At 66.7% G+C, this 56,105-nt stretch carries 60 protein-coding genes, 1 tRNA gene and 1 pseudogene (1 of these 62 running past the window's edge); 24 read left to right on the top strand and 38 right to left on the bottom strand.

Annotated elements, in window-relative coordinates; all coding sequences use genetic code 11:
- Positions 1–117: the 3' portion of a TetR family transcriptional regulator gene (locus tag NV2_RS22700; protein WP_174550624.1), read on the top strand. 513 nt of this gene lie to the left of the window's left edge; the window shows 117 of its 630 coding nt (coding positions 514–630); its start codon lies beyond the left edge, outside the window; its stop codon occupies positions 115–117.
- 54 nt (positions 118–171) lie between these two features.
- Here the strand turns inward: NV2_RS22700 and NV2_RS22695 are convergent, their stop codons facing one another.
- The 5 genes from NV2_RS22695 to NV2_RS22675 form a co-directional block, all read right to left on the bottom strand.
- Complete coding sequence (locus NV2_RS22695) at positions 172–933, bottom strand: SDR family oxidoreductase (protein ID WP_067878034.1); 762 nt, start codon at positions 931–933, stop codon at positions 172–174.
- A 104-nt stretch (positions 934–1,037) separates the two neighbouring features.
- A complete protein-coding gene (locus tag NV2_RS22690; protein WP_067878032.1) occupies positions 1,038–1,535 on the bottom strand; it encodes a nitroreductase/quinone reductase family protein in 498 nt (165 codons plus the stop codon).
- 50 nt (positions 1,536–1,585) lie between these two features.
- Positions 1,586–3,097, bottom strand: coding sequence for an NERD domain-containing protein (locus tag NV2_RS22685; RefSeq protein WP_067878029.1), 1,512 nt, complete (start codon positions 3,095–3,097; stop codon positions 1,586–1,588).
- 122 nt (positions 3,098–3,219) lie between these two features.
- Positions 3,220–4,065, bottom strand: coding sequence for a bifunctional hydroxymethylpyrimidine kinase/phosphomethylpyrimidine kinase (gene thiD, locus NV2_RS22680; RefSeq protein ID WP_067878026.1), 846 nt, complete (start codon positions 4,063–4,065; stop codon positions 3,220–3,222).
- Positions 4,066–4,233: 168 nt separating this feature from the next.
- Positions 4,234–5,712 carry an FAD-dependent monooxygenase gene (locus tag NV2_RS22675; protein WP_084475296.1) on the bottom strand — a complete coding sequence of 493 codons (1,479 nt, stop codon included), beginning with the start codon at positions 5,710–5,712 and terminating at the stop codon, positions 4,234–4,236.
- Positions 5,713–5,794: 82 nt separating this feature from the next.
- On the opposite strand from NV2_RS22675, the gene NV2_RS22670 reads away from it, so the two are divergent.
- Complete coding sequence (locus NV2_RS22670; RefSeq protein WP_067878020.1) at positions 5,795–6,433, top strand: TetR/AcrR family transcriptional regulator C-terminal domain-containing protein; 639 nt, start codon at positions 5,795–5,797, stop codon at positions 6,431–6,433.
- Positions 6,434–6,556: 123 nt separating this feature from the next.
- Here the strand turns inward: NV2_RS22670 and thiC are convergent, their stop codons facing one another.
- On the bottom strand, positions 6,557–8,188 hold the full coding sequence (gene thiC, locus NV2_RS22665; RefSeq protein ID WP_067878151.1) for a phosphomethylpyrimidine synthase ThiC: 1,632 nt from the start codon (positions 8,186–8,188) through the stop codon (positions 6,557–6,559).
- 249 nt (positions 8,189–8,437) lie between these two features.
- Here thiC and NV2_RS22660 point away from each other — a divergent pair, with 249 nt between their 5' ends.
- Entirely contained in the window at positions 8,438–8,956 is a 519-nt protein-coding gene (locus NV2_RS22660) for a hypothetical protein (RefSeq protein ID WP_245662741.1), read from the top strand.
- A 76-nt stretch (positions 8,957–9,032) separates the two neighbouring features.
- Here the strand turns inward: NV2_RS22660 and NV2_RS22655 are convergent, their stop codons facing one another.
- Positions 9,033–9,272 carry a hypothetical protein gene (locus NV2_RS22655; RefSeq protein ID WP_067878017.1) on the bottom strand — a complete coding sequence of 80 codons (240 nt, stop codon included), beginning with the start codon at positions 9,270–9,272 and terminating at the stop codon, positions 9,033–9,035.
- Positions 9,273–9,366: 94 nt separating this feature from the next.
- Positions 9,367–9,993: a TetR/AcrR family transcriptional regulator gene (locus NV2_RS22650; RefSeq protein WP_067878014.1), complete on the bottom strand. Its 627-nt coding sequence runs from the start codon at positions 9,991–9,993 to the stop codon at positions 9,367–9,369.
- A gap of 277 nt (positions 9,994–10,270) precedes the next feature.
- Here NV2_RS22650 and NV2_RS22645 point away from each other — a divergent pair, with 277 nt between their 5' ends.
- Both NV2_RS22645 and NV2_RS22640 read left to right on the top strand, forming a co-directional pair.
- Positions 10,271–12,097: an acyl-CoA dehydrogenase gene (locus NV2_RS22645; RefSeq protein ID WP_067878012.1), complete on the top strand. Its 1,827-nt coding sequence runs from the start codon at positions 10,271–10,273 to the stop codon at positions 12,095–12,097.
- Positions 12,098–12,174: 77 nt separating this feature from the next.
- The gene (locus tag NV2_RS22640) at positions 12,175–12,813 is read left to right on the top strand and encodes a hypothetical protein (RefSeq protein ID WP_067878009.1); all 639 of its coding nucleotides are present in this window, start codon (positions 12,175–12,177) and stop codon (positions 12,811–12,813) included.
- Between the two features lie 48 nt (positions 12,814–12,861).
- Here the strand turns inward: NV2_RS22640 and NV2_RS22635 are convergent, their stop codons facing one another.
- The gene (locus NV2_RS22635) at positions 12,862–13,674 is read right to left on the bottom strand and encodes an exodeoxyribonuclease III (protein WP_067878008.1); all 813 of its coding nucleotides are present in this window, start codon (positions 13,672–13,674) and stop codon (positions 12,862–12,864) included.
- A gap of 115 nt (positions 13,675–13,789) precedes the next feature.
- Here NV2_RS22635 and NV2_RS22630 point away from each other — a divergent pair, with 115 nt between their 5' ends.
- Both NV2_RS22630 and NV2_RS22625 read left to right on the top strand, forming a co-directional pair.
- Entirely contained in the window at positions 13,790–15,040 is a 1,251-nt protein-coding gene (locus tag NV2_RS22630; protein WP_067878005.1) for a bifunctional glycosyltransferase family 2/GtrA family protein, read from the top strand.
- The gene (locus NV2_RS22625; protein WP_067878002.1) at positions 15,037–17,001 is read left to right on the top strand and encodes a glycosyltransferase family 39 protein; all 1,965 of its coding nucleotides are present in this window, start codon (positions 15,037–15,039) and stop codon (positions 16,999–17,001) included. The genes NV2_RS22630 and NV2_RS22625 overlap by 4 nt, the downstream gene beginning before the upstream one ends.
- A 56-nt stretch (positions 17,002–17,057) precedes the next feature.
- Here the strand turns inward: NV2_RS22625 and NV2_RS22620 are convergent.
- The 9 genes from NV2_RS22620 to NV2_RS22585 form a co-directional block, all read right to left on the bottom strand.
- A tRNA-Glu gene (locus tag NV2_RS22620) sits at positions 17,058–17,130 on the bottom strand.
- Between the two features lie 108 nt (positions 17,131–17,238).
- Positions 17,239–17,376, bottom strand: a complete 138-nt coding sequence (locus tag NV2_RS31755) for a hypothetical protein (RefSeq protein ID WP_168436153.1) — start codon at positions 17,374–17,376, stop codon at positions 17,239–17,241.
- Positions 17,377–17,461: 85 nt separating this feature from the next.
- Complete coding sequence (locus NV2_RS22615) at positions 17,462–17,716, bottom strand: Txe/YoeB family addiction module toxin (protein ID WP_067877999.1); 255 nt, start codon at positions 17,714–17,716, stop codon at positions 17,462–17,464.
- The gene (locus NV2_RS22610) at positions 17,713–17,979 is read right to left on the bottom strand and encodes a type II toxin-antitoxin system Phd/YefM family antitoxin (RefSeq protein WP_067877996.1); all 267 of its coding nucleotides are present in this window, start codon (positions 17,977–17,979) and stop codon (positions 17,713–17,715) included. Before NV2_RS22610 ends, NV2_RS22615 begins: the two co-directional genes overlap by 4 nt.
- A gap of 232 nt (positions 17,980–18,211) precedes the next feature.
- Complete coding sequence (locus NV2_RS22605; protein WP_067877993.1) at positions 18,212–18,622, bottom strand: arsenate reductase ArsC; 411 nt, start codon at positions 18,620–18,622, stop codon at positions 18,212–18,214.
- Entirely contained in the window at positions 18,619–19,716 is a 1,098-nt protein-coding gene (gene arsB / locus NV2_RS22600; RefSeq protein WP_067877989.1) for an ACR3 family arsenite efflux transporter, read from the bottom strand. Before arsB ends, NV2_RS22605 begins: the two co-directional genes overlap by 4 nt.
- Complete coding sequence (locus NV2_RS22595; protein ID WP_067877986.1) at positions 19,713–20,084, bottom strand: ArsR/SmtB family transcription factor; 372 nt, start codon at positions 20,082–20,084, stop codon at positions 19,713–19,715. Before NV2_RS22595 ends, arsB begins: the two co-directional genes overlap by 4 nt.
- Positions 20,085–20,153: 69 nt before the next feature.
- Positions 20,154–21,191, bottom strand: coding sequence for a flavin-containing monooxygenase (locus tag NV2_RS22590; protein ID WP_067877984.1), 1,038 nt, complete (start codon positions 21,189–21,191; stop codon positions 20,154–20,156).
- 69 nt (positions 21,192–21,260) lie between these two features.
- Positions 21,261–21,791: an ArsI/CadI family heavy metal resistance metalloenzyme gene (locus NV2_RS22585; RefSeq protein WP_067878145.1), complete on the bottom strand. Its 531-nt coding sequence runs from the start codon at positions 21,789–21,791 to the stop codon at positions 21,261–21,263.
- Between the two features lie 97 nt (positions 21,792–21,888).
- Here NV2_RS22585 and NV2_RS22580 point away from each other — a divergent pair, with 97 nt between their 5' ends.
- On the top strand, positions 21,889–22,248 hold the full coding sequence (locus NV2_RS22580) for an Rv2640c family ArsR-like transcriptional regulator (protein ID WP_067878142.1): 360 nt from the start codon (positions 21,889–21,891) through the stop codon (positions 22,246–22,248).
- Between the two features lie 85 nt (positions 22,249–22,333).
- On the opposite strand, the gene NV2_RS22575 is transcribed toward NV2_RS22580, so the two are convergent.
- The 4 genes from NV2_RS22575 to NV2_RS22565 all read right to left on the bottom strand — a co-directional run bounded on the left by NV2_RS22575 (position 22,334) and on the right by NV2_RS22565 (position 24,672).
- Positions 22,334–22,768, bottom strand: a complete 435-nt coding sequence (locus NV2_RS22575) for a type II toxin-antitoxin system VapC family toxin (protein ID WP_067877982.1) — start codon at positions 22,766–22,768, stop codon at positions 22,334–22,336.
- Positions 22,765–23,019, bottom strand: a complete 255-nt coding sequence (locus tag NV2_RS31015) for a hypothetical protein (protein ID WP_084475294.1) — start codon at positions 23,017–23,019, stop codon at positions 22,765–22,767. The genes NV2_RS22575 and NV2_RS31015 overlap by 4 nt, the downstream gene beginning before the upstream one ends.
- Before the next feature lie 83 nt (positions 23,020–23,102).
- Positions 23,103–24,092 carry an N-acetylglutamate synthase, CG3035 family gene (locus tag NV2_RS22570; protein ID WP_067877979.1) on the bottom strand — a complete coding sequence of 330 codons (990 nt, stop codon included), beginning with the start codon at positions 24,090–24,092 and terminating at the stop codon, positions 23,103–23,105.
- Positions 24,082–24,672 (bottom strand): peptide deformylase, encoded by a 591-nt coding sequence (locus tag NV2_RS22565; protein WP_067877976.1) that lies wholly within the window; start codon positions 24,670–24,672, stop codon positions 24,082–24,084. Before NV2_RS22565 ends, NV2_RS22570 begins: the two co-directional genes overlap by 11 nt.
- Positions 24,673–24,799: 127 nt before the next feature.
- Between NV2_RS22565 and napA the strand changes: the two genes are divergently transcribed.
- The 4 genes from napA to NV2_RS22545 all read left to right on the top strand — a co-directional run bounded on the left by napA (position 24,800) and on the right by NV2_RS22545 (position 27,681).
- Positions 24,800–25,144 (top strand): nucleoid-associated protein NapA, encoded by a 345-nt coding sequence (napA, locus tag NV2_RS22560; RefSeq protein WP_067877973.1) that lies wholly within the window; start codon positions 24,800–24,802, stop codon positions 25,142–25,144.
- A 39-nt stretch (positions 25,145–25,183) separates the two neighbouring features.
- Positions 25,184–25,723 (top strand): LytR C-terminal domain-containing protein, encoded by a 540-nt coding sequence (locus NV2_RS22555; protein WP_067877970.1) that lies wholly within the window; start codon positions 25,184–25,186, stop codon positions 25,721–25,723.
- Between the two features lie 117 nt (positions 25,724–25,840).
- On the top strand, positions 25,841–26,518 hold the full coding sequence (sodC, locus tag NV2_RS22550; RefSeq protein ID WP_067877967.1) for a superoxide dismutase[Cu-Zn]: 678 nt from the start codon (positions 25,841–25,843) through the stop codon (positions 26,516–26,518).
- A gap of 11 nt (positions 26,519–26,529) precedes the next feature.
- A complete protein-coding gene (locus tag NV2_RS22545) occupies positions 26,530–27,681 on the top strand; it encodes a glutamate--cysteine ligase (protein ID WP_067877963.1) in 1,152 nt (383 codons plus the stop codon).
- A 9-nt stretch (positions 27,682–27,690) separates the two neighbouring features.
- Here NV2_RS22545 and NV2_RS22540 read toward each other — a convergent pair whose 3' ends face one another.
- On the bottom strand, positions 27,691–28,074 hold the full coding sequence (locus NV2_RS22540; RefSeq protein ID WP_067877960.1) for a hypothetical protein: 384 nt from the start codon (positions 28,072–28,074) through the stop codon (positions 27,691–27,693).
- A 122-nt stretch (positions 28,075–28,196) separates the two neighbouring features.
- On the opposite strand from NV2_RS22540, the gene NV2_RS22535 reads away from it, so the two are divergent.
- A complete protein-coding gene (locus NV2_RS22535; RefSeq protein WP_067877957.1) occupies positions 28,197–28,451 on the top strand; it encodes a hypothetical protein in 255 nt (84 codons plus the stop codon).
- Positions 28,452–28,479: 28 nt separating this feature from the next.
- Here the strand turns inward: NV2_RS22535 and NV2_RS22530 are convergent, their stop codons facing one another.
- Both NV2_RS22530 and NV2_RS22525 read right to left on the bottom strand, forming a co-directional pair.
- Positions 28,480–29,256: an alpha/beta fold hydrolase gene (locus tag NV2_RS22530; protein WP_067877953.1), complete on the bottom strand. Its 777-nt coding sequence runs from the start codon at positions 29,254–29,256 to the stop codon at positions 28,480–28,482.
- Positions 29,257–29,379: 123 nt separating this feature from the next.
- Positions 29,380–29,958, bottom strand: coding sequence for a TetR/AcrR family transcriptional regulator (locus NV2_RS22525; protein ID WP_067877950.1), 579 nt, complete (start codon positions 29,956–29,958; stop codon positions 29,380–29,382).
- 121 nt (positions 29,959–30,079) lie between these two features.
- Here NV2_RS22525 and NV2_RS22520 point away from each other — a divergent pair, with 121 nt between their 5' ends.
- Positions 30,080–31,099, top strand: a complete 1,020-nt coding sequence (locus NV2_RS22520) for an aldo/keto reductase (RefSeq protein WP_067878139.1) — start codon at positions 30,080–30,082, stop codon at positions 31,097–31,099.
- A gap of 12 nt (positions 31,100–31,111) precedes the next feature.
- On the top strand, positions 31,112–31,996 hold the full coding sequence (locus NV2_RS22515) for an LLM class flavin-dependent oxidoreductase (protein WP_067877948.1): 885 nt from the start codon (positions 31,112–31,114) through the stop codon (positions 31,994–31,996).
- 34 nt (positions 31,997–32,030) lie between these two features.
- Here NV2_RS22515 and NV2_RS22510 read toward each other — a convergent pair whose 3' ends face one another.
- Complete coding sequence (locus tag NV2_RS22510) at positions 32,031–32,330, bottom strand: hypothetical protein (protein WP_067877945.1); 300 nt, start codon at positions 32,328–32,330, stop codon at positions 32,031–32,033.
- 209 nt (positions 32,331–32,539) lie between these two features.
- On the opposite strand from NV2_RS22510, the gene NV2_RS22505 reads away from it, so the two are divergent.
- Positions 32,540–33,811, top strand: coding sequence for a phosphatase PAP2 family protein (locus NV2_RS22505; RefSeq protein ID WP_084475306.1), 1,272 nt, complete (start codon positions 32,540–32,542; stop codon positions 33,809–33,811).
- Between the two features lie 10 nt (positions 33,812–33,821).
- Here the strand turns inward: NV2_RS22505 and mnhG are convergent, their stop codons facing one another.
- From mnhG to NV2_RS22455, 10 genes are all read right to left on the bottom strand, one after another.
- Entirely contained in the window at positions 33,822–34,181 is a 360-nt protein-coding gene (gene mnhG / locus NV2_RS22500; RefSeq protein ID WP_174550623.1) for a monovalent cation/H(+) antiporter subunit G, read from the bottom strand.
- Positions 34,178–34,438 carry a monovalent cation/H+ antiporter complex subunit F gene (locus tag NV2_RS22495; RefSeq protein WP_067877939.1) on the bottom strand — a complete coding sequence of 87 codons (261 nt, stop codon included), beginning with the start codon at positions 34,436–34,438 and terminating at the stop codon, positions 34,178–34,180. Before NV2_RS22495 ends, mnhG begins: the two co-directional genes overlap by 4 nt.
- A gap of 138 nt (positions 34,439–34,576) precedes the next feature.
- Positions 34,577–35,092 (bottom strand): Na+/H+ antiporter subunit E, encoded by a 516-nt coding sequence (locus NV2_RS22490; protein WP_067877937.1) that lies wholly within the window; start codon positions 35,090–35,092, stop codon positions 34,577–34,579.
- A complete protein-coding gene (locus NV2_RS22485) occupies positions 35,089–36,705 on the bottom strand; it encodes a Na+/H+ antiporter subunit D (protein ID WP_067877934.1) in 1,617 nt (538 codons plus the stop codon). Before NV2_RS22485 ends, NV2_RS22490 begins: the two co-directional genes overlap by 4 nt.
- Positions 36,702–37,085, bottom strand: a complete 384-nt coding sequence (locus NV2_RS22480; protein WP_067877931.1) for a Na(+)/H(+) antiporter subunit C — start codon at positions 37,083–37,085, stop codon at positions 36,702–36,704. The genes NV2_RS22485 and NV2_RS22480 overlap by 4 nt, the downstream gene beginning before the upstream one ends.
- Positions 37,082–40,060, bottom strand: coding sequence for a Na+/H+ antiporter subunit A (locus NV2_RS22475; RefSeq protein ID WP_084475290.1), 2,979 nt, complete (start codon positions 40,058–40,060; stop codon positions 37,082–37,084). Before NV2_RS22475 ends, NV2_RS22480 begins: the two co-directional genes overlap by 4 nt.
- 108 nt (positions 40,061–40,168) lie before the next feature.
- Positions 40,169–41,524 carry a hypothetical protein gene (locus NV2_RS22470; RefSeq protein ID WP_067877927.1) on the bottom strand — a complete coding sequence of 452 codons (1,356 nt, stop codon included), beginning with the start codon at positions 41,522–41,524 and terminating at the stop codon, positions 40,169–40,171.
- 109 nt (positions 41,525–41,633) lie between these two features.
- On the bottom strand, positions 41,634–43,841 hold the full coding sequence (locus NV2_RS22465; RefSeq protein ID WP_245662740.1) for an AAA family ATPase: 2,208 nt from the start codon (positions 43,839–43,841) through the stop codon (positions 41,634–41,636).
- Positions 43,842–43,955: 114 nt separating this feature from the next.
- Positions 43,956–44,867: a CDP-alcohol phosphatidyltransferase family protein gene (locus NV2_RS22460; protein WP_067877921.1), complete on the bottom strand. Its 912-nt coding sequence runs from the start codon at positions 44,865–44,867 to the stop codon at positions 43,956–43,958.
- Positions 44,864–45,580 (bottom strand): phosphatidylserine decarboxylase, encoded by a 717-nt coding sequence (locus NV2_RS22455; protein ID WP_067877918.1) that lies wholly within the window; start codon positions 45,578–45,580, stop codon positions 44,864–44,866. Before NV2_RS22455 ends, NV2_RS22460 begins: the two co-directional genes overlap by 4 nt.
- 372 nt (positions 45,581–45,952) lie before the next feature.
- Between NV2_RS22455 and NV2_RS22450 the strand changes: the two genes are divergently transcribed.
- Complete coding sequence (locus NV2_RS22450) at positions 45,953–46,981, top strand: beta-ketoacyl-ACP synthase III (RefSeq protein WP_067877916.1); 1,029 nt, start codon at positions 45,953–45,955, stop codon at positions 46,979–46,981.
- 15 nt (positions 46,982–46,996) lie between these two features.
- Here NV2_RS22450 and NV2_RS22445 read toward each other — a convergent pair whose 3' ends face one another.
- Together NV2_RS22445 and NV2_RS22440 are read right to left on the bottom strand one after the other, a co-directional pair.
- On the bottom strand, positions 46,997–47,686 hold the full coding sequence (locus NV2_RS22445; protein WP_067877914.1) for an SIMPL domain-containing protein: 690 nt from the start codon (positions 47,684–47,686) through the stop codon (positions 46,997–46,999).
- Between the two features lie 93 nt (positions 47,687–47,779).
- The gene (locus NV2_RS22440) at positions 47,780–48,232 is read right to left on the bottom strand and encodes an SRPBCC family protein (RefSeq protein WP_067877911.1); all 453 of its coding nucleotides are present in this window, start codon (positions 48,230–48,232) and stop codon (positions 47,780–47,782) included.
- Positions 48,233–48,486: 254 nt separating this feature from the next.
- Here NV2_RS22440 and NV2_RS22435 point away from each other — a divergent pair, with 254 nt between their 5' ends.
- The 7 genes and pseudogenes from NV2_RS22435 to groL all read left to right on the top strand — a co-directional run bounded on the left by NV2_RS22435 (position 48,487) and on the right by groL (position 55,689).
- On the top strand, positions 48,487–48,684 hold the full coding sequence (locus NV2_RS22435) for a hypothetical protein (RefSeq protein WP_067877908.1): 198 nt from the start codon (positions 48,487–48,489) through the stop codon (positions 48,682–48,684).
- A gap of 63 nt (positions 48,685–48,747) precedes the next feature.
- On the top strand, positions 48,748–50,421 hold the full coding sequence (locus tag NV2_RS22430) for an NAD(P)/FAD-dependent oxidoreductase (RefSeq protein ID WP_067877905.1): 1,674 nt from the start codon (positions 48,748–48,750) through the stop codon (positions 50,419–50,421).
- A gap of 10 nt (positions 50,422–50,431) precedes the next feature.
- Complete coding sequence (locus NV2_RS22425; RefSeq protein WP_067877903.1) at positions 50,432–51,901, top strand: ATP-binding protein; 1,470 nt, start codon at positions 50,432–50,434, stop codon at positions 51,899–51,901.
- 148 nt (positions 51,902–52,049) lie between these two features.
- Positions 52,050–52,496 (top strand): hypothetical protein, encoded by a 447-nt coding sequence (locus NV2_RS22420; protein WP_157103030.1) that lies wholly within the window; start codon positions 52,050–52,052, stop codon positions 52,494–52,496.
- Between the two features lie 79 nt (positions 52,497–52,575).
- Positions 52,576–53,313: pseudogene (locus NV2_RS22415) on the top strand (Clp protease N-terminal domain-containing protein); the annotation flags it as partial.
- 217 nt (positions 53,314–53,530) lie between these two features.
- Positions 53,531–53,824 (top strand): hypothetical protein, encoded by a 294-nt coding sequence (locus NV2_RS22410; RefSeq protein ID WP_067877900.1) that lies wholly within the window; start codon positions 53,531–53,533, stop codon positions 53,822–53,824.
- 239 nt (positions 53,825–54,063) lie between these two features.
- A complete protein-coding gene (groL, locus tag NV2_RS22405) occupies positions 54,064–55,689 on the top strand; it encodes a chaperonin GroEL (protein ID WP_067878129.1) in 1,626 nt (541 codons plus the stop codon).
- Positions 55,690–56,105: the final 416 nt, after the last annotated feature.

Here is a 56,105-nt window from a genome sequence, read left to right as displayed (position 1 = left end):
GACATGGCCCGCGGACTCGGCCTGGCCGACGTCCTCACCGACGACTCGGTCCGTCGCAAACAAATTGTCCACCAGTGGGCAGCCACCCTGCACCTGGGCCTGCACGCCGCCGGCTGAAGAGCGAGGGCCCGATTCGGCCCCGTGGGCAAGCGGACGTGTGCGGCCCGACGCTCACCCTTGCACGGTCGGGCGCAGAGTGATGTCGCCGATTTCGACGTCGTCGGGTTGCTCGATGGCGAAGGCGATGGCGCGGGCCACGGCTTCCGGGGCGATGCCGATCGCCCGCATGGCCTGCTGCGCCTGGGCTCGGAGTTCGGGGTCGTCGACGTGGTCGACCAGCTCGGTGCGGACGAAACCCGGTGAGATGGAGGTGGTGCGGACGACGCCGTCGGTGCATTCCTGACGTAGCGCCTCCAGCAGCGTGCGCACCGCATTCTTGGTGCCGGCGTAGACAGCCTGCGTGGGAACGATTTTCAAGCCGGAAGTCGAAATCGTGGTCACGAAGTGGCCGCGGCCCTGCTGCCGGAACACCGGTAGTGCGGCAGCGATGCCGTGCAGCACGCCACGCAGATTGACGTCGATCATCCGGTCCCAGTCGTCGAGGCCGAGATCCGACATGGGTGCGGTCCGGGCGACCCCGGCGTTGCCGACCAGGACGTCCAGGCGCCCGAATCGGTCCACCGCGGCGGCTACCAATCGTTCGGGGCCGGCCCGTTGCGTGACATCCACCTCGACCATCTCCGCAGTCCCGCCGGTGGCGCGGATCTCCGCCACCACGGCGGCGAGCCGATCGGTGCGCCGGGCGCCCAGCACCACGGCCGCCCCTCGCGCAGCCAACTCCCGCGCGGTGGCCGCCCCGATGCCACTGCTCGCCCCGGTGATCGCGACGACCTTCCCGGTCGGCCCGCCGTTCGTATTCTTCGTCGTCGTCATGGCGTCGACAGTAAGAACCTGGAGTGCACTTCAAGCAAGTGCCGCCGCGGCCTCGTGGTGGTTTCGTGCGGCGGTGTCTCAGCGGCGGGCCGGGTGAGTCGATCTCACTCGGGTTCGTCGAGCTCCAGAACAACCAGCGGCACCGGACGTGTGGTGCGGGACTGGAAGTCGGCCAGCAGTGGGTTGTCGGCCAGCGCCCAGGTGGCGAATTCGTCGTATTCCGCGCCCTCCAGGGCTCGGGCGCGGGCGTGGTGGGTTCGGGTACCGAGCTCCACGGTGACCTGTGGGTTCGCCTTGATGTTGTGATACCAGGCCGGGTACTTGTCTTCGATGAACGAGCTCAGGTACGGGATCTGGTCCCGGTACAGCACTCCGAGTGGGACCACGTGCGCTTTCCCACTGCGTGCGCCCGTGGTGGTGAGCAGCAGCAGGGTGGCACCCTCGTAGGACCCGCCGACCCTGCCGCCGTTCGCCCGGAACTCCTCGATGACCGGATTGTTCCAATTCCGGATGTCTCCGTCGGCTACCGCCTGATTCCACGGTGCATCCGGGTCGTCGTAGGAGGTGATATCGCGCTGGGTTGCCGCCTCGGTTTCGCTCATACAGTGAGTATGCCGAGCAGGTACGACAACTTCGCGCGCGTGAGGTCCGTTCAGCAGTCGGTCTGGAACGGGTAGCAGGCTTGTGACTGCTGCGGGAACAGGCCCGAACTCTGTTGTGGCGCCGGTGCTTCGGCGCCCGCCGGGGTGGTGGGTGCCTTGAACAGCGGGGCTACCGGCATGGGGGCCGCCGGGGGTGCTTCGGCGGTGGAGGGGTCGGCCGGCCGGTCACCGGCATCGCTGTGTGTGGCGGAATCACTGCCGCCGAGGTACCAGACGAAGCAGACGAGTACGGCGGCCAGGGCGCCGAGTACTGCCAGTGCCTGGACCTGGTGACGGGATCGGCGGCGTGCGGTCGCGGGCGCCGCCCACTGTTCTGGTTCCGGCTCGGCAGGCCGTGGGCCGGGCACCGCTCCTGCCCGCGGATCGGGCTCCAACTGCGGTCCGGCCAGTGTGGGGCTGCGGAACGGCAGGACTCGAGAGACACCGTGCGAGCCGGTGCCGGACGGGGATTCGTGCGGTTCGGCGTCGATGCGGTCGGCCGGTGCGGCCTCGGCGAGATGGGTTTCGTCACCGGTGGTCCGAGGATGCGCGGGTTCGTGCCCTGCGATGCCGGAAAGCTTCTCGCCGAGGCGGTGTGGTCCGGCGGTGTCGGACGGTATGCCTGCGTGATCGGCGCTCTCCTCGTCCGCAGGCCGGGGTATCGCGAATCCGGGCGGTATCCCTGCGAGATCCTCGTGCTCGTCGTCTGTCGGCCGCGACGTCGGAGGTCCGGAGAAGGTTGTGGCACCGGCAATCGTGCCGCCCGCCGACGATCCGGACAGAATCTCGTCGCCGGTCGAGGGCGGCGGTGAGAATTCGAAGGATGCGTCGGCGCCGATTTCACCGGTAGGGGCGGGTGCCACGAGCGGCGTATCGGAGGTGAATCCCTCACGCAGCAGGGCGGCACGAAGCGCAGCGGCCTGCTCCGGAATGCGCGCCTGATCCAATCCGGTCGCCGCCAGTACCGCAATCACCAGTTCGACGGTCCACGGATCGTCGCGCACCTGGAATGCCTTGCGGTTGAACCACTGCCACAGCGGCGTGGGTTCGGCGCCGAGCAGCACATCGCGACCGGTGGGCAGCGGTGGCTTGTCGAGTGAGACGCTGGCACCGGGATGCGGTACGACCACGACCAGGCCGTTGACGAACAGTGTGTCGTCGCGCCCGACCACGCGGGCCAGGTTTTTCAGGCCGAACATCGGCTCGCTCACCTGGTCGAGCGGATTGCGGTCGTGTGCGCGCACATGTACCGGGTCGCCGGTGACTCCGGACAGCGACCACCGTCCGTTGCTGCCGCAGAACAGCGTGCCGCCGCTCGGTTCGAGGATGCCCTTCACCTCGATGACCGCGGCGGTGAAGGGAGTGAATACGACGATATCGGCTTCGGTGGTGCGCCGCCGGTGCTGATCGGGAACGTTCAGTCCGGAGATGGCGACACCGGGATTGGTTCCGTAGTCCTGGAGGAATTCGAGCACCTGGCGCTCGGTTCGGGGTTTCCCGGTTTCGGCATTGATGATCAGCATGGTCTACTCCTCGTCCCGACTTCGAGTTGTGGCCCGCTCCGTATATGGTACTGCGCCGCAACGGTTTTCACGATGGGTAAAAGCCGGGAGGTTGCTGTATCACCGAAATGCGCCGGGTGGGCTCAGTTCTCGTGTAACCGCCACAACGGGGAGACCGGTCCGTGTCCGGCCCCGAGATCGTAGGCGGCCTGCAGGCAGCGGGTGGTCCACTCTTTGCCGAAGGCGACCGCCTCCGGCATGTCGTAACCGTGGGCCAGGGCGCAGGCGGTGGAGGCTGCGAGGGTGTCGCCGCCGCCGTGGTCGTTGCCGGTGCTGATCCGGGGGGCGGTGAGCTCGTGGAAGTGCTCGCCGTCGAAGAGTAGATCGGTACTGAACTCGGAGGTTCGCAGATGGCCACCCTTGACGATGGCCCACCGCGCACCGAGCCCGATCAGCGCCTCGGCGGCCCGGCGTGCGGTGTGATCGTCGGTGACCACGATGCCGGTGAGTAGCCGCACCTCGTCCAGATTCGGAGTGACCAGGGTGGCACGCGGGATGAGGACCGAGCGCACCGCCTCCAGCGCCTCGGTGTGCAGCAGCGGATCGCCGTGCATGGACGCCGCCACCGGGTCGACCACCAGCGGAATCGGCCCGTCGCCACCGATACCCACCTCACCGCAGACCTGCGCGACCGCCTCGATGATCGCGGTCGAGGCGAGCATCCCGGTCTTGGCGGCACTCACCCCGATATCGCCGACCACCGACCGCACCTGGTCGGCGACGGTTTCCGGCGGTATCTCGTGAAATCCGCTGACTCCCACCGAATTCTGTACGGTCACCGCGGCGACCGCCACGCAGGCATGGACACCGAGCAATGCCATGGTCCGCGAGTCGGCCTGGATACCGGCCCCGCCTCCGGAGTCGGTACCGGCGATCGTCAACACCCGGATCGGGGTATCCCCCACCTCCGGAACAGGCAGCAATTTCACCACTGAACCCTACGACGAGCGGTGCGGAGGATGCGGACGGGTCACAGCTGCGCGAAGAGCGCCCGGGTATCAGCCGCCGGCACCTCGGGTGCCCCGTGCGCGGCGCAATGCGGGCCGGAGCTGCAGGCCGTCGCGCCCTCCGGTGAATACGCCGGCGGGGACGGTTGCTCAATGTCGTCCGCCGACCCAGCGGGTGAGTGCGGTGCCCAGGCCGGTCGCGTCGGAATCGTTGCAGGCCCAGCCGATGTATCCGTCCGGCCGGACGAGAACCTGGGCAGGTGCGGCGACGGGACCGATGCCCGGGGCGATCCATTCGCCGTCCGGATCCTCGGCGCAGACGAGGTCGACCCGATCCTTCCACGGGCCGATATCGGGCACGCCGGCATTGTTGCGTACCAGCAGGACCGGTCGTCCGGCACGAAGGAGTTCGTACATGCGGGCCGGGCGCCCCTCGACGGTGAGGGCGATGTCCGGGATACGCCGGCCGGTCATCGGGTGATCGCCCACGCCGTCGTACCGGATATCGAGTGCGGTGATCATGAGTCCGAGACGGTGCCGTACTTCGTCGACGCCGATCAGCTCGGCCATCGTGTCCCGCAAGGCGTCCATATGCTCACCCGGTCGTTGCACTGCGGTCTGAGCCCGAGTGTTGCGCAGTACCCGCGCCGCGACGGGGTGCCGTTCCGATTCATAGCTGTCCAGCAGCTCCTCGGCGGCGTCGCCGCGTAGCACGGCTGCGAGCTTCCAGCCCAGGTTGACCGCATCCTGCAGACCCAGATTCTGCCCCTGTCCACCGGCCGGATAGTGAATATGGGCGGAGTCGCCGGCCAGGAAGACCCGGCCGGAGCGGTAGCGGTCCGCCTGCCGGGCGGCGTCGCTGTAATGGGTGACCCAGCGTGGGCTGTGCATCCCGTAGTCGGTTCCCGCGAGTTCGGTGAATGCAGCCCGGAACTGCTCGAAGGTCAGTTCCGAACCGCGCGGCAGCACTCGATCGTGACACTGTGCCATCAGGCGATACCACCCGGGCTCGAACTGGATGACCGAGAAGTCACCCACCGCGGCGCGCTTCCCGAAGAATCCTGCGGTGGGTGGTTCGGCGAGTTCCACGTCGGCGAGCATGCCGGTCACTGTCGCCTCCGTGCCGTCGAAACCGATCCCGGCCAGCTTGCGGACGCTACTGCGCCCACCGTCGCAGCCCACGAGGTACCGAGCGTGAATCTGCCGGGGACGAACGCCACCGACCTGAACCAGCACGCCGTCCTCGTCGGCCCGGTAACCGGTCACCGGCGAGTCCCAGTGCACGGGGGCTCCCGAAGCTGCCGCCGCGGACTCCAATTCGGCTTCGATCCGGGACTGCAGGAGGCCGAGGGTGAACGGGTACCTGGTCGGGAAATCCCCGAAATCCAGCGGTATCCCACCGAAGTGCCCGGCGTCGATGCGGAGCCCCTGAGCCAGCATGTTCTCGAGCAGTCCGCGCTGGTCGAGTAGTTCCATGGACCGCGCGTGGATACCTCCGGCCCGCGACTCACCGGTGCGGCCGGGGAGTGCGTCCAGCAGTTCCACTTCGACCCCGGCCAGCCGTAGCTCGTACGCGAGCATCAGGCCGGTGGGTCCGCTACCTGCGACAACTACTTCCGTCTTCGACACGATCGCTCCTTAACAACGTTAAATCCTTAACGTTGTTAAGGACACCAGAACATTGTTAAAGTGTCAAGGGAAAGGAGGTGCGATGAAACTCGATCCCGAGGTCATCGCCGCTGCGGCCCTGGACCTGCTCGACCGGACGGGGCTCGACGGGTTGACCATGCGCAAGGTCGCGGCGGCGCTGGACGTGCAGGCGCCCGCGCTCTACTGGCATGTGAAGAACAAGCGGGAACTGCTGGACGTGATGGCGCGGGCGGTATTCGTGGAGGCCGTCGCCGGGGTCGAAGCGCCGCGTCAGGGGGTGTCGTGGCAGGACTGGACAGCCGAACTCTCCGGTCGGCTACGTACCGCGATGTTGCGGCATCGCGATGGCGGTCGCCTCCTCGCCGGAACCAATGTGAGCGACGAATCCATGTGGCGGGTCATCGAATTGACGCTGCGCACCTTGGAGGATGCCGGCTTCACGCTGACCGAGGCAGCCCGCGTCTTTCCGGTCCTGCTGCACTACACCATCGGTTTCGTCATCGAGGAGCAGGCGCGCACCGGCGTGGATTACGGTCCCGACAACCCCTACACACAGCTGGCGGGCGTGGTCGACGCCGAACGCTTTCCTCGCACGGCGCAGCTGGTCTCGGTGCAGGTGGCTGCGGAACCGGATATCGAGTTCGACCACGGCATGCGGGTCATACTCGCGGGGATCGGCGCGCTCGTGGCGACCGATTGAGCGGTTCTGCCGCGCCGGTGCCCACCGTGGCGGCGGGGGCACCGGCGCAAGCAGCGCAACAGCTTTCGCTGCTACGGATGGATCCGGCCGCACCGGTCGATGCAGCCGGCGGCAGGTGGTCGCCTAGGAAACGACGGGCAGGTAGACCTGGTTGCCCGCCTCGGCGAACTCCGCGGACTTCTCGGCCATACCGGCCTCGATCGCGTCCACATCGGTGAAGCCGTGCTTCTCGGCGTACTCCCGTACATCGGCCGAGATACGCATCGAGCAGAACTTCGGTCCGCACATCGAGCAGAAGTGCGCGGTCTTGGCCGGCTCGGCGGGCAGCGTTTCGTCGTGGTACTCCCGCGCGGTGTCGGGGTCCAGTGAGAGCGCGAACTGGTCGTGCCAACGGAATTCGAAGCGCGCCTTGGACAGTGCGTCGTCGCGCTCCTGCGCCCGGGGGTGGCCCTTGGCGAGATCGGCGGAATGGGCGGCGATCTTGTAGGTGATCACGCCGGTCTTCACATCGTCGCGATTGGGCAGGCCCAGATGTTCCTTCGGGGTGACGTAGCACAGCATCGCCGTCCCGGCCTGCGCGATGATCGCGGCACCGATCGCGGAGGTGATGTGGTCGTAGGCCGGTGCGATATCGGTGGCCAGCGGTCCGAGGGTGTAGAACGGTGCTTCTTCACACCATTCCTCTTCCAGCCGCACATTCTCCACGATCTTGTGCATCGGCACGTGGCCTGGCCCTTCGATCATCACCTGCACGCCACGGGCTTTCGCGATCTTGGTCAGCTCGCCGAGGGTGCGCAGCTCCGCGAGCTGTGCCTCGTCGTTGGCATCCGCGATCGAGCCTGGGCGCAGCCCGTCACCGAGGGAAAAAGTGATGTCGTAGCGCGCCAGAATGTCGCACAGCTCCGCGAAATTCGTGTACAAGAACGATTCCCGATGGTGGGCCAGGCACCAGGCCGCCATGATCGAACCACCACGGGACACGATGCCGGTGACCCGCTTGGCCGTCAGCGGCACATAGCGCAGCAGCACACCCGCGTGCACGGTCATGTAGTCGACGCCCTGCTCGGCCTGTTCGATGATGGTGTCGCGGTAGAGCTCCCAGGTGAGCGCCGTCGGATCGCCGTTCACCTTCTCCAGCGCCTGATAGATCGGCACCGTACCCACCGGCACCGGCGAGTTCCGCAGGATCCACTCGCGCGTCTCGTGAATGTTCTTGCCGGTCGACAGGTCCATGATGGTGTCGGCACCCCAGCGGGTGGCCCACACCATCTTCTCCACCTCCTCGGCGATCGACGAGGTCACCGCCGAGTTGCCGATATTGGCGTTGATCTTCACCGCGAACTTCTTGCCGATGATCATCGGCTCGGATTCGGGGTGGTTGTGGTTCGCCGGAATCACCGCGCGGCCGGCGGCGACCTCGTCGCGCACGAGTTCGGCGGAAACATCCTCGCGGGCAGCGATATACCGCATCTCCGCGGTGATCAGCCCGGCGCGAGCCCAGGCCAGCTGGGTGCGTGGGCCCTCGATATCGGGCTTGCTCCACTCGTCGCGCAGTTTCGGCAGGCCGGCATCCAGGTCGATCGTCGCCGCATCATCGGTGTACGGACCGGAGGTGTCGTAGACGTCGAAATGTTCGCCGTTGGTGAGGTTGATGCGGCGAACGGGAATGCGCAGGGCCGTGCCATCGGCATCGACCTGCTCGTAATGCTTGGTGCTGCCCGCGATCGGGCCGGTGGTGACATGGTTCGACGACATGCTGAAGTCAATCCTCCCTACGCCGGCATTACCCGGTCAGGTTCATACGGTCGACGGCCCTGACGCGCCCGAAAGTGGGCTAGCCGTCCTCTCAGCCCGCTGGTGCGAGCCCCCGTTGGCGTGATTCGTTACCGGCCCGACCCTACTCGGCACCCCCGCTGTGAGGCCAGACTTGCCCCGTCATCGTCCGGAATTGCCGCTTCGACGGGCTTGTCGGATTGTCGACCTCGAGCGTGCGACCATCGGTTGATGAATCGTCTCACCGTGTTGACCGCGATAGCTGCCCTCGCGCTGTTCGGGTCGGCGTGTTCCGACGACACGTCCACCACCGATACGACCACGACGCAGTCGACGACAGCCGCCCCGACGACCTCGGAAACCAGCTCGGCGAAGCCGACGGCCGAATCCGAAACCGCTGTGCCGCAGAATAATTCCGGACAACACCAGAACTCGCCCGGTGATCCGCAATCACCCGAACCGTGCGACGGGACGATCTGCACCAACCCGAATCACGGTGCCGGGCCGAATCCGGAGGAGAACGGCGGCCAGGTGATGCCGAACCCGAACGGGGACGGTTCGGTGGTCCCCTGTGAGGGGACGATCTGCACGAATCCGAATCACGGTGCCGGCCCGAATCCGGAGGAGAACGGCGGCACCATGATGGAGAACCCGAACGGTGACGGGTCGATGGTTCCCTGTGAGGGGACGATCTGCACGAATCCGAATCACGGCGCGGGGCCGAATCCGGAGGAGAACGGCGGCGAATAGCCGGCACGGACCGGTTCCGTTCGCGGCGATGTGAACGGCACCGGTCCGGAGCGACCCTGCACGGGAGGGGTGCCGTTCAGCCTCCGATGCCGCAACTGCGGGGATACGTGCCGGTGACGTACCACTGGACGGCGAACAGCAGCGGGTCGTAGTTACCGACGCAGTTCGGCGGCATCTGCGGTAGCAGATCGGCAGAACCCGATGCCGAGCCCGACGACGCGATTGCCGGGGCGGCGCCGGCCGTCGTGGCAGTCAGGACGCTCATCGGTGCGGCGGCGGCGACAGCAAGTGCTGCCGCGGCAAGAATGCGCTTCACGTGGGGCTACCTCTCTGAACCGGTATCGGGCATCACGCTAGCGCGAGGGCACAGCGCCGAGTAGCCCCGCGTTCTCGGGGCCTGTGAGCCTGCCTCAGGCCGAACGCAGGGCCCGGTAGACAGCGGCCCCGACGAAGGCGCCCAGATCGTGTGGCGTCCACTGGCCGTCTTCCGCGATCAGGGTGCGGACAGCGCCCTCACCTGCGGAAACCCAGAGCTCGACGAGGACCGGCAGCTTACGTTCGGCGTCGGTGATGTTCCACGCTTGCAGGGTGGGACGCAGCCGCCGGGTGCAACGTTCGAGGGCGAGGGTGCGCCCCCGATCGAACGAACCGGCCACCGCCGGGTCCGGATTGCCGTACAGCAGCTTCCAGGTGTCCGGGCGCTTGGCGACCGTTTCCAGAAGTGCGCGGAAACCCTCGACGAAGACCTCCTCGTCCGCCTCGACCTGCCGCGGTGGCAGCGCGTCGAGAATGCCGGCCCGCAACATGCTCTCCTCACGCTGCAGGAGTGCGTTGAGGAGTTCGACCCGATCGGCGAAGCAGGCGTAGATCACCGGCCGGGTCACACCGAGTTTCTCGGCGACGGCGGCGACCGTGACTGCTGCGATGCCCTCGTCGGCCGCGATGCGCAGTGCCGCGTCCAGAACGTGCGGGCGTCGGCGTTCGGGGCCGAGATGCTGGGCTCGTTGTCGCGGGCGCACCGCGGATTCCGAAGCCATGCCGATCAAGATAGCAGCGGCCACCGGCGGATTTCCGGGCCGCGCGGATCCGGCCCGGGCAGAAGCTGGTGTTGCGCTCATATATCGAATGCGAGCATATTCCTGGCGAATTCCGCAGAACCGTTGGAGGATTGTGGAATGTGAATAGCGGATGGGGTTCGGTGCCGGTAAGTTATTCGTAGTTCTCTAGGTACAGCCCACTTACGCTTGCGTAAGTAAACGCCGGTACGGCAACCTCCCACTGATAACACCAGACGATGGCGAGGAGGCCGGTGGCGTGTCGCACTACATGGCGAACCTTCGGGATATCGAGTTCAACTTGTTCGAGGTATTGCAGATCGGTGCGCTTCTGGAGGCCGGCGCCTACGGAGATCTGGATACCGACACCGCACGCGGAATGCTGACCGAGGTACTGCGGTTGGCCGAAGGGCCGGTGGCTGATTCGTTCGTCGACAGCGACCGCAACCCCATCGCATTCGATCCCTCCCGGCACGAGGTCACCGTGCCCGATCCGCTGCGCAAGACGGTCGCCGCGATCAACGAGGCAGGGTGGTCCGGCCTCGGTATGCCCGAGGACATGGGCGGCGTCGACGCACCGTCCCCGCTGATCTGGGCGACGCAGGAAATGCTCGTATCGGCCAACAGTTCCGCCGCGTTCTTCAATATGGGTCCGCTCATGCACGAGGTGGTGTTCCGGGAGGGCACCGAGGAACAGCAACGCTGGGCCACGCACGCCTGGGAGAACCGCTGGGGCGGAACAATGGTGCTCACCGAGCCCGACGCCGGCTCCGATGTGGGTATGGGACGCACCAAAGCGGTGCAACAGCCCGACGGCAGCTGGCATATCGAGGGCGTGAAGCGATTCATCTCCGGTGGTGACGTCGGCGACACCGCCGACAACATCTTCCACCTCACCCTGGCCCGGCCCGAGGGCGCCGGTCCGGGCACCAAGGGGCTGTCGCTGTTCCTGGTGCCGAAATATCTCTTCGACACGCAGACAATGGCTCTGGGCGAACGCAACGGCGTGCTCGTCACCAATCTCGAACACAAGATGGGGATCAAATCCTCACCCACGTGCGAGCTGACCTACGGCGGCGAGACACCTGCCGTCGGCTACCTGGTCGGCGAGGTGCACAACGGTATCGCGCAGATGTTCAAGGTGATCGAGAACGCCCGCATGATGGTCGGCGTGCTGTCGGCGGGAACCCTGTCCACCGGATATCTGAATGCGCTGGAGTACGCGAAAACTCGTGTACAAGGCGCGGATATGACACAGATGACCGACAAGACCGCGCCCCGCGTCACCATCACCCACCATCCCGATATCCGGCGCAGTCTCACCCTGCAGAAGGCCTACGCCGAGGGTCTGCGCGCACTGTATCTCTACACCTCCGCATATCAGAGTGCCGATGTGGCGCAGGCCAATTTCGGTGCCGACGCCGAGCTGGCGGCGAAGGTGAACGATCTGCTGCTGCCGATCGTCAAGGGGGTGGGTTCCGAGCGCGCCTACGAAATCCTCACCGAGACACTGCAGACCTTCGGCGGTTCCGGCTATCTGCAGGACTATCCGATCGAGCAGTACATCCGCGATGTGAAGATCGACTCGCTCTACGAGGGCACCACCGCCATCCAGGCGCAGGACTTCTTCTTCCGCAAGATCGTTCGCGACAAGGGCGCCGCACTGGGACATGTCACCGGACTGGTGCAGCAGTTCGTCGACAGCGAGCCCGGCGTGCTGCAGGCGGAGAAGGCACTGCTGGGCGCCGCATCGGCCGATGTGCAGGCGATGGCCGCAGCCCTGACCGGTTATCTGATGGCCGCGCAGCAGAATCCGGAGGAGATCTACAAGGTGGGTCTCGGATCGGTGCGCTTCTTGCATGCCGTCGGAGATCTCGTCATCGCATGGCGGCTGCTGGTGCAGGCGCAGATCGCACAAGCGGCGCTCGCCGGAACGCCCTCGGAGTCCGATCGGCTGTTCTACACCGGAAAGATCAGCGCAGCATCATGGTTCGCCAAGAACCAGCTGCCGTTGCTGACCGGGGTGCGGACCGTGCTGGAGAACCTCGACAACGACATCATGGAGCTGGACGAAAGCGCCTTCTAGACGAAGGTGTCGCACCCCACCACGGCCGGCCGGGAAATCCCGGTCGGCCGTGCGCTTTTCGGAGTACAACTGTCGGCATGGTGTTTCCGATGGCATTCGGCTGGCTCCAGGTGGTGCTGGCGGTGCTGTTCCTGGTGGCGATCGCACTGCTCGTCACCGCCGTGGTGCGGGCGCGTAAAGCAGGTTGGCGCAGGCATATCGGGCGCGGCGCCGGCGGGCTGGTCGTCCTGCTGGTAGCCGTGGTGCTGCTGTGGGCGGTCACGCTGTTGCAGACCTACTTGGGCCTGACCGGCGAGATCAAGGCGGCCCACGTGGTCGCTCGCAGCGTGGCGGGCAGTGACCATACCCTCGATGTCGAACTCACGCTCTACGGCGACGGCAATCACGACGAGATCCACCGGACCTACCGGATCGACGGCGATATGTGGGTATTGCAGGCCGATATCGTCGAACTCGAGCCGTGGGTCAATGCCCTCGGCTTCCACTCCGGCTACAAGGTGACCAGGCTGTACGGCCAGCGGCTCGACGGTGAGCCGGTCCAGCAGCATCAGACCATGCTCAACGGTGGCGACGGCGACTTCTTCACCGATATGCGCGACGGCAGCTGGTTCACCACGCCGTTCATCCGCTCCGCCTACGGCAACGCGGTGATAGCGACTCCCGGAACCTACGACGTCTACATCTCCGACGACGCGATCAAGACCCGCCAGAGCTGAGCGACGCATCGACGCGACCCGCAGCAGTCGCCGAACCCGAGGTAGCCCTCAGCCGAACTCCACGACCACGGGCGCGTGGTCGGAAGCACCCTTGCCCTTGCGTTCCTCGCGATCCACTCCGGCGTCGGTGGCCCGCGCGGCCAGGGCCGGGGAGGCGAGCACGAAATCGATCCGCATTCCCTCCTTACGTGGGAAGCGCAGCTGGGTGTAGTCCCAGTAGGTGTACACGCCGGGCCCCGGTGCGAACGGTCGCATCACATCGGTGAATCCGGCGTCCACCACCGCCTGGAAGGCCGCACGTTCGGGTGCGGAGACGTGGGTCTTGTTCTCGAAGAACTCCGGTGACCACACATCGTCGTCGGTGGGCGCGACATTCCAGTCACCGCACAGGGCGATCTGTGCGGACGGGTCCTCCCGCAACCGGGCCGCGCCGCAATCACGCAGTGCGGCAAGCCAGTCCAGCTTGTAGGTGTAGTGCGGATCGGTGAGCGAACGGCCGTTGGGGACGTACAGGCTCCACACCCGCACCCCGCCGCAGGTCGCGCCGATCGCGCGCGCCTCCACCACCGGCGCGCTCAGCAGTGCGGTATCGGCTTCCTTGTCGAATCCGGGCTGGCCCGGAAAACCGACCTCGACCTCGTCGATCCCGATCCGCGAGGCGATCGCGACCCCGTTCCACTGGCTGAATCCGGTGTGCACGATCTCGTAGCCGGCGGCCTCGAACTTTTCGGCCGGGAACTGCTCGTCCCGGCATTTGGTCTCCTGGATCGCCAGGACGTCGATATCGGCCCGGTCCAGCCATGACAGCACCCGATCCACTCGCGTCCGGATCGAGTTCACATTCCACGTGGCCAGCCTCATGTCACCGGAGACTAGCCGTGCAGCCGGGGCGAATCCCCGGCAGGTGGTGCCTCCTCCCAGCAAGCTCACAGCCGGGGCGCAGCGGTACCCAAGCCAAGGATCCGACAGTGGGCTCATGTCCGAGCCAGCTACGGCAGTTCAGGCGGCCACCGCCCCCGAATCGATACGCACCCCCGTGCTCGAGATCGTTGTTCCGGTGTACAACGAGGAACGCGATCTGGCCGACTGTGTGCGCCGCCTCCATGCTTTCCTGGGCACAGGATTCCCGTTCTCGACGCGAATCACGGTGGCCGACAACGCGTCCACCGATTCCACGCTGGCTATCGCACGCGCGCTCGCCGACGAGTTGCCTGAGGTCGAGGTGATGCACCTGGACCGCAAGGGCCGAGGTCGTGCGCTGCGGGCGGTGTGGGCGGACTCCGCCGCCGAGGTCGTCGCCTATATGGATGTCGACCTGTCGACCGACCTCAACGCGCTGCTGCCGTTGGTGGCGCCGTTGGTCTCGGGCCACTCGGATCTGGCGATCGGTACCCGGCTGGCCAAATCGTCGCGGGTGGTTCGCGGGCCGAAACGCGAGTTCATTTCGCGCTGCTACAACCTGATCCTGCGGGCGTCGCTGCAGGCACACTTCTCCGATGCGCAATGCGGATTCAAGGCGATGCGCACCGAAGTGGCGCGACAGGTACTGCCGCTGGTCGAGGATGGCGAATGGTTCTTCGACACCGAACTGCTGGTACTCGCCGAACGGGCCGGGCTGCGGATCCACGAGGTGCCGGTCGACTGGATCGACGATCCGGACAGTCGTGTCGATATCGTCGATACCGCGCGCAAGGATCTGCTCGGGGTATGGCGCGTGGGGCGCGGGCTGACCACCGGGACGCTGCCGATCAATCAGTTGCGGGCCGCGATCGGCCGGGAACCGCTCGTGGACGGCGTTCCACTGGGGATGGTCGGCCAGCTGGTGCGGTTCGGGATCATCGGTGCGGCATCGACGGTGGCCTACCTGCTGATATACCTGCTGCTGCAGACCGTGATCGGCGCCCAGCCGGCGAACTTCGCGGCATTGCTGATCACTGCCGTCGCCAATACCGCGGCCAACCGCGCGTTCACCTTCGGCGTGCGCGGTTCGAGCAGCGTGGTTTCGCACCATTTCCAGGGGCTGCTGATTTTCTGCTGCGCCTGGGTGCTCACCAGCGGCTCACTGTTCGCGCTGCACCGGTGGGCTCCGGACACGTCGTTGCATGTCGAGTTGTTCGTGCTCGTCGTCGCGAATCTGGTGGCGACGCTGTGCCGGTTCGTGGGGTTGCGGTGGGTATTTCGTAATGCGGTTTCCGGCACCGTTCCCGGCGAAGCGGAGACCAGATGACCACCACACTGGAGCGACCCACCGCCGCATCGGACGATATTCCGGCGCGGCGTCGGAACTGGGAGTATCCCGCACTGGCCGTGCTGCTACTCGGCACGGCCGCCGCCTATTTGTGGAATCTCAGTGCCAACGGGTGGGCGAACGCCTTCTATTCCGCTGCGGCCCAAGCCGGTTCGGTGTCGTGGAAGGCGTTCCTCTTCGGTTCCTCGGATGCCTCCAACGCGATCACCGTGGACAAGACTCCCGCCGCCCTGTGGTCGATGGACATCGCGGTCCGAGCCTTCGGGCTGTCCAGTTGGAGTCTGCTGGTTCCACAGGTGCTCATGGGGGTGGCTGCAGTCGCCCTGCTGTGGGCGACCGTGCGGCGTCCGTTCGGGCCGGTGGCAGGTCTGCTCGCTGGTGCGGTGCTGGCGGTAACCCCCGTGGCCGCCTTGATGTTCCGGTTCAACAATCCGGATGCGCTACTGGTGCTATTGATGGTCGCCGCCTGCTGGGCGATGACTCGGGCAAACGAAGACGGACGCCTGCGGTGGCTGATCCTGTGTGGAACGTTCATCGGGTTCGGTTTCCTCACCAAGCAACTGCAGGTGCTGCTGGTGGTTCCGCCGCTGGCCGCCACCTACCTGCTGGCCGGTCCGCCACGGCTCGGGAAGCGGGTCGCGCATTTGTTCGCCGCGGCCGTCGCGATGATCGCGGGCGCCGGCTGGTGGATTCTGATCGCCGAATTGTGGGCCCCGGATTCGAGGCCCTATTTCGGTGGCTCGACCCGCAATTCGATCATCGAGCTGACCCTCGGGTACAACGGTCTGGGCCGGCTCAACGGTGACGAGGTCGGAAGCGTTACCCCCGGACGGGGCCCGGATACCGCGAGTATGTGGGGTCGATCCGGCATCGGGCGGATGTTCGATCCAGCGCAGGGCGGTCAGATCGCCTGGTTGATTCCCGCCGCATTGATCCTGCTCGTCGCCGGAACAGTGCTGTGCGGCAGGGCAACCCGGACCGATGCACGGCGCGCCGCGTTCGTGATGTGGGGTGGGTGGTTGCTGGTGACGGGGCTCGTCTTCAGCTATATGAAAGGCATCTTCCATCAGTACTACACGGTCGCGCTCGCACCGGCGATTGCCGCGCTGGTCGGTGCGGGTGCGGTCGTGCTGTGGAAGCAGCGCGAACGATTGTGGGTCCGGCTCGTCGCGGCGGTTGCCCTGGCAGCAACCACGGCAACCGCGTGGATTCTCTTGTCGCGCAGCCTCGATTTCGTGCCCTGGCTGCGTTGGCTGGTTCTCGTCGGCGGGGTCGCGGTCGCGCTCGCGTTGCTGATTCCGGCACCGCGCCGCGTCGCACTGACAATCGCGGTCGCGGCCGGTGCGATCGCGCTCGCGGGACCGGTTGCCTACACCGCCTACACCCTGGATTCCGCGCAGTCGGGAGCAATTCCGAATGCCGGGCCCCGAATGCCGATGTCGTTCGGTCACGGAATGCACCCACCGGGCGGACCGTTCGGACCGGGAGCTGTCGGCGGCGCGGGCCGGGGAACCGGCGGCGGTGGTCCGGCGCCGGACGGTACTGGCCCGGGCGGCCGCGACGCTCCCGGCGGCAACTTCATGAAGGCCAGCGCGCCGAGTGACGAGATGACCGCACTGCTGCTGGGCGACGCCCACGCCTACCGCTGGACCGCGGCCACCGTGAGCTCCAACCGTGCCGCCGGTTATCAGCTCGCCACCGAGCTACCGGTGATGGCGGTCGGCGGATTCAACGGTACCGACCCCTATCCGACCCTGGACCAGTTCCGCGAGTACGTGGCGGCAGGCGACATCCACTACTTCATCGCCGGCGGCGACAAAGGACCTGGCGGAACTTCGCAGGACACGACCGCTGCGGCGATCACCCGATGGGTCGAACAGAACTTCACCGGTGAGCAGGTCGATGGCGTTACGGTTTACGACCTGACCACCACAGCGTGACCCCGAGAGACGACGATGCCCGTTCCACCTAGGTGGAACGGGCATCATCACATGTGTAGCCCCGACGGGATTTGAACCCGCGCTACCGCCTTGAGAGGGCGGCGTCCTAGGCCGCTAGACGACGGGGCCAGGACTTTCCACTCCGAAAACCCGGAGCTCGAATAGCTTAGCTGCCGGGCCAGTGGGCGCCAAATCCGGTGCTCACAGGGTTGGAGTGGAAGTCTGTAGCTCCCGGAACTAGAAAGGCTGCCCGGTGATCAGAGCGAACGCACCCGCGATGAAGAACAGCGGAATGAACAGCGCGGTAGCTACCGGGTCGCCGTTGAGATACCCCTGCCGAATCCCTTCGAGCGCACCCGCAGAACCTGAATCCATGATCAACTCCCCTGTGAGTGTGTGAAACCTGCCTGGTCAGCGTACCGTGAGCAGGACCTGGTGGAGTGCCGCCGCCGATCGCGGCCTAGTAGTGATACTGAGCCTGTGCGATCAGGATGCTGTTTCCGGGGACCGCATAGACCAGGCGGTGTTCGTCGTTGATTCGGCGTGACCAGTATCCGGACTTGTCGCCCTTCAGCGGCTCGGGCTTGCCGAGCCCGTCGAACGGGTTGCGATCGATGTCGTTGATAAGACGGGTGATTCGCAGCGCGATCTTCCGATCGGTAGCGATCCAATGTTCGAAATCCTCGAAGGCGGCTTTGGCGAAGGTGATCTTCACCCGAGTTCTTTCGTGAGCCCTTCCAAGTCCACCTCGACGGACTCGCCTGCCTCGAGCTGTGCGATTCCTCGAGTGAGACGTGCGGCGTTGGCTGGGGAGCGCATCAGATACAGCGTCTCGCGAAGAGAGTTGTATTCGTCTTCGGAGATCAGTACAGCGTTGCCCTTGCGGCTGGTGATGTGGACGGCGATGGCATCGTCGTTGACCTGCTCGATGAGTGGATACAAGCTGGCACGAGCCTCACTGGCAGACATGCTGGTCATCGGCAATCTCCTTTCCGGCTAAGAGGTGAGCATCTGTCACCGATAACGAACGACATCACTGCCCGTGGCCGCGAATTGGCCGACCGATTCTAGAGCGACGACTTCGGCTGTGTCGGAAGTGCTGATCACTCCGACGGACTCGATGGTCCGGCGCGCACAGTAATCGATGGGCGCTCGCTACTACACCAGGTCAAGAAGCCCGTTGGCTACTGCGAAGGGGTACCCCTCGAATTCACGTTCGCTGTAGCAGTAGTTCTGCAATGAGGATTTCGACGCGCCTGCGGATTTCGTCGCGAATGGGTCGGACACTCTCGACGCCTTTGCCTGCGGGGTCGTCGAGTTTCCAGTCGCGGTAGTCGACGCCGGGGAAGTAGGGGCAGGTGTCGCCGCATCCCATCGTGATGACGACGTCGCTGGTCTGGACGGTATCGGGGGTAAGAATCTTCGGAGTCTGGGCGGTGATATCGATACCGACCTCGGCCATGGCCTCAACTGCGGCGGGGTTGATCCGGTCGCCGGGTTCGGTTCCGGCGGAGCGGACCTCGATGCGGTTGCCGGTGAGGTGGGCGAGGAACCCTTGGGCCATTTGGGAGCGTCCGGCGTTGTGGACGCACACGAACAGGACCGACGGTGTTGCGGTCATCGAGTTACCTCCGTTGAAGTGCCGGTTGTGGTGTGGGGGAAACGGTTGCGTAGTGCGAGGGAGACGTAGACGAGGCCGACGAGGACGGGGACTTCGATGAGTGGTCCGACGACTCCGGCCAGCGCTTGCCCGGAGGTGGCGCCGTAGGTGGCGATCGCGACGGCGATGGCGAGTTCGAAGTTGTTGCCTGCGGCGGTGAACGCCAGAGTGGTGGTGCGCTGGTAGCCGAGGCCGGCCATGCGTCCGTAGAGGTAGCCGCCGCCCCACATGATTGCGAAATAGGCGAGCAGGGGGATCGCTATTCTGACGACATCCCAGGGTTGGGAGGTGATCCGGTCGCCTTGCAGGGCGAACAGGATGACGATCGTGAACAGCAACCCGTACAGGGCACAGGGGCCGATCCGGGGGATCAGCTTCGACTCGTACCACTCCCGGCCCCGGAATTTCTCACCGAGACGGCGGGTGAGGAATCCGGCGACGAGGGGGATGCCGAGGAAGATCAGTACCGATTTCGCGATCTGCCACGGCGAGGTATCGATGGTGGTCTGTTCCAGGCCGAGCCATCCGGGCAGGACCGAGAGATAGAACCAGCCGAGCACGGCGAACATGACGACCTGGAAGATCGAGTTCAAGGCGACCAGGACGGCGGCGGCTTCGCGGTCGCCGCAGGCGAGGTCGTTCCAGATGATCACCATGGCAATGCATCTAGCCAATCCGACGATGATCAGCCCGGTCCGGTACTCGGGCAGATCCGGCAGCAACAGCCACGCGAGGGCGAACATCAGCGCGGGCCCGACCACCCAGTTCAGGACCAGGGAACCGACGAGTAGTCGGCGGTCGCCGGTGACTGTGTCGAGGCGGTCGTAGCGGACCTTGGCCAGTACCGGGTACATCATGACCAGCAGCCCAATCGCGATCGGCAGACTGATCCCGTCGACCTCGACCGCGGACAGGCTGTCACCGAGGCCGGGGATCAGGCGTCCGAGCAGTAGACCGGCGGCCATGGCGACACCGATCCAGACCGGCAGGAACCGGTCCAGTGTCGATAGTTTGCCGACCACCGCAGGGGGATCGGTGTGTTGCGTCGTTGTCACGAGACCACCTCCAATCCGGCTTGGCGGCCGAGCACGAGTGACAGTTGTTGCAGAGCCTCCGGGACGACGCGGTAGTAGACCCAGGACGCGCGGCGCTCGCTGGTCACCAGGCCGGCCTCGCGCAGCACCTTGAGGTGGTGAGAAATGGTCGGTTGGGTGACATCGAGTCCGTCGGAGACGTCACATACGCAGGCTTCGCCGCCGGCGCGGGCGGCGATGGCCGACAGCACGCGCAACCTGACGGGGTCGGCGAGGGCTTTGAACATCACCGCCAAGTCGGTGGCTTCCGCGCCGGTCAGTGCACGCCCCACTGTCGGGGTGGGGTCGCAGCCGACCGGCACGGTCACCGGCACCTGTGGTTTAGACATGCATCGATATTGATTGATGTCGATACCGTGGGGCAAGCGAATAACCGGTGAACTCACTCACCCCGTCACTTAGAGGCGGCGGGCCAGCCAGTTCGCGTCGCGGCCCACCCCGCGCAGCGAGTTCGATGCCGGGGTGCGCTGCCACTCCAAACCCAGATAGCCGAGTCCGGGCAGCGTAGTGGACACACCCCGCCGATGACGCGGCAGGCCGGAGTCGGTGAGCGCGTGCAGGCCGGTGAGGTAGGGCAGGTGCGGACGGTAGCCGGTCGCGGCGATGATCGCGTCCACGCGAGTGCGGGTGCCGTCGGGCCACACCGCACTGTCGCCGTCCAGCCGGGTGAACATGAGTGCGGTCTCGGGACGACCGGCGGCGATCGCGGCGCGGTAGCGGCCGGTGTCGAGGACCGGCTGCGTCGGCGGTGTGTTCAGGTAGGCGCCGATCGGGAGTCGGTCGAACCCGGACGCCTGGAACCAGAAGTGCACGTCGCGCCCGCCCGGGCGTTGGGCGAGGAACCTCACCGGTGCTCGTGTAGCCAGGGTGACGTAGGCGGTCGTGGCGAGTTCGGTGGCGATCTGGACCGCGGAATTGCCCGCCCCGACTACGATCACGTGCTGGTCGGCGAACTCGCCGGGTGACCGGTAGTCGCCGGCGTGTAGCAGTTTCCCCGAGAATCCGTCGGCGCCCGGCAGCGGCGGAAGGTGTGGGTTGTCGAACGAACCGGTGGTTGCGACCAGTCGTGGCGCGGTGAAGGTCTCACCGGTGGCGGTGTGCGCGGTGAACGCTTCCCCGTCATGGGTGACGGTATCCACACGCCGCCCGCACAGCACGTCGGCGTCCAGGCGGGTGGCGTAGCGGCGCAGGTAGTCGACGACTTCGTCGCGGTGCGGGTACCGGTCCGGGTCGCCGCCGAAGCTGATGCCGGGCAGTCCGCTGTAGCGAGCGGGGGAAAACAGGGTGAGACTGTCGTAGTAGCGCGGCCACGACCCCACTGCCTCGTGGCCGGCTTCGAGCACAGCGACCGTGTGTCCGCGCCGCGTCAGGTGATGGGCGGCGGCGAGCCCGGATTGGCCGCCACCGATGACGAGTGCGTCGTATCGAGTTGTCACAACAGTTCTTTCGATGTCGATGATGCTGCGCGGCCGCGCCGACGACAACGGCCGCGCCCGGGACGAATGTCAGCAGCAGGACGAGCCCGCCGCGGCCGCTTTGTCCTTCGTCTCGGGTGTGCAGCACGCCGCAGACTCGTCGGTCAGAGGTAGGGAGGTCGTGCTGCCGGTGCCGCAGCAGGCTTGCACGGCTTCGGCGTCATCAGTGGCGAATTCGGGTGCGGTGCCGAAGTTCTCGGTATCGGCGAGAACGGTGTAGACCTCCCACTTCTCGGCGTTGGGGCCGGTGACCCACACCTTGTCCTGGGTGGCGAAACAACAGGTGGTGGCGATCTGCTCCTCGGTGAACAGGCCCGCATCCGACAGGCGCGCGATCTCGCCGTGAACCTGCTCGGAGGACTCGACCTCGACGCCGAGGTGGTTGATCGTCCCGCCCTGTCCGGTGTTCTCGAGCAGGACCAGCTTCAACGGCGGGTCGTCGATCGCGAAGTTGGCGTATCCGGGCTTGCGTTTGGCGGGCTCGGTGTTGAACAGCGTCGAGTAGAAGGTGATCGCCTGGTCGAGGTCGTCGACGTTGAGGGCGAGTTGCACGCGGGACATGAAAACCTCCATGGTGAGATATATGTCGAAAAGGCTGATCGAGTTCGAGTGTGCCACCTTTTCGACATATGTCAATCCAATGCGTATCATGGGATTCATGCCCAAAGCGCTGCCCGTGATCGATATGTCTGCACCCGTGTGCTGCGCGCCGGTAGCCGCTGGCCCGGTGGACGACACCGCCGCCCTCGAAGTCGCTTTGCGTCTCAAAGCCCTCGCCGACCCGGTCCGGGTGAAACTGATGTCACTGCTGCTGGCCGACCCTGACATCGGCGCGAACGGCGGCGACCTGGCTGCTGCTGTCGAGCTCTCCGAATCGACTGTCAGCCATCATCTTTCGCAACTCCGTAAGGCGGGCCTGGTGGACTCCGAACGCATCGGAATGAACGTCGTGCACCACGCCAAGCGCGAGGCGCTCGCCGCGTTGTGCGTAGTCCTGGACCCGAACTGCTGCCGGTGAGAGGAATAACCTGCGCTGCAAGGTATTACGCCTGACCCGGTGATGCCGCCGCGTGGCAGGGTACGGAACCCTGCCGACCCGGGAGTCAGTCGGGAGCGGTTGGTCGGGACCAGCGCAATCCGTCGAAGCGTGCGAAGTCGGTGTCGAACGAGACGACTTCCGCACCGCGTTCGATCGCCAGTGCTGCGATATGGGTGTCGGTAACCAGATTCCCGGCCGTGCCCGTTTTCTCGAGCAGGTCTGCCAGGATGTCGAGGTGGCCGGCGCCGGGCTCGACTACGACCGTTGCATCGGCCGACAACCACGTCTTGATGTCGGCGAGCGCCTCGGTTGCCGTCAACGGTTCGGGAAAGATTCTCGGGTTGGTGCTGATGCGGAGGTAGCCGGTCATTACGGACCAGCAGAACCCGACCGGCTCTATACCGTTGAGCGCGTCCTCCAGCCAGGTGTGGGCGAGGTGATGATGTGGCGCGTTGGCGTTGACGGCATACAGCAGAACGTTGAGATCTACTACCTTCACTTGCGGAGCTCGAGTTTGTGGGCCACCTCGATGTCATCGAGCGAGGACGCCAGCTGTGCGGCCTTGTCGAGGTCGACTGCCGGCTTGCCCATCGACCGAGTCCGCACCGTAACGCGTTCATGTGTAGGTCGTGGCGCGAGTGAGGATCGCAGAACATCGTTGAGCGCCCGTTTGAAGGACACGCCTTTATCCCGCATGTACTGCGCCAACAGTGCTGCCGTGTCCTGCTCCAGGGTGACTGTCGTGCGCATGTATGCATCATAGCATCATTCTTCTTGATGTATGAGCATCAAATATTACGGCCATCGGCAACTAGGGCGCGCGACCTGCGCGCTCACTCGGTAGGGTGCCCGTCCCCGTCGGCTCCGGGGGCCGCATATCGGTAGTAGTGGTGCTCCACGAACCCCATTTCCCGGTACAGCGCCAGCGCAGCGTCGTTGCCGGTTTCGACCTGCACGTAGGCGTGCGTCGCGCCCCGGTTGTGGCCCCAGCGGATCAGTTCCGCGCACACCAGCGTCGCCAGCCCGTGGCGGCGGTGGGGTGCGGCGACCGATACCGAGGTCAGGCCGATCCAGCGGCGGCCGTCGGGGGCGGTGGTCACAGCGCCGCGGCCGATCGCCAGCGGTGTCGGCACACCCAGTGCGGCGAAACCGAGTTCACCCTCGTGTACTGCGCTCAGTTCGGCAAGGTCCGGTTCCGGAGCGGGGACGTCGAGCGCATCCTCGCCGCGATAGCGGTGCAGTTCCGACCAGGCCGGGTGCGGTTGTTCGTCGATGCGGACCATCGAAGGACCTCGCGGCAGGACGAAGGTGGTGATGTCCATGCCCAGGACGAGGGTCTCGCCCCAGGTCTGCCAACCGGGTGGCACGGGGGCCAAGCGGTCGGGGAGGCGCAGGCGCAGGGGGAGCCCGCGTTCGGTGTACCACTCGCTCACCTGCTGCAGCGTCGGCACGGAGAGGTCTGCGCTGCGTCCGGAATCTCCCAGTGGCACGGCCGAATTGGCGCGCAAGGTGTAGTCGTTGCCGGCGCTGCAGAGCCAGCCGTCGAACCAGGCGCGGTCGGTGCCGGGCCAGCCGTCGATGGCGGCCGCTTCCAGGGCGCGGATCTCGCCGATCCGGATGGGGCGGGGCCCCAGGGCTTTCAACGCCACCACGCGGTCCGTGCCGACGGTGACGGTGTCGCCGTCCACGGTGCGGACCCGCATCGGATCGTAGGAGACGAGTTCGCCGATCACATCGGTGAATTGCTGCGGTTGCCCTTCCGGAAGGCGGTACCGCAGGACGACCCGCCGGCCGAGCGGGATTCCCGGACGCTCAGTCGTCATGTCCGAATGGATCCGGCACCTCGCCTGGCACCCAGCTCAGGCCCGGTACGCCCCAGCCGTTGCGCTTGATGGCCTTCTTGGCGCCGCGGGCGTTGCGGCCGAGCAGCACGTCGACGTAGAGGAAGCCGTCGAGGTGGCCGACCTCGTGCTGCAGCATGCGGGCGAAGAAGCCTTCGCCCTCGATGGTGACCGGCTCGCCGTGTTCATCGGTGCCGGTGACTCGCGCCCATTCCGCACGGCCGGTGGGGAACTGCTCACCGGGAACCGAGAGGCAGCCTTCCTCGTCGTCGTCGGGGTGCGGCATGGTCTCCGGGATCTCGGAGGTCTCCAGGACCGGGTTGATCACCGCGCCGCGCCGCCGCTGCACCGATCCGTCGGATGCCACGTCGGGGCAGTCGTAGATGAACAGACGCAGCGATTCGCCCACCTGATTGGCCGCCAGGCCCACGCCGTTGGCCGCGTCGAGCGTTTCGTACATGTCCGCGATCAACGGGGCGAGTTCGGTCGGCGACTGCGACACCTGCCGGGTGGGGGTGTGCAGAACCGGGTCGCCGACGATGCGGATCGGGAGAATCGCCATGGTCGGACACTTTACGCGGCGGTTCGGGTGCGGACCGACACGCCGTAGGACGCCTCGGTGAACGTCGGTGCCGCGTGGTTGAATGACCTCGACTGTCGTCCGGTTTTCGATTCGGCGAGGGAGCGATATGGACAGCGCAGCGGCCCAGCATCTATCCGCAAGCGAGGACAGCTCCGCGAGCGAGGCGAACGCGGCAGCGGTCGAGGGAACCGAGCAGGCCGGGGGCCTGTCCCGGCGCGAACTCGACATTCTCGATTTCGAACGTAAATGGTGGAAGTACGCGGGTGCCAAGGAAGAAGCCATCCGGGAACTGTTCTCGATGTCCGCCACCCGCTACTACCAGGTATTGAATGCCGTCGTCGACAAGCCCGAAGCCCTGGCCGCCGATCCGATGCTGGTGAAGCGGCTGCGACGGTTGCGGGCGAGCCGGCAGAAATCGCGGGCGGCGCGTCGGCTGGGCTTCCAGGTCTGATGCGCGCACCCGCCCAACCGTGCGACTAGGGTCGAAACCGTGAGCAACCCGAATCCGCCCTCCGGTGGACCGCCGCTGCGAGCACTCGCGATGGTGTTGATTGCGCTGGCCATCGTCTTCGCGGGCCTCGGCGCGATGTCGCTGTCGAATTCGAGTCCGGAGTCCGCCGCGCAGACCTCGTCCGATACCGAAACCTCGGAAACTTCGGAAGCCCCCGCGCCTACGAGCGAGGTGGCGCCCACGACGGCCGAACCGGCTGCGCCGACGACCACGCTCACCACCACCACGCCGGGCGCGGCCGATACATCGGTGCCGGTCCGGGTGCTCAACAACAGCACGGTTTCCGGCCTGGCCTCGCGCACCGGTTCCCAGCTCACCAGCGCTGGGTTCGATGTCGCCGAAACCGGCAATTACCCCGGCGGTGTGATCGCGAAAACAACTGTCTACTACGGCGACTCACCGAACGAACGGGAGACCGCTGAAGCGGTGGCGAAGGAACTGGGTGTCTCGGCCGAACCACGATTCCCGGGAATTGCCGACTCGGCGCCGGGCGTGGTCGTTATCGTCACCGGAAACTAGAACCGCATGCGAGCCCGGCCCGGACGGTGCGCAACGACTCTGGCATCATCTTGTGCGATAAGGAATCTGTTCAACCAGCTCTACTCGTAAACTCGGTACTCGTAAAGGAGTTCTCCGATGGCCCCCTCCGCAACTCGTCGCCCCTCCTGGCGGACTGTTACTCCGATGCTGGCGATCGCGGCGTTCGGCCTGGTCGCATGCAGCAACAGCCAGGAATCGAGCGAAGTCAAGGGGACCACCCCGCCGGTATGGACGGGTTCGGCCGCGCCCGCGGAGTCCTCGGGCAGCGCCGAGGAGGCTCCCGCCGGTAACTCGATTCCGGTGCAGCTGAAGGATCCCTCCGGTGCGCAGGTCGGCACCGCCACCATCTCCGAGTCCGGTGAGAAGGTCCAGATCACCGTCGACGCGCACGGCTTGAAGCCCGGTTTCCACGGGTTGCACGTGCACGAGTTCGGCAAGTGCGAGGCCGACTCCACCGCCCCGTCCGGTGGCGAGCGCGGCAACTTCCTGTCCGCCGGCGGTCATCTGCAGGTCGGCGACAAGAACACCCACCCGGCCAGCGGTGATCTGACCTCGCTGGAGGTCGGTCAGGACGGCACCGCGAAGCTGGTGACCACCACCGATTCGGTCACCCTGGATCAGCTGAAGGGTAAGGCCCTGATGATCCACGGCGGTTCCGACAACTTCGGCAACATTCCGGACCGTTACTCGGCCGAGGGTAAGCCGGGCCCGGACGCCAAGACCCTGTCCACCGGTGACGCGGGCGATCGAGTCGCCTGCGGTGTGATCGGCTAAGAGCACCCGTCATGGGTGGGGCCGCCGGCCGTGCGACCGTTCCATGGAACGGCTCACCCCGCCCGACACTGGGCGTCGAATGGGAGCTCGCCCTCGTCGACAAGCAGACCCGTAACCTGTCGAATACCGCGGCGGCGGTCTTCGACACGCTCGGGGACGACTTGCGCTCCCCGGACGGCACACCTCATGTCACCAAGGAACTGCTGAAGAACACGGTCGAGATCGTCAGCGGTGTGCACGAGACGGCCGGCGAGGTCGTCGACGAGTTGCATACCGCGATGGGGACGGTCCGTGCGGCCGCCGACCGGGTCGGCGTGGACCTGTTCTGCGCCGGTACCCACCCGTTCGCGCAATGGTCCACCCAGCAGCTGACCCGGTCCGAACATTACGACGAACTGATCAGCCGCACCCAGTGGTGGGGTCGGCAGATGCTGATCTGGGGCGTGCATGTGCACGTGGGTGTTTCGCACCCAGAGAAGGTCTTTCCGATTCTCAACACGTTGCTGCTGTCGTATCCGCATCTGCTGGCCGTGTCGGCGTCGTCACCGATGTGGGCCGGAATCGACACCGGGTACGCCAGTAATCGGGCGCTGATGTTCCAGCAGTTGCCCACTGCGGGATTGCCCTTCCAGTTCGACAACTGGTCGCAATTCGAATCCTTCGTCCACGATCAACGCAAAACCGGGGTATTCGAACAGCTCGGTGGGATGCATTGGGATATTCGGCCGGCACCGCGCTGGGGGACGATCGAGGTGCGGGTCTGCGACGGGATCCCCAGTAGCTTCGAACTTTCCGCGATCGTCGCGCTGATCCACTGCCTGATCGTCGATCTGGATCGGCGCGTGGAGGCGGGGGAGACCATGCCCACGCTGCCGCCCTGGCATGTGCAGGAGAACAAGTGGCGGGCGGCGCGCTACGGGCTGGACGCCATCATCATCACCGATGCCGACAGCAACGAACGGCTGGTCACCGACGATCTGCTGGATCTGCTGGATCGGCTGGGGCCGACGGCGAAGCAGCTGCGTTGCGAGACCGAACTCGCGCGGATTCCGGTCATTCTGGAGCGCGGCGCGTCCTACCAGCGGCAGCGACGGGTGGCCGCGGGTGCGCAGGGGGATCTGGTCGCCGTGGTCGATGCGCTGGTGCGGGAACTGAACAGCTGAGCGGTGTGGTCAGCCCGGTGTGATCGCGGTTCCGGCGAGTAGTCCGGCGGCGATGAGTTCGGTGAGATGTGTGCGGCTGGTGGGGAATTCGCCGCGAATCCAGGCTGCCACCAGTTCGAGTGTGCCGCTGACCACCGTGTAGGCCGCCATATCGAGATCCAGTGGGGACACCGTGGGGTCGGGTGGGCGCAACTCGCGGGTGACGGCGGCCATCGCGGCCGCGATATCGCGCTGGGTGCTGAGCCGGGCACGCTGCAGCGGTTCGGCGGAGTGTGAGGCGAGCAGCAGGGCCTGGCGGCGCGGATCGGCGGCGATAAAGCCGAGCGCGGCGTCGGCGGCGGCGCGGACCTGCTCGCGTAGTTCCGGACCCGCGGCGAGCGTCGCCGTGAGCACTGCGGCGATGCCGTCCCTCGCTGGCCGCTGCGACCGGTGCGATCGATGCCGCACCACTACCGGATTTCCTGCCGTCCGCCGCCGGACCGGCCTGGAAGCTGAGTGCGCCGCTGATCCGCCGGGTGATCATCGTGCTGGGATGCGGCATCATGCACCCCGAGGTGCGTGCGCTCATGCCCTACGAATGGTCCACCCGCCACGACCTCGAATACCGTGCGCTCACCACGGCGTTGCGCCTGGCCTACCGTGGGTTGCCGCCCGCGCTGACCGATACCGCGCTGACCCGCAATCGCCGCCGCTACCGCAAGCTCGTCACGAAATACCGTGGGATGGGGCTGACCTCGTTCCTGCCCGACCTGACGCCGTCCCGGCGCTGATTCGGCTCGGCAGCGCTTTCGCGGCCGGCTATTCGTGGCCGACCGGGAACATGCGCGCCACCTGCTCGTCGGCCAGGAAGTCCGAGAGCAGCGTATTCACCAGGCCCGGCTTCTCCATCGGCAGCACATGGGAGGTTCCGGGGACGACGGCGAGCTGCGCATCGGGGATGGTGCGCGACAGCAGTGCGCTGTGCTCGACCCGCACCCAGTCGCCGTCGCCCTGCATGATCAGGGTGGGTGCGGTGATGGCGGCGATATCGGACAGCGGAATCTCCGGCTCGTCCCGCCACATTCGCATCACCTTCTCGTAGACGACCGGGAAGTGGTCCGGGCCGTCCGGCGACAGCGGGGCATGGAGCTGCTGGAACATGGACAGCGTCTCGGGGTCGGCGGCGCTCTCATCCAGCTCCGCGCGTGAGGACGGCCACTCCCCGTCCCGGGACAGATACTGTCCGATGATCACCAGTTTGTGCACCAGGTCGGGCCGTGTGATCGCCACCAGTGCCGCGACCACACCCCCATCGCTCCAGCCGATCAGGCTCGCCTTCGGCACCGACATCGCTTCCAGCCAGGCCACCGTGTCCGCCGCCATCGCCGCATAGCTGATGGGGCCGGGGACATCCGCGGTGCGGCCGTGACCACGCCGTTCCGGGGTGTACACGCGATAGTGCCGGGACAGCGCCTCCACCTGGGCGCCCCAGGTGTCGACCGTGGCCAGCCCGCCGTGCAACAACACCACCGGCTCCCCGTCCCCGTGCGCCTCGTAATAGGTTCGGAGGCCGCCGGCTTCGATGTATTCACCCATCTGTGCAGTCTGCGCCTCCGGGCGTCGCGGCTCGCGCCGGGGCTCCCGCTGTGGGCGGCGCTGTCCTGCACTCGCACAACGTTTTCCGGCCGTCACGGTGTCGCACCGAGTCGGTGTGGACCGTCAAGGATGCAGACCCGAGACGAGCAGATGCACCAGCCGGCGTGCGTCGTAGTGTTCGTCGTCCTCCGCGCCGACGCACAGATTGCCGATGCCGCGCAGCAATTCGTACGGTTCGAGCTCGACCTCGACCTCCCCGGCCGCGCGGGCCGCATCCAGCAGTTGCGCGCAGACCGGCAGCAGCCGATCGATGAAGTAGGCATGCAGATTCGCGAAACCCGCATCGTCGGATTGCAGTGCCGCGGCCAAGCCGTGCTTGGTGACCAGGAAATCGACAAACAGGTCGACCCACCGGCTCAACGCGGTGTGGGGTGAGGCGTGGTCGGCGAGCAGCACCGGCCCCGCCTCCGCGCATGCCTCGACCTGATGTCGATAGACCGCGACGATCAGATCCGCGCGGGTCGGAAAGTGGCGGTAGATGGTGCCCACACCCACACCGGCGCGCTGCGCGATGGTGCGTACCGGCACCTCGACGCCTGAGGCGACGAAGGCCGCCGCCGCCGCATCCAGCAGTGTCTGTTCGTTGCGCCGCGCGTCGGCCCGCTTCTTCGGCGGGGACGTCTCCGGTTCGCGTGTGGCCACCGCGCACCGACCTCCTCTTGAAAAGCGGAACAATGTTCCGTATGTTGATATCGGAACAAGGTTCCGCTTCTTGTCCAGCATCCCAGATCATCCGATCGAAAACCACCTCACGGAGGAATTCATGCAGTACCGCACCTTGGGCCGCACCGGAGTGCAAGTCAGCTCGCTGACACTCGGCGCGATGAATTTCGGCGCGCTCGGACAGCTCACGCAGGCCGACGCCACCGCCCTGGTCGACGCCGCCCTCGAAGGCGGCATCAACGTGATCGACACCGCCGACCACTACAGCAACGGTGAGTCGGAGGAGCAGCTCGGCAAGGCCATCGCCGGGCGGCGCGACGACATCGTGCTGGCCACGAAGGCCCATCTGCCGATGGGTGAGGAGCGCAATCATCAGGGCAGCTCCCGGCGCTGGCTGATGACCGCGGTGGAAGACAGCCTGCGGCGACTGGATGTGGACCATATCGACCTGTACCAGATCCACCGCTGGGACCCGCGCACCAGTGACGAGGAAACCTTGTCGGCGCTCACCGATCTGCAGCGCGCCGGAAAGATCCGCTACTTCGGCTCCTCCACCTTCCCGGCCTACCGCATCGTGCAGGCCCAGTGGGCGGCCCGCGCGAACCACCTCGGACGCTATGTCACCGAGCAGCCCGGGTACTCGATTCTGCAGCGCGGCATCGAAACTCATGTTCTTCCGGTCACCCAGGAGTACGGCATGGGTGTGCTGGTGTGGAGTCCGCTCGACTCGGGCTGGCTGACCGGTGCGGTACGCGAGAATCGAGCGATCACGACCAACCGCGCCACGGTGCTGCCGGAGCGGTTCGATCCGGCCGTCCCGGCCAACCAGGCCAAAATGGCTGCGGTCGAAAAGCTGGCGGCACTGGCCGAAGCGTCCGGCCTGACCATGATCCAGCTGGCCCTCGGCTTCGTCACCGCACATCCGGGCGTCACCAGCGCGATCATCGGCCCCCGCACACTCGGCCATCTGCGCACCCAACTCGATGCCGCCGACACCGTGCTCTCGGCCGACATCCTCGACGCCATCGACGAGATCGTCGCTCCCGGAACAGACCTCGCACCACACGAGAAGTTCGACACCACGCCGTCCCTCCTCGAGCCCGCCCTGCGGCGGCGCTGAAAGGAATCCGCCATGAATGCTGCCGTCCGGCCCAGCTTCGGAATCATGACCGCCCAGATGCACGTCGACTACGCGGACATCCTGCGCGTCTGGGAAGAAGCCGACACCGTCGCGGAAATCGAACACGCCTGGCTGTTCGACCATTTCCTACCGATCGCCGGCGACCCGGCGGGCCCGATACTCGAGGGGTGGACGCTGCTGTCGGCGCTGGCCGCCCGCACCCAGCGCCTACGTCTCGGTGTCCTGGTCACCAGTAACCGCTTCCGTCCACCCGCCGTGCTGGCAAAGATCGCGACCACGGTCGACATCGTCTCCGGTGGCCGACTCGACTTCGGGATCGGTGCCGGGTCGCGCCCCGGACATCCGGTAGCCCGGCGTGAATACGAGCAACTCGGCCTGCCGTTCCACGACGCCGGCGTCGCGGTGGACAGTCTGGCCGAAGCGCTCACAGTGATCCGCCGGAGCTGGACCGAGAGCGAGCCGTTCGATTTCCACGGCCGGCACCACCGGCTCGAAGGGGCTTTCGCCGAACCCAAACCGGTACAGCGGCCGCATCCGCCGATCCTGATGGGTGGACGATCCGATGCCGTGCTGCGACTGGTGGCCGAACACGCCGACCTGTGGAATATCCCCAGCGGCGACGCCGAGGACGTGCGGGCACGTGGGGCCGTACTCGAGCGGCACTGTGCCGAGATCGGCCGGGACCCCGCCACGATCGCTCGCTCGATCAATGTGGAGGTCTCCTACGACGCTCCGGAGCACACCCGGGCGCAGATCCGGGCGGCTCTCGATGCGGGCATCGGCCACATCGTCCTGATCCTGCCCGCGCCCTACCCGGCAGGCGTGGCGAACTGGGTTGCCCGCGAACTGATTGCCCCCTCGGTGCGCGGTAGCTGACAGCCGCGTCCACCGAGGCCGGCTGGGCCGCCGGCTACTGCGCCGTCCGCTGATACTCACGCCAAGCCCGCTGCGTCGGGGTGAGTTTCGGTCGCGGCGCCCGGTGGCGGAAGAAGTCGGCCGCGAGCACGATGGGCACGATGAACGCCTGGAAGAAGATCAGGTAGGAACCCCCGTCGAAGAAAAACGCCAGGTAGCAGGCGTAGCAGAGGTAGACGGTGCCGAGGACGGTATTGATCGAACGTGTCGCGCTGCCACGCCCGTGTCGCACCGAAGCCATCGCGAGCATGGCGATTCCGCTGACCGCCAGCAACCCTACGTACCAGTTGAACATGGGCTGACTGTGTCAGCGCCGCATTGGCATTCACTTACGAACGGTTGAAGACGATCACACCCCCGGTGTGACGCAGGTCATGCTCGGCGCCGATTGTTTCGCCGCCGGGAAGGCCACGTTCAGCGCCTGTTTACGATAATCGCGTGTTGCTCGATGATCCGCGTTCCGACTCCGGTGACGCTCGGAGATGGTTCCGGAAATCGGGACAGGTGTGGGCTTGGGGGCTACTCGCCGGCGTGCCGGTCTTGCTGATCGGCCTGCAGATCGTGGCCTCCCGCAACGGCTTCGAGGGGCCGTTGCACAGTCTCTGGCAGGATTTCGCGGGCACGCCGAAATCGGTGTCGGTGCCGTGGGCCGGGCTGGCCTTGGCACTGGTGGGGTTGTCGTGGCGATGGCGGGCGATCACCGTCGCCGCGGCAGTGCTGATCGATGCCGGGATCGCCGTGCTGCGGGTACTCGCCGGCGGCCCCCTGACCAGTGGAAACGGTGCGGTGTTCGCGCTGGTCGGGGTGGCTGTCGTGGCCGGTCTGCGGTGGGAAGGTGTGCAACGCCGCACCGCCTTACGCGCGGCGGCGCTCGGGGCACTGCTGATCCTGGCCATCAAGGTCGGTGACGTGTGGTTGCACATCACCGTGATGGCGGGGCCGGCGGTGCGCGACCCCTGGGTGATGCTCGCCGATCACGCCTTCGGACAACCGTCGTGGGTGATGGGACGGGTTCTCGACGCCCTCGGTCCGGTGGTCTACGACATCCTGCACTGGGTCTACATCGAACTGCCGGTGGCGGCGATCGCCGTGGCCGCGTGGCAATTGCGCAAGGTCGCCGGGACCGGGATGTGGCCGGGGCACTACCTGGTGCGCACATTCCTGCTGCTGGGGCTCGTCGGGCCCGTGGTGTACGTGATGTTCCCGGTCGTCGGTCCGATGTTCGCCTACGGCAGCGCCGGCCACGGTTTCCAGCTCGGCGACTTCTGGCCGCACACGTTGCCGCCACTCGACCCGGCGCCCCGGCCACTGCCGTTCGACAACGGCACCCCGCGCAACTGCATGCCGTCCATGCACACCGCCTGGGCCACCGCGATCTTCCTGCACACCCGCCGCGACATCGACGGGGCGCGGGCACCCCGCGCGATGCGCTGGCTCGGTGTGTTCTGGCTGGCCGCAACCCTGACGGCGACCCTGGGCTTCGGCTACCACTACGGCGCCGATCTGCTGGCCGGCGCGGTGCTGGCATTGACCGTCGAATCGCTGCTGCGCGCCCCCGAACGCGGCTGGGATCGGACGCGCTACGCGCTGGTCGGCGCCGGCACCGCGCTCCTGGCCGGGCTGCTGCTGGCATATCGGTATCTGGCGGTGCAGATGGCGCACCATCCGCTGCCGGCCGGGATCATCGCGCTCGGCCTGTGTGCCGGATTCGCCTGGGCCTTCTATCGCACCTGGTTCGGTCCGACCGCCGCCACCGTACCGGCAACCGTCGGATAGCAGATTCGGCTCAGTCCTCGTCGTCCAGCTCTTCGTCGCGTACCTCGTTGACCGCCAGCAGCCCGTCCCGGTGACGCTGTTCGCGGTACGCCGTGCGACCGACCAGATGCGCGATCGCCGGCGCGGTGACCAGGGTGAACAGACCCACCAGGACGAGCATCCAGACGTTCGGATGTCCGCGCAGCTGGATAGCGGCGCCGAAAAGAACCAGGATAAGGCCGGTGACCTGCGGTTTCGTTGCCGCGTGCATGCGTGAGAGCGTGTCGGGGAACCGCACGATGGCAATCGCCGCGGTAACCGACAGCAGGGTGCCGAGCAGCATGGTGACAGCCGACAACCAGGTCAGCGCGGTATCGATGAGGCCGCTCATCGGTCGTCCCGGACCCGGAACCGGGTGACCGCGGCCGAACCGAGGAACCCGACCAGGGCGAGCGCCACGATCCCCGGCACCACCGTGGTGTCGTCACTGTAGACCGCCCAGACGGCCAAACCCGCCGCACTGATGCTGACCAGCGAATCCAGGCCGACCACCCGATCGAGCGTGCCGGGCCCCGCCAGCGTCCGATACACGGTCAGGAAGGCGGCAGCCGCGAGCAGCACCCCGGCCACGATACAAACAACAATCACGATGCCTCCTGTGCTCGGCGGGACACCCGTACCCGGTCGGCGTCGTGAGCCGCTGCGCGATTATGGCTCACGATGCCTCCTGGAATGTGCGGGACACCCGCGCCCGGTCGGCACCGTGAGCCGCTGCGCGATTGTCGCTCACGATGCCTCCTGGAGCCGGGGCTCGAAGGAGCGGATCAGCAGTCCCTCGATGCGGCGGGTGATGTAGTAGAACTGCTCGACCGCTTCCTCGCTACCCACGTCGAGGACGTGCACCCACGCCTCGCCCGAGGCACGGTCCAGCTCGAGCACCATCGTGCCCGGGATCAAATTGAGGACGTCGGCGCACAGCACCAGCACCAGATCCGATTCGATCGCCAACCGCACCCGCAGCACACCCGAGATCGGGGCGCCGCTGCGCCGCACCGAGAACCAGGCGATCTGCAGACTGGACTCGATCGCGTAATACGCGGAGACGAGAATCAGCTCGAGCAGCGGCAACAGATGCAGCCCACCACGCACCGGAACGCGTGGCAGCGGCAGCAGCGCCATGATCAGCGCGCCGATTACCAGCCCGGCCAGCAGATTCGCGATGCTGATATTGCCCCACAGCGCGGTGTAGACGATCGCCAGCCAGATCAGCACACCGATGCGGACCAGTCGTGCGCGTGTCATCGCGTACCTCCCGACTGCCACGAATCCTGCGGTCCCAGCACGGTCTCCAGATAGCGGTGCGGATCGTGCAGATCCTCCGCCGCACGCTGGGAGATACCGAGAACCGGCCCGGCGAACACGGTCAGCGCCAACCCGACCGCGATCAACGCCACCGTCGGCCACACCATCAACCGTGGCATGCGCCCGGGATCGTCGCGGTCGTCGAAGAGCACATCGGTGGATTCGTCGATCAGCGCCGAGGGCGCCGCATCGGCGAGCGTGCCCTCCGGGGCCTGTACGCGCGGGCGCCAGAACGCCTTACTCCACACGCGCGCCATCACGTACAGGGTCAACAGGCTGGTCACCACGGAGCCGGCGATCAATATCCACGACAGCGCGCTGCCGTCGTCGACACCGGCCTGCACCAGCCGGACCTTGCCGAGGAAACCCGACAGCGGCGGGATGCCACCGAGGTTCAACGCCGGGATGCCGAACAGCAGCGCCAACGCCGGGCTCGCCGCCAGCAGACCACCCAGCCGGCTCAGCGAGGCCGAGCCGGCCTGGCGTTCGATCAAGCCCACCACCAGGAACAACGTGGTCTGCACCAGAATATGGTGCACGACGTAGTACACCGTGCCGGTGGTCCCGCCGACGGAATTCAGCCCGACCCCGAACATCAGATAGCCGATATGGCTGACCAGGGTGAACGACAGCAGACGTTTGATATCGCTCTGCGCGATCGCGCCCAGGATGCCGATCACCATGGTGAGCAGCCCGCACACCATCAGGATCCCGTCGAAGGTGCCCGGCGGCAGCAGCAGCGCGTGCACCCGGATGATCGCGTACACACCGACCTTGGTCAGCAAACCCGCGAACACCGCGGTGACCGGTGCGGGCGCGGTCGGATACGAATCCGGGAGCCAGTTCGACAGCGGGAACGCGGCCGCTTTGATACCGAACGCCACCAGCAGCACCGCGCAGATCGCGCTGCGCACACCCAGCGGTACCTCGGCGATCCGCACCGACATGTGGGCCAGGTTCAAGGTGCCCGTCGCCGCGTACACCAGGGCCAGACCGGTGAGGAAGACCAGCGAGGCCACCATCGAGACCATCACGTACGAGACGCCGGCGCGGACCCGGTCGGCGCTGGCACCGAGAGTCAGCAGCACGAAGGACGCGGCCAGCAGCACCTCGAACCCGACGAACAGATTGAACAGATCACCGGCGAGGAAGGCGATCGCGACTCCGGCGCTCAGGATCAGATAGGTCGGCTGGAAGATCGAGGTCGGCTGGCGTTCGGCACCGTCGCTGATGCCCTGCCCGACCGCGAAGATCAGCACGCCGAGCAGCACGATCGCCGACACCAGCAGCATGCCCGCCGACAGGCGGTCGACCACGAGGGTGATGCCGATGGGTGTATCCCAGCCGCCGACCTGCACCGCGCCCATGCCGTCGCGGTCGGCCAGGTAGAGCAGGACGCCGGAAATCGCGACGACGGCGGTCAACGCGGCAATCGAGATCGCCTGCTGGACGCGTGCCTTACGGCCCACGATCAGCGTCGCGGCCGCGGTGAGGATCGGGATCAGGATGGGCAGGGGGGTCAGAACGGGCAGCAGACCCGGAGACAAACTCACTGTTCGGGATCCTCGCCTTCACGCTTGGCCGCGACCTTCACGTCCTCGGGGTCGTCCTCGACTCGTTCGGTGGTGGTCAATGCGAAGGCCCGGTAGGCGAGCGCGAGCACGAATGCGGCCAGCCCCATCGTGATGACGATCGCGGTCAGGATCATCGCCTGGGCCAGCGGGTCGGCCGAATCCGTATGCCTGCGGTCGGACTCCCCGAGAATCGGAGGTCGTCCGTCCGGTCCGCTGAGGGTCAGGATCAGCAGATTTACGGCATTGCCGAACAGGATCAGTCCCAGCAGCATCTTCGACACGGCGCGTTCGAGTACCAGGTAGACCCCGCAGGCGACCATGATCCCGATCAGGGCCAGCATGGTGATATTCGCGCTCATCGCATCCCTCCGTCCGCCCGGGTCGTGTTGTTCCCGGCGGCCCCTGTGCCTTTATCGGTGCCGGTCGCGTCGCGCGATGCCGGGGTAGCCGCGATGCCGGACGCCGGGGTTTCGGTGCTGCGCGGGCTGCGCGGTACCGTCGCGATGCCGGACGCCGGGGTGGCGGTCCCGAGCATTTCGGTATCCAGCCGGGCTCCCAGACTGCGCAGCACGTCCAGCACCAGGCCGACCACGATCAGGTACACCCCCAGGTCGAACAGTGTCGCGGTGACGAATTTGATGTGCCCCAGCACCGGCAGTGTGATCTCGAAGATCGCCGAGGACAGCGGCGGCGCACCCAGCAGCAGCGAACCGGTGGCGGTGCCCGCCGACAACACCAACCCGGCACCCAGTACATGTCCGGCGTCGACCGGCAATGCTTCGGCGAGTTCGTAGCGTCCGCCCGCGAGATAGCGCAGGACCAGCGCCAATCCCGCGGTGAGCCCGCCCGCGAATCCGCCACCGGGTGCGTTGTGCCCGGAGAAGAAGAAGTACGCCGACAGCACCATGATCGTCGGAAACAGCATGCGGGTGGTCATCGCCATCACCATCGACCGCTCCCGGGCCGGCACCAGCGGACTGGCCCGTAGCCAGTAGGTCCGCTGCGGATCGGGGGAGTAACCCGGAGCATCCGAGACACGGGGCAAGGTGCCGAAGCGGCGACTGCGGTACATCAGTGAGGCGACGCCGGTGGCGGCGACGACCAGCACCGAAATCTCACCCATGGTGTCCCAGGCGCGGATGTCGACCAGCAGCACGTTCACCGCGTTCTTACCGCCGCCGCCCGAGTAGGCGGCGTCCTGGATGCGGTGCCAGATCGGTTCGCTGGTGCGGGCAGCGGTGGCGAAGGCGGCCACCAGTACCACCGCGGCACCGACCGCCGTGGCGATGATCGCGCGGCGCACCTTCAGTGCGGCGGCGCGATCGGGCTCGATCTCGGCCGAGAACTTCCGCAATACCAGGACGAAGATCACCAGGGTGAGGGTCTCGACCAGGAACTGGGTCAGGGCCAGATCGGGTGCGCCGTGCAGGGCGAAGAAGACACCGCAGCCGTAGCCGGTGCCGCCGACCAGCAGCACGCTGGCGAGACGGTTGCGCATGACCGTGGCGCCCAGCGCCATCGCCGCCACCGGCAACGCGACCACCAGCTGAAACGCGGAATCCCACGGGCGCACGGTGAGGTGTGAGCGTGCGCCGAGGAACAGCATCACCGTCGGCAGCACCACCACCGTGACCAGGATCAAGCCCTGGTTCAACGGCAGCGAACCACGCTGCGTGGCACCGGTCATCCGCAACGACAGCTGATCCATACCGCGCAGGGTGGCGTCGTAGACGCGGTCGGCGTTGCCCAACCGTGGGTTCACCGAGGTGCCGATCCGGTCGCGGATCTCGAACAGCACCAGACCACAGGCGATCGCGACCAGCGACAGCACCAGCGGTGTGCCCCAGCCGTGCCACAACGCCAGATGAGCCTCCAAGGCGCCGGGAAGCGTGTGCGCATAGGGGGCGAGCAGCCGATCCATCCAGGGTGCGGCCAGGCCGGCCACCAGTCCGGCGACCGCGAGCACCGCCGGTGGTGCGAGGAACAGAGCCGTGGGCCGGTGCCAGTGCGGTTCCGGCTCGGGCACGCCCTCGGTGGCCCGTTTGGTGCCGAAAGCCCCCCAGATCAGCCGGGCGCTGTATCCGACGGTGAGCATCGATCCGGCGACGACGCCGATGCCGACCGCGATCCGCACAGCGGGGCTGAGATTCGGCGCATCGAGGATCGCGGCGAACGCGCTCTCCTTACCGACGAAGCCGAAGAACGGTGGGATGGCCGCCATACTCAGCGCGGCGAGGATCGCGGTGACGCACAACACCGGTGCCCGTCGGCCGATGCCGGACAGCCGCCGCAGATCGCGGACGCCGGCACTGTGATCGATGATGCCGACCACCATGAACAGGCAGCCTTTGAACAGGGCATGTGCCACCAGCATCGCCATGCCGGCGAGCCCGGCCTCCGGGGTGCCGAGCCCGACCAGCACGAGCATGAAGCCCAGCTGGCTCACGGTGCCGAAGGCCAGTACCAGCTTCAGGTCGTAGACCTGCATCGAGCGGATGCCGGCCAGCACCATCGACAACAGACCGAGGATGAGCACGGTCGGATGCCATACCGGCGATTCGGACAGGCCTGGGGCGAATCTGGCGACCAGGTAGATACCGGCTTTGACCATGGCCGCCGCATGTAGATAGGCACTCACGGGAGTGGGCGCGATCATGGCGCCGGGCAACCAGAAGTGCAGCGGGACGATGGCGGATTTGCTCAGCGCGCCGATCAGGATCAGAACCGCGGCGATACTCGTCGACCAGTCGTGCGGGTCGGCGCGGGCCACCACATCCGAGAGCAGATAACTGCCGTACATCTCGCCGAGCATGATGAGCCCGACCAGCATCGCGAGCCCGCCCGCGGTGGTGACCAGCAGTGCCTGCAGTGCGGCGCGGCGTCCTTTGCTCTGTTCGGCATGGTGGCCGACCAGCAGGAACGACAAGACGGTGGTGATCTCCCAGAAGGTGAACATCACCAGCATGTTGTCGCTGACCACGAGGCCGAACATCGCGCCGGCGAAGGCCACCAGGTAGCCGGCGAAAATGCCCAGTCGCGGGCGGTCGTCGTCGTCGAAATATTCGGCGCAATAGGCCAGTACCAGCGCCCCGACGCCCAGGACCAGCACCGATACGATGCTCGCCAGGCTGTCCAGCCGCAGGTCGAGGGTCATGTGCAGTTCGGGGGCCCAGGCGAGTCGCACATGGGCCTCGCTGTTCCAGTTGGCGATGACCCAGATCAGCCCCGCGAGCGGGGCTGCAGCGATCGGATAGAACCCACGACTGCCCATGACACGGACAGCAGCGGGTGCGAGCAGAGCAGCTAGAGCATGGGCGATCAGGATGGCGAGCAAACGTCACTCCGTCGGTCGGCGGCGGGGTGGTGGCGGTTCGAGTTTACTTGTCTCCTGGCTGCGACCATTGGCCCCATGCAGGGTACGGACGTTTTCAAGAGGTAATGGCTATATATCGGTTACCGGAGGAGGGGGCTCCTCGCGCCGATCGGAGGCCCACCGGCCGCTGCGGGCCGCCGTCGGGTTGGACGGTGGTCGCAACCGCTGCAGCACCCATAACGCGACCGCGCACCCGGCGGCGATTCCGGTGGCCGCCCAGTACGGTGCCGCGGAGTCGACCACGCCCGCCGGCGACAGCGACCACTGGCCCGGATCGGGCACGAACTCCTCCCGGCCCAGATGCTCACGCAGGCTCGTCACCACCGACGGGACGAAGATGATCGAGACCCCGAGCACTCGCGCCGGGTTGTATCGGGGGGCGGCACTGCCGAAGCAGTAACCGGCGACCAGGGCCAGTACGGCAGTCACCGCCACTGTGGCGAGACCGCTGCCGAACGGGGCAGCGACCACGGTCGTGAGGGCGACCGCGATCAGCACCACCGCGGCGACGGCCGGGGCCGGCCGTCGGAAACCGGCGATCAGCCCGAGCGCGATCAACGCCAGCAGCGGCACCACCGACCACAGCGGCAACCGGGCCGGAACCAGGGCGCCGCCCACGGCCGACAAGGCGACGGCGAGCAGGATCAGCACGCCGTCCCGGCGGGGCAGCAACACCGCGGCGACCACTGCCGCGGCCACGGTCAGTGCCGAGGCCATGACGATATGACCCACACTGCCGGCGTGGTCGCCCAGCCAGTGTGAGGCGAACAGCACGGTGGTCACATAGGCCAGCCCCGAGAAGATCGGTGCCACCGGAAGTTCGACCGAACGCCGCTCCACGGTGTCACGGGAGCGGTTGACGACGGTGCCCGCGATCAGGAATCCCAGGGTGATCACGATCAGCCACAGCGGTGGCAGCAAGGTGCGTGACCAGCCCGGGGCGCTCGGGACGCCGTTGCGCACTTCGCCCGCCGCGGTCGAACCCAACTGCCCGAAGACGATCGCGGCCAAAGCACCGAACGTCCAGCCGAACACCTGGAGCCGTCCCCGCAGTACGGCCACCGCGATACCGCCCAGCAGGGCTCCGCCCGCCAGCGAATCCAGATAATTGAGTGTCGACGGTGCGATGCCGTGTTCATCGGACAGGACCGGCAGATGGGTGGCGAACATGACGACCGTCCCGCACAGCGCCGCGCCCCAGGCCGCTGCCACGTGATCGACGGTGGTGACGAACACCGCGATGATCAGGGCCACCAGTGCGCCGATGGCGGTGGCACGCGGCTGGCTGGAGGTGAGCATATCCAGTTGCAGCACCGAGATCGGCGAGTTCCAGCGGAAGCCGCTGGGCAGCATCAACGACAGCCCCGCGACCAGGGTGGCGAGAGCCGCCGTGATCATCTCCAGAACCGCGTGGTGCGAGCGCACCAGCCGAAAATACCGGGGAATCGGACGGAATCCGGGCAGACTTGCCCAGCTCCGGCCCCGGGCCCAGTCCCAGCCCCGGCTCGTGGCCGCGCGCCGGGACGGTGCCGGTTCAGGTTGCCGAGCGCCGGTCGGCATACTGCCGTAGCGATTCCACCTGTGCGGCATCGAGCGATGGTCGCACCCCCTCGCGGGCCGCGACGAGGTCGGCCGGGCCGATATCGGCGGCATCCACATCGCGCCGCATCGCCGCCATCGCGGCCTCGCGTAACAGCGCCGCACAATCGGCCGCGGAGTAGCCGTCGAGCTCGGCCGCCACTGTGACGAGATCGACATCGTCACGCAGGGGTACGGAACGGCTTGCGGTACGCAGAATCTCGGCGCGCGCCTCCACATCCGGGGGCGGGACGAACACCAGACGTTCCAGCCGGCCCGGGCGCAGCAGGGCCGGGTCGATGAGTTCGGGCCGGTTCGTCGCGCCGACGACCACCACATCGCGCAGTGGTTCCACCCCGTCGAGTTCGGTGAGCAACGCCGCGACCACCCGGTCGCCGACCCCCGAGTCGCTGCTCTGCCCGCGCCGGGGTGCCAGTGCGTCGATCTCGTCGAGGAATATCAGTGAGGGTGCGGAATCCCGGGCGCGCTGGAACAGTTCACGAACCGAACGCTCCGAGGAGCCGACCCACTTGTCCATCAGTTCGGCGCCCTTGACCGCGTGCACGCTGAGCTGCCCGCTCCCGGCGAGAGCTCGCACCAGGAAGGTTTTGCCGCAGCCGGGCGGACCGTAGAGCAGCACCCCGCGCGGCGGATCGATACCCAGCCGTGCGAAGGAATCCGGATGCCGCAGCGGCCACAGCACCGCCTCGGTGAGTGCCTGTTTGGTTTCGGTCATATCGCCGACGTCGTCGAGGCTCAGACTGCCGATGGCGAGTTCCTCGGTGCCCGAACGGGACAGCGGCCGGATCACCTCGAGTGCCCCGGACAGATCGGCGTGGGTGAGGACCGGATCGGTGTGGTCGTGACTGGCGCGCGAGGCGGCTCGCAGTGCCGCTTCCCGGCACAGGGCAGCCAGGTCGGAAACCACGAAACCGGGTGTGTGGGCGGCGATATCGTCGAGATCGAGGTCCTCGGTGGGTACCTTGCGCAGCAACTGCTGCAGCAGTTCACCCCGGACTGTCGCGGTGGGCAGGGTCAGTGCGACCTCGCGGTCGCACAGATCCGGTGCGCGCAAACGGCTGTCGGCTGCGGTGGGGTGAGAAGTGGTGGCCAGGAACGCTACTCCGGCACTGGCCACCGCGGCTCGCAACTGATCGAGGATCAGGGTGGCCACCGGCTCCGGTTCGGCCGGCAGCAATGCGTCGATATCGGTGATCAGCAACACGCCGCCTGCGCCGGAACATATTTCCGACACCGCGAGGCCGACCTCGCGGAGCCGGGTGCCGCTCTCGGAGGCGCCCACCGTGGGGCCGTCCAGTTCGACGATGCGCCGCGGGGCCGATACCGCACGGGCCAGCGTCGCCTTGCCGACACCCGCGGGCCCCGTGATCAGGACGCCCAGATGAGGTGGGGCACCGAGAGTGCGCAACAGTTCCGGTTCGTCGAGCGCCAGACTCAGCCACTCCGACAACTTCGCCGCCGGAGCACGCACGCCCGCCAGATCGGCCACTGCTACGGCCGACGGGCGTTCGAGTACCCGCATCCTCGTGCCCGGATTTTCCGGCTCCAGCGGGCCGCGCGGATCGTGCGACGCGGCGGCCGGTGGTGCGGCGGCGCCCCACACCACCGCACTGTTGGGCTGCACGCTCACCGGTCCGGTGGCGGGTTCGGTGCCGGTCACGGTCAGTAGCTCCGTGGTCCAGGCGATCGCGAACGTGCGGGACAGCGCCTGCGTCGCGGCGACGGTACTGGTGCCGGGGCCGAGATCGCGAGGCAGCAGTGACACGGTGTCGCCGACGGTGACCACCTTGCCCAACAATGCTTGACGCAGTGTCGATTCCGCGATCGCGCTCATCGCGCCCGCCGAACCGGTGACCGAAATATGCTTCGCCCCGTAGACCGTCACCGGTGCGACGATCACCGTGCCGTTCTCGCGGATTCCGGCATTGGACAGCGTCACATCGTCGAGCAGTGCGACGCCCGCGGGAGTATCGGCGGGGGCACGTCCGACGACGGCGGCGGTACGCCGCGAGCCGAGCACTGCGATCCCGTCCCACTCCCGCAGGCCGAGTGCGGCCAGCGCCTCGGAATGCAAGCGCACCACCCCCCGGCGTGCATCGGCGGCCGAGCGATTGAGTCGTGCGGTCAGTGACAGTTCACCCACGCCTGTCATTGTGCCTGGGCCGAGGTCGCGCCGCTGATCATGATCGCCGACGACCGGGTGACGCGGCGCTCCTGACCGGGTGGACTGCTGGGGCGCAGCCCGTAAACGGGGACGTCAGCGCCCGCCGGGCCGGCGCAGCCGCATCGACGATTCGCGAATGCTGGGCCGCGGCACCCGGGGCACCCGCAGCCGTGGGCCCGATTCACCGGTCGCCGGCTGCCGCCGTGCCGCTCGCCGCTGCGCCCGGCGCTCGGAGGGTTTGTGATGCCAGGTCTCCGGCCGCGCGGCGACCCAGCGCTGGGAGCGCCACGCGAACGGAATGTGCGCGAGATACAGCCCGATCAGCACCATCAGCAGGATCAGCGGATAGGTGACGAGAGCGGCGGCGGCCAGGGCCACCAGCACCAGAAGCAGTGCCGCGGCCTGCGGTGCCACCGACACCGATTTCATGGCCAGGGTCGGAATAGTGCTGACCGCGAGCAGCGCGGCGAATACGGTCCAGACCGCGACCACCGGGAAATTGGTCCACCATCCGGCGCCGAACTGGCTGTCCAGCGCGATCGGCAACAGGGCGATCAGCGCCGCCGCCGGAGCCGGGACGCCGGTGAAATATTCCCGCTCCCAATCCGGCCGGTTGTCGTCGTCCATGATCGTGTTGAACCGGGCCAGTCGCAGTACCACGCTGACGGTGTAGATCAGGGCGATGATCCAGCCCGCACTGTCCTGGCGCAGCACCGTCACATACAGGACCAGCGCCGGGGCGACACCGAAGGATATGGCGTCGGCGAGCGAGTCGAGTTCGGCTCCGATCTTGGTGGTGGCCGACAGCATCCGGGCCAGCCGACCGTCGAGGGTGTCGAGGACAGCGGCCGCGCCGATCATGGCCAGTGCGATATCGAGCGAGCCGTCCAGGCCGAATTTCACCGCCGACAGACCGGCGCACAGCGCCAGAATCGTCACGATGCTGGGCAGGAGGCGAATGGTGCGGCGGCGGCGACCGGGCTCGGTGACGGTGTTCTCGATCATGTCAGCAGTTCGGCCAGCACCGTTTCCGCGCCGATGGTGCGCTGCCCGGGCTCGACCAGCAGGCGCGTACCGGCCGGAAAGTAGGTGTCGACCCGGGAGCCGAAGCGGATCAGCCCGTAGGTTTCGCCGATCCCCAGCCCGTCGCCGACCTTCACGTCGCAGACGATGCGGCGGGCCAGCAGACCGGCGATCTGGACGACGGTGATCAGTTGCCCGGAGGCGGTCTCGAGGACCACACTGTTGCGTTCGTTGACCGAACTGGCCTCCGGCAGATCCGCCGAGCGGAACTGGCCACGCTGGTAGGCGATGGTGCGCACCGTCCCGGCGACCGGAGTGCGCTGGACGTGCACGTCCAGGACCGACAGGAAGATGCTGACTCGCGGCAGTGCGGCGTCGCCGAGGTTCAGTTCGGCCGGCGGTACGGCGGAATCGACGAGTGCGATCTCACCGTCGGCCGGCGCCACGACGATGTTCGCCCGATTCGGCGGCACCCGGTTCGGATGCCGGAAGAATGCCGCGCACGCCGCCGCCGCCGTCAGCCCGGTCCGCCGCAGCCAGCGTCGCCGGCCGCCCAGCACCGCCAACGCCAGCGGTGCGGCCACGAAGGGCAGACCAGCGGGATGCAGCGGCGGAATTGCGGCTTTGACCAGGTCGGCAATATGTCCGAGCCCGGTACGTTCGGGTGTGCCGGGCGGGGTGGGGCGGCGGGCCACTGGCTCCTCTTTCGTGCGTGAATGATGAGCGGTCCGGCACAGCTCGAAGGACCGCGTCCACACCTTACGGGACGCGGCCCCACCGCGGCGTCCCTCGTGTTTGCCGGAAAGCGCGGTCCGGTGTGCCGGGAGCACGTCTGCCCGCCCGTGCAGCACGAATTGTTTTATGAGAATACGGGCGCTGAGGATTAGCATTCCGACTAATATGAGGGGGCCTCATGTCTACGGACTCGTAGGGGCGCGGGCCGCCCGGTCCACGACACCGCGAGCGAGTCGGCCGGGGCTCATGAAGAACGTTCGATGCGCGGGTAGCGGCGCGAGACCGCTCGGCTGTTGTGTCCGGCCCGCCGGTAGGTGCATAGGAGATGCGCGATGGCTGCACGACTCGCCCAGATCACCGGGGTCGAGCACACGGCGATGCTCGGGCTCGGCGTGTACCGCCCCGCCCGCGTGGTGACCAACGACGAAGTCGCCGGTCCGATCGATTCCAGTGACGAATGGATCCGCACCCGTTCGGGTATCCGGACCCGACGCTTCGCCTCCGACTCGGAGACGATCATCGGCATGAGTGCCGCAGCCGCCCGCGATGCCATCGAGGCCGCGGGGATCACCGCGCAGCAGGTGGACTGCGTGATCGTGGCAACCTCCACCTGGCTGTTGCTCACCCCTGCCGCCGCGCCGCAGATCGCCACGGAATTGGGTATGAACAATCCCGCGGCGTTCGACATCTCCGCGGGATGTGCCGGCTTCTGTCACGCCCTGGGCCTGGCCTCGGATCTGGTCAAGGGTGGCACCGCCGGGCATGTGCTGGTGATCGGCGTCGAACGCCTCACCGATGCGATCGATGCGAAGGACCGCGGCACCGCATTCCTGTTCGCCGACGGAGCCGGTGCGGTGATCGTGGGTCCCTCCGACGAACCCGGCATCGGCCCGACCGTCTGGGGTTCCGACGGTGAACAGCATCAGGCCATCCGTCAGGACAAGGACTGGATGGAGTTCTTCGCCGAGATCGACGAGAAGGGCACCGACGCGGTCCGTCCGTACCTGACGATGGAGGGCACCGCGGTCTTCCGCTGGGCCGCCCATTCACTGAAGAAGGTCTGCCTGGACGCGATCGAGCGCGCCGGTCTGTCCCCCGATGAGATCGACGCGATGGTTCCGCATCAGGCCAACGGTCGCATCATCGAGATCATGGCGCGGGAGTTGAAGCTGTCGGCCAACTGCGCGCTGGCCAACGATATCGAGGAGACCGGCAACACCTCCGCCGCCTCGGTTCCGCTGGCCATGGAGGCACTGCTGCGGTCCGGGGAAAGCAAACCGGGGGCGGCGGCGCTGCTGGTCGCGTTCGGTGCGGGGCTGTCCTATGCCGCGCAGGTGGCCAAGCTACCCAATGTGAAGTAGCCGGGCTGCCGGAGTTCAGCCCATATTCCAGGTGACGGTCACGGTGAAGGTCACCGTCTGCTGCCCGGGCTCGAGTGGTATATCGGGTGCCGCGAACTCGGCCCGGGCCTGCGGCGGGGTGGACCCACCGCTGTCGGCTTCGTTGATCGTCTTCACATCCTTCAACTCCAGGCCGGACAGCACCGCGTACTGGTTGGCGCGTGCCTTGGCATCGGCGAAGGCACCGGCGCGAGCGTCGGCGAGCAGCTTCGAATTGTCGTCGAGTGCGAAGGAGACGCCGCGGATGCGGGTGTCGTTGCCTCCGGCCTGCACCGCCGCGGACAGGATTGCCGAGGCCTTCGGCAGATCCCGTACCACCACATGCACGGTGTTGGTGGCCTGATAGCCGGTGATCGCCCGGTCGCGGCCGTGCTGCGGCTGCACCGAGACGTCGGTGGTCTGGATGTCCTCGCGCTTGGCCCCCGCCTGCACCATGGCGTCGGTCACCGCGGCGGCCTTGCTGTTGGCCTGCTCGATGGCGGCGGAGACGTCGGGTTCGGTCACCTCGACACCGACGTCGGCGTTCAGGGTGTCCGGAGCTCCGCGTACCTGTCCGGTGCCGACCACGGTGACTTCCCGCGAGGTGTCCGAGTCGGAATTGCCACAGCCTGCCAGCAGTGCGGTCGCCGCCGCGACAGCCACCACGGTGCCCGTAATTCTTCGCATGCCGGGCAAGTTACGCGGTGTGCCGCGGGCTGGGAGCGGGACGCGCCGGTCGCTGCCCGGCCGCGACTGCGTCTCACCGGCCGGCAACGCCGTTCAGCGCTCGGCCGCGGCCTTGATCTTGGCGAGGGTTTCGTTCATGCCCGCGACCAGATCGCCCTCGAACTGCTGCTCGCCGCCCAGGAACTTGTCGATCGCGATGCGCACCGGCTTGCGTACCCCGTTCGGGACGTCGCGCCGTTCGGTGAGCCTGGTGCCGGATTCGATGGGCTCGAGGGAATAGCTCCAGACTGTGCCGTTCTCGTTCATCCGGAAGGCGAAGGCCTGGTTCGGCTCGTGCCGGACGATGCGCGAGGTGGTCGGGTAGTACATGCCGCGGACCTTGTTGAGGTTCACCGTCCAGGTGCCCGCGTGCACGGTCCCGCCCAACGGAATCATCCGCACGGTGGTCGGGCTGAATTCGGGCATCCGGGCGAGATCGGAGACGACCGCCCAGACCCGGTCCGGGCCGGCTGCGATGTCGACGGTGGCTTCCAGGGTGTTCGGCAACGCTGCCTCCGAGGTGATGACGAGGGTGATTATTACGTTCGGTAACGGTAATCCTAGTAGGGAGTGCCGAGTACCCAGTGGTGTGAGAGGGACCACATGTCGGTGTGGATCAACCGAAGATCGACTGGATCACATTCCGATGTGGATGGTTCCGCCGACCGTAATGCCGGACGCACAATGGCAGATAGATGTACGGCAGGCAACGATGCAACGACTGAAGCTGAGGCTTTGACGTCCCTGTGAGGTGATCGGCCGTGAACATACGAACAATCCTGCACCGCCGTCAGGCGCAATCGCTTCCGCTGCTTCCCGATTCGGAAGCAGAGCCGTTAGCGGTTCCGTTCCGCAGCAACGGCAGAAGATCCCGGCGCTCGGACGCCGAACGCGAAGAGCGCCTCGAACGATTGCTCACCCCCACCGAACTCGATCTGGTCGAACACAGGCAGGTGTAACCGGAGCTGCGCTCGCAGCGAACCACCTCGCCGACCTCCCTCCGGGCCCGCATACTCTCCGATGTGACATCACCAGCTGCCGTCAAACCGGTAATCCTCAGCGTCGACGACGACCCCGGCGTATCCAGGGCCGTGGTCCGCGACCTGCGGCGGCGCTATGGGGCCGACTATCGCATCATGCGCGCCGAGTCCGGCGCCTCGGCTCTCGACGTACTCCGTGAAGTGAAATTGCGAGGGCAACCCGTAGCGGTGCTGATCGCCGATTTCCGAATGCCGGGTATGGATGGCATCCAATTCCTCGAGCACGCGATCGACCTGTATCCCAGCGCGCGGCGCGTGCTGCTGACCGCCTACGCCGACACCAACGCCGCCATCGATGCCATCAACGTCGTCGACCTCGACCATTATCTGCTCAAACCGTGGGATCCCCCGGAGGAGAAGCTGTACCCGGTGGTGGACGCGCTACTGGAGTCCTGGCGCGGCGACGAGACCCGTCCGGTGCACGAAACCAAGGTGATCGGCCATCGCTGGTCGGCCCGCAGTTCGCAGGTGCGCGAATTCCTGGCCCGCAATCAGCTGCCGTACCGGTGGTATCCGGCCGACGAGCCCGAGGGTCTGCGGCTGCTGGAAGCAGCCGGGGCCGATGCCGAGAACTGTCCCGTGGTGATCGATGCCGCCGGTGCGGTGCTGCGCTCGCCGTCGGACAGCGAGCTTGCCGGCCGGGTAGGACTGAGTACCGACCCGATCGGCGAGTTCTACGACCTGATCGTGGTCGGCGGCGGTCCCGCCGGGCTCGGCGCCGCGGTGTACGGCGCCTCGGAGGGGCTGCGCACTGTGCTCGTCGAACGCACCGCCACCGGTGGGCAGGCCGGACAGAGTTCGCGGATCGAGAACTATCTCGGGTTTCCCGACGGCGTCTCGGGCGCTCAGCTGGCCGATCGGGCGCGGCGGCAGGCCGTCAAATTCGGTGCCGAACTCATCACCGCTCGCGAGGTGGTCGCGCTGGAGGTGCGCGGTTCGGCGCGGCGGGTGCTGTTCTCCGACGGCTCCTGCGTCAGCGCCCACAGTGTGCTGATCGCCACCGGGGTCGAGTACCGGCATCATCCGGCGCCGGGCGTCGACGAGTTCACCGGCCGTGGCGTGTACTACGGCTCGGCGATGACGGAGGCCGCCGACTGCGCCGAACGGGATGTGTACATCGTCGGTGGGGCCAATTCCGCCGGGCAGGCGGCGGTGTTCCTGTCCCGCAACGCGGGCTCGGTACATATTCTGGTGCGCGCCGGTTCACTCGAGCAGTCCATGTCGCACTATCTGATTCAGCAGATCGAAGCCATCGAGAATATCGAGGTGCACACCGAGACCGAGATCACCGCCGTGGACGGCGACGGCCACCTGGAGCGAATAATGTTGCGCAACAACGTAACTGGCGCGGAATCGAAGGTCGATGCCGAGCGCTTGTTCCTGTTCATCGGCGCTGCACCCGAAACCGATTGGCTTGATGGCCTTCTCGTGCGAGACGCGGCCGGTTATGTCCTGTCCGGGCCGGATCTGACCATCGACGGTGCCCGGCCGCCGGGCTGGGAACTGCCCCGGCCGCCGCATCATCTCGAAACCAGCATTCCGGGCGTATTCGTCGCCGGGGATGTGCGCTCCGAGTCGGCCAAGCGGGTGGCCTCCGCGGTCGGCGAGGGTGCGATGGCGGTCATGCTGGTCCATCGATACCTGGCGAAACAGTAGGAGGCGGGCAATGACCGACGAAACGTCCGGCATGCGCTGCGACCCCGAAGAGCTGCGCACCCTGTTCCTTTTCGAGAAGCTCGACGAGGAACAACTTGACTGGTTGTGCCGGGAAGGGCGGGTCGAAGAGTTCGAGCCGGGACCGGTGTACCGCGAGGGTGAGCCCGCCACCTGCTTCTACGTTCTCATCTCCGGTGAGGTGGTGCTGTCCAAGCTGTCGGGCGGCCAAGACCTGGAACTCGTGCGCACCGACCACCGCGGCTCCTACGCCGGTGCCTGGACCGCGTACATGGGTGACCGGGCCGATCCGAACTACACCGGGTCCTTCCGGGTCACCGAACCGTCCCGGTTCTTCGTTCTGGAGGCCGGGACCTTCGCGCGCATGATGCAGGAATGGTTCCCGATGGCCCTGCATCTGCTGGAGGGAGTGTTCTTCGGCAATCGCAACACCAACGAGATCATCGGCCGCCGAGAGCGTTTGCAGGCCCTGGGCTCGTTGTCCGCCGGACTCACCCATGAGCTGAACAACCCGGCAGCGGCCGCCGTGCGGGCCACCTCCTCACTCCGCGACCGCGTCGCGGGGATGCGGCACAAACTGAAGATGATGGCGCACGGCAAGTTCGACTCCGCCGCACTCGAGGCGCTGGTGCAGCTGCAGGAGGAGGCCGCCGTCCAGGTGTCCAAGGCGCCGGTGCTGACTCCGATGGAGGCCGCGGACCGCGAGGACGTCCTCGGTGACTGGCTCGACGACCACGGCATCGACGGTGGGTGGGATCTGGCACCGAATTTCGTGCAGGCCGGGTTCGACGTCGACTGGCTGGACAAGGTCGCGGCCACGTTGTCCGAATGTGACGAGGGCGTCCTCGAGGGAGCGATCCGCTGGCTGAACTACACCGTCGAAACCGAACTGCTGATGAACGAGATCACCGATTCGACCGGGCGGATCTCGGCGCTCGTCCATGCGGCCAAACAGTATTCGCAGATGGACCGGGGCCCGTTCCAGGTGGTCGACATGCACGACCTGCTCGACAGCACCGTCGTCATGCTCGGCCACAAGCTCGGCGATACGATCACCCTGGTCAAGGACTACGATCGGTCTCTGCCCGAAGTGCCCTGTTACGCAGCGGAATTGAATCAGGTCTGGACCAATCTGATCGACAATGCGGTTGCGGCGATGGGCGGTTCCGGCACCCTCACGCTGCGGACCTACCGTGAGAACGACTGTGCGGTGGTGGAAGTCTGCGATACCGGCCCCGGCGTACCGGAGGAACTGCGGACCCGGATCTTCGAGCCGTTCTTCAGCACCAAATCGGTCGGCGACGGTACCGGTCTGGGCTTGGACATCTCGTTCCGGATCGTGGTGAACAAGCACGGCGGTGACATCCGGGTGGAATCCGTGCCCGCCGATACCCGGTTCGTAGTGCGACTGCCGTTACGCCCACCTCCCGGCCACGGTGCCCCGGTGGGAATCGAAGCCTAAGCGGCGCAATCCGATCCGCTTCCACCCCGGCGGATCAGGGTTTTCAATCGCCGAGAGGGCCGGTACGCTGGCGAGCCGCGCTGCGAGTATCGATGCGGCGCGGGCGCCGAGGAGTTTCGGCGCCGCCGGACCTTCGGGGGTATGCACGATGAAACGACTGACTGTGACGATGGCCGCGCTGGCAGCGCTGACCGTCGGCCTGACCGCCTGCGGCAGCGACGATCCCTCGTCCACCGACGCCGACGGCCTGCGCCGCAATGCCTCGGCGGTCGTGACACCGTCGCCGGCGCCCAGTGGCCCCGCCACTCCCGCGCCGGAGACCCCGGAGAGCTCCGCCCCCACCGAGGCGCCGCCCACCACCGAAGCGGCGCCGGATTCGTCGTCGGGTTCGGCGTCCGAGACCACCTGCGGGGAGTTCCGCAAGCTCGATATCGATGGTGAGAAGGCGCTGATGGAGCGGATTCTGGCGGAGAATCCGGGCTCGAAATTCGATGGCAGCCCGAATGTCGCACTGGGCACCGCCAAACTGGTGTGCCTGTCCGAGAGTAAAACGGACACCCCGGTAGCGGTCGCGATCGGAGTGGTCACCGGCTAGTCGGATCCGCGCGGATCGACTTCACCGATCGCGTCAACTTTCCGTTGACGAACATGGGGAGTCAACTTACAGTTGACGCATGGCTGAGAACCTTCGCCTCGACGACCTGATCGAGGGCATAAAAATCGCACGCCCGGACAATGCGCTGGAGCAGTTGACCGAGGCCGTGGTCGTTGCCGGAAACCTGAGCGAGGTGGCGGATCATCTGATCGGCCACTTCGTCGACCAGGCTCGCCGCTCGGGGGCCTCGTGGACCGATATCGGCCAGAGCATGGGGGTTTCCAAACAGGCGGCACAGAAGCGCTTCGTTCCCAAGCCCGGCGATCCGGACCTCGATGCCAACGCCGGCTTCGCCCGCTTCACGCCCCGTGCGCGCAATGTGGTGATGGCGGCAATGGCGGAGGCGCGGCACGCGGGAAATCCGGAGATTCAGCCGGAACATCTGGTGCTCGGCCTGCTCGGCGATCCGGAGGGGCTGGGTGCGCACGCCATCGTCGCGAAGGGGGTATCCCTCGACGCGGTGCGCCGGGTTGCGATCTCGGCCCTGCCGCCCGCCGTCGAGGAGGTGCCGGAGCTGATTCCCTACACGGCAGCCGCACGGAAGTCGCTGGAACTGTGCTTCCGTGAGGCGCTGCGGCTCGGACACAACTACATCGGGACCGAACATCTGCTGTTGGCGCTGCTGGAGCAGGAAGACGGCAAGGGAGTGCTGTCGGGCCTCGGGCTGACCAAATCGGATATGGAGCGCGATATCGCCGCGCAGCTCGCCCCGTTCATGCCGCCCAACGGGCCCGGCATGCCGATGCCGCCGAACCCGCAGGTGCCGCCGGCACCCCCCGGGGCACAGGTACCGCCCGTTCCGCCGAACCCGCCGGTGCCGCCGAATCCCCCCGTACCGCCCGCCCCGCCTGTGCCTCCGCAGCCGCCGACTCGGTGAGCTGCCACCCCGGAGGGCGGGTAAACCCCCTCCGGGGTGATACGGCAGTTGGTCGTGGTGCTGATGAGGTGACACCCGTGGCGGATACGATATTGCTATGGCGGACGGAGCGGATTCCGATCTGATCGCGGGTGAGCTACGCGCAGATCTGCTGCGCGCGCTCTCCTATGTCGAAACCGAGGACGGCCCGGACGGCAGCTATATCGTCAACGGCGATCTTCCGCCCGAGGTGGCACCCCCGTTCATCCGCGCGATCATGCGCATCGAGGCCGAGCTGCTGCTCCACGATGCCGAACATGTCACGGTCGAGGGTGGCGAGCCGCGTAGTCCCGAGGAACGTCGCACCGATGCTTTCGTTGCTCTGGCGCTGCGGGTCACCGATGAGACGTGACGAGGGCGAACGGGTCCGGCTTCCATCTCGGCAATAACCTTGCACTCGATACCGACGAGTGCTAAAAAGGGTGCTGGCACTCTCGACCAGTGAGTGCTAGGTCGGGACGGTGAGACCGGGTTTCCCAGACACCCTCGGTCGTCCGTCGCGGGCACCGAACCTGGCCAGCGTAATGGGGTGATCCCAACCTGCGGTCGCCCCGTGTGTCAGCCATACACATGGAGGATCTCAACAACGCCATGGCCAAGACAATTGCGTATGACGAAGAGGCCCGTCGCGGCCTCGAGCGGGGCCTCAACAGCCTCGCCGATGCTGTCAAGGTGACGCTGGGCCCCAAGGGTCGCAACGTTGTCCTGGAGAAGAAGTGGGGCGCCCCCACGATCACCAACGATGGTGTGTCCATCGCCAAGGAGATCGAGCTGGAGGACCCGTACGAGAAGATCGGCGCCGAGCTGGTCAAAGAGGTCGCGAAGAAGACCGACGATGTTGCCGGTGACGGCACCACCACCGCGACCGTGCTCGCCCAGGCGCTGGTGCGCGAGGGTCTGCGTAACGTCGCGGCCGGCGCGAACCCGCTGGGCCTGAAGCGTGGCATCGAGAAGGCCGTCGAGGCCGTGACCGGTCGCCTGCTGGATTCGGCCAAGGAGGTCGAGACCAAGGACCAGATCGCCGCCACCGCTGCGATCTCCGCCGGCGACCTGTCCATCGGCGAGCTCATCGCCGAGGCCATGGACAAGGTCGGCAAGGAAGGCGTCATCACCGTCGAGGAGGCGCAGACTTTCGGTCTGTCGCTGGAGCTCACCGAGGGTATGCGCTTCGACAAGGGCTACATCTCGGGCTACTTCGTTACCGACGCCGAGCGTCAGGAAGCGGTTCTCGAGGATCCCTACATCCTGCTGGTCGGTTCCAAGATTTCGACCGTCAAGGATCTGCTGCCGCTGCTGGAGAAGGTCATCCAGGCCGGTAAGCCGCTGCTGATCATCGCCGAGGACATCGAGGGCGAAGCCCTGTCGACCCTGGTCGTGAACAAGATCCGCGGCACCTTCAAGTCGGTCGCCGTCAAGGCCCCCGGCTTCGGTGACCGTCGTAAGGCGCAGCTGGCCGATATCGCCATCCTCACCGGTGGCGAGGTCATCAGCGAAGAGGTCGGCCTCAACCTGGAGACCGCCGGCATCGAGCTGCTGGGCACCGCCCGCAAGGTCGTCGTCACCAAGGACGAGACCACGATCGTCGACGGCTCCGGCGATGCCGACTCCATCGCGGGTCGGGTTGCGCAGATCCGCGCCGAGATCGAGAACTCGGATTCGGACTACGACCGCGAGAAGCTGCAGGAGCGCCTGGCCAAGCTGGCCGGCGGTGTTGCGGTGATCAAGGCCGGTGCCGCGACCGAGGTCGAGCTCAAGGAGCGCAAGCACCGCATCGAAGATGCCGTGCGCAACGCGAAGGCCGCCGTCGAAGAGGGCATCGTCCCCGGTGGTGGCGTGGCTCTGCTGCAGGCCGGCCCCGCGCTGGAGGACCTGAAGCTGTCCGGTGACGAGGCCACCGGCGCGAACATCGTGAAGGTGGCGCTGGCGGCGCCGCTGAAGCAGATCGCGTTCAATGCCGGCCTCGAGCCCGGCGTGGTCGCCGAGAAGGTTGCCAACCTGCCCGTGGGCCAGGGCCTCAACGCCGATTCCGGCGAGTACGAGGACCTGCTGGCGGCCGGCGTTGCCGACCCGGTCAAGGTCACCCGTTCGGCGCTGCAGAACGCCGCGTCGATCGCCGCGCTGTTCCTGACCACCGAGGCCGTCGTGGCCGACAAGCCGGAAAAGGCTGCCGCTCCTGTCGGCGACCCGACCGGCGGCATGGGTGGCATGGACTTCTGAGTCCATTTCCGCCTCTGCGCGTTTTTCCGACCGATAGCCGGTCCACCTTCGGGTGGGCCGGCTATCGGCGTTTCCGGGGGGACTGGGAGCTCGATAAGGCGCCACCGGCAGAACCGGCCGTGGGTGGCGCTGGGGGCGGCGATTCCGTCGTCTGCGACGTTCATCATTTATGCCCCTGACCAGGCGATTTGACTTCGTATCAATGTGTGCGTAACTTATTCCAGGTCAGAGCGACACGGACACCGACCCCGGGCCGAGAGGCCAGGGGAAAACGAGGTTGGACGAGGAGCGCCTGATAATCACACTGGTTCGGCGAGAAGGACCCGATTTGCTCGGGAGCTTCCGGCTGAGCTAAGCTGTAAAAAGTTGCCTAGCAGATCAAACGAGAGAAAGTCTCGGGAGATCGCTTGTGCGTG

This window comes from Nocardia vermiculata NBRC 100427, from assembly GCF_001613265.1.
GTDB lineage: Bacteria > Actinomycetota > Actinomycetes > Mycobacteriales > Mycobacteriaceae > Nocardia > Nocardia vermiculata.
This window is presented reverse-complemented; position numbering and strand designations above follow the sequence as displayed.

Coding starts and splice junctions, on each gene's coding strand:
- NV2_RS22695 (WP_067878034.1), bottom strand. CDS start 933: ATGACGACGACGAAGAATACGAACGGCGGGCCGACCGGGAAGGTCGTC.
- NV2_RS22690 (WP_067878032.1), bottom strand. CDS start 1,535: ATGAGCGAAACCGAGGCGGCAACCCAGCGCGATATCACCTCCTACGAC.
- NV2_RS22685 (WP_067878029.1), bottom strand. CDS start 3,097: ATGCTGATCATCAATGCCGAAACCGGGAAACCCCGAACCGAGCGCCAG.
- NV2_RS22670 (WP_067878020.1), top strand. CDS start 5,795: ATGAAACTCGATCCCGAGGTCATCGCCGCTGCGGCCCTGGACCTGCTC.
- thiC (WP_067878151.1), bottom strand. CDS start 8,188: ATGTCGTCGAACCATGTCACCACCGGCCCGATCGCGGGCAGCACCAAG.
- NV2_RS22660 (WP_245662741.1), top strand. CDS start 8,438: ATGAATCGTCTCACCGTGTTGACCGCGATAGCTGCCCTCGCGCTGTTC.
- NV2_RS22650 (WP_067878014.1), bottom strand. CDS start 9,993: ATGGCTTCGGAATCCGCGGTGCGCCCGCGACAACGAGCCCAGCATCTC.
- NV2_RS22640 (WP_067878009.1), top strand. CDS start 12,175: ATGGTGTTTCCGATGGCATTCGGCTGGCTCCAGGTGGTGCTGGCGGTG.
- NV2_RS22635 (WP_067878008.1), bottom strand. CDS start 13,674: ATGAGGCTGGCCACGTGGAATGTGAACTCGATCCGGACGCGAGTGGAT.
- NV2_RS22630 (WP_067878005.1), top strand. CDS start 13,790: ATGTCCGAGCCAGCTACGGCAGTTCAGGCGGCCACCGCCCCCGAATCG.
- NV2_RS22625 (WP_067878002.1), top strand. CDS start 15,037: ATGACCACCACACTGGAGCGACCCACCGCCGCATCGGACGATATTCCG.
- NV2_RS31755 (WP_168436153.1), bottom strand. CDS start 17,376: ATGGATTCAGGTTCTGCGGGTGCGCTCGAAGGGATTCGGCAGGGGTAT.
- NV2_RS22610 (WP_067877996.1), bottom strand. CDS start 17,979: ATGACCAGCATGTCTGCCAGTGAGGCTCGTGCCAGCTTGTATCCACTC.
- NV2_RS22605 (WP_067877993.1), bottom strand. CDS start 18,622: ATGACCGCAACACCGTCGGTCCTGTTCGTGTGCGTCCACAACGCCGGA.
- NV2_RS22595 (WP_067877986.1), bottom strand. CDS start 20,084: ATGTCTAAACCACAGGTGCCGGTGACCGTGCCGGTCGGCTGCGACCCC.
- NV2_RS22585 (WP_067878145.1), bottom strand. CDS start 21,791: ATGTCCCGCGTGCAACTCGCCCTCAACGTCGACGACCTCGACCAGGCG.
- NV2_RS22580 (WP_067878142.1), top strand. CDS start 21,889: ATGCCCAAAGCGCTGCCCGTGATCGATATGTCTGCACCCGTGTGCTGC.
- NV2_RS31015 (WP_084475294.1), bottom strand. CDS start 23,019: ATGCGCACGACAGTCACCCTGGAGCAGGACACGGCAGCACTGTTGGCG.
- NV2_RS22570 (WP_067877979.1), bottom strand. CDS start 24,092: ATGACGACTGAGCGTCCGGGAATCCCGCTCGGCCGGCGGGTCGTCCTG.
- NV2_RS22565 (WP_067877976.1), bottom strand. CDS start 24,672: ATGGCGATTCTCCCGATCCGCATCGTCGGCGACCCGGTTCTGCACACC.
- napA (WP_067877973.1), top strand. CDS start 24,800: ATGGACAGCGCAGCGGCCCAGCATCTATCCGCAAGCGAGGACAGCTCC.
- sodC (WP_067877967.1), top strand. CDS start 25,841: ATGGCCCCCTCCGCAACTCGTCGCCCCTCCTGGCGGACTGTTACTCCG.
- NV2_RS22545 (WP_067877963.1), top strand. CDS start 26,530: ATGGGTGGGGCCGCCGGCCGTGCGACCGTTCCATGGAACGGCTCACCC.
- NV2_RS22530 (WP_067877953.1), bottom strand. CDS start 29,256: ATGGGTGAATACATCGAAGCCGGCGGCCTCCGAACCTATTACGAGGCG.
- NV2_RS22520 (WP_067878139.1), top strand. CDS start 30,080: ATGCAGTACCGCACCTTGGGCCGCACCGGAGTGCAAGTCAGCTCGCTG.
- NV2_RS22515 (WP_067877948.1), top strand. CDS start 31,112: ATGAATGCTGCCGTCCGGCCCAGCTTCGGAATCATGACCGCCCAGATG.
- NV2_RS22510 (WP_067877945.1), bottom strand. CDS start 32,330: ATGTTCAACTGGTACGTAGGGTTGCTGGCGGTCAGCGGAATCGCCATG.
- mnhG (WP_174550623.1), bottom strand. CDS start 34,181: ATGAGCGGCCTCATCGATACCGCGCTGACCTGGTTGTCGGCTGTCACC.
- NV2_RS22490 (WP_067877937.1), bottom strand. CDS start 35,092: ATGACACGCGCACGACTGGTCCGCATCGGTGTGCTGATCTGGCTGGCG.
- NV2_RS22480 (WP_067877931.1), bottom strand. CDS start 37,085: ATGAGCGCGAATATCACCATGCTGGCCCTGATCGGGATCATGGTCGCC.
- NV2_RS22460 (WP_067877921.1), bottom strand. CDS start 44,867: ATGATCGAGAACACCGTCACCGAGCCCGGTCGCCGCCGCCGCACCATT.
- NV2_RS22450 (WP_067877916.1), top strand. CDS start 45,953: ATGGCTGCACGACTCGCCCAGATCACCGGGGTCGAGCACACGGCGATG.
- NV2_RS22445 (WP_067877914.1), bottom strand. CDS start 47,686: ATGCGAAGAATTACGGGCACCGTGGTGGCTGTCGCGGCGGCGACCGCA.
- NV2_RS22425 (WP_067877903.1), top strand. CDS start 50,432: ATGACCGACGAAACGTCCGGCATGCGCTGCGACCCCGAAGAGCTGCGC.
- NV2_RS22420 (WP_157103030.1), top strand. CDS start 52,050: ATGAAACGACTGACTGTGACGATGGCCGCGCTGGCAGCGCTGACCGTC.
- NV2_RS22410 (WP_067877900.1), top strand. CDS start 53,531: ATGGCGGACGGAGCGGATTCCGATCTGATCGCGGGTGAGCTACGCGCA.
- groL (WP_067878129.1), top strand. CDS start 54,064: ATGGCCAAGACAATTGCGTATGACGAAGAGGCCCGTCGCGGCCTCGAG.